Consider the following 49,219-nt stretch of genomic DNA (forward strand, 5'->3'; position numbering starts at 1 on the left):
GGCGATGCGGGCGGTTTCACCGTCGAGCGGGCCGACGCCCCCGCGGATGAAGCCGCCCTGCATGAGGCCGTGGCCCGGGCCTATCGCCGCCCATTCCGGCTGGAACAGGGACCGCCGATCCACGTCGCCCTGTGGCGCCGCGCCGCTGACGACCATGTTCTGCTGATTGCGGTGCATCATATCGCCATCGATGTCTGGTCGTTCGAACGGCTGCTGGAAGAGGTGAAGCAAGCGTATGCGCTGCTGATCCGTGGGGAAACGCCCCCACTTCTGCCGCCGGCGGATACCTATCGCAACTTCGTGCGCCGGCAGCGGGAGATGCTGGCCGGTGCGCGCGGACAAGCACTACGGGACCATTGGCGCGCAACGCTGACCGATGCGCCACCGGCCGACATGCCGCCGCTGGCAAGCCGGACCAGGGGGCAGCCGTCGCTGAACGGCCGTTCGCTGCATTTCACGCTTGATCCCACGGCCGCCGCCGCGCTGGAGCAGATGGGCCAGGAGAATGGCGCCACGCTGAACATGACCCTGCTGGCGGCCTGGTTGCTATTGGTGGGACGGTTGAGCGGCCGCGACGATGTGATCGCCGGCACGCCCGCCCTGGGCCGCAGCGAGCGTGCCTGGGCCGACGCCGTGGGCTTCTTTGTCAATGTGCTGCCGATCCGGGCCAGCCTGGCCGGCGATCCCGTCTGGCCGGACTTCCTGCGGCAGGTGCGCCGGGCCGTGCTGGACGCCATCACCCACCAGGATCTGCCCTTCGCCGAGATCGCAGCGCTGGCGCCGCAGGCCGACCGCGACGGGTTGCATCCGCTGTTCACCACCCTGTTCCACCTGCGCAACCTGGAGGAGATGGGGCCGTTCGCCAACCTGTTCCTGCCGGGCCGGGGCGGACGGGCGCCATTCGGGCCGCTGGAGATCGAGCCTTATTTCCTGGATCAGCAGGAAGGCCAATATCCGCTGACCATGGAATGGTTCAAGGCGGACGGGATGCTGCATGGCGTCCTGAAATATGATGTCGCACGCTATGATGAGGCGGACGCAGCGCAGGTCGCTGACCATTACCGCGCCCTGCTGGCCGGCCTGCTGCGCCAGCCGGCGGCACCGGTCGGTGCCATCAGCATCCTGACCGACGCCGACCGGCAGGCGCTGACGACGTGGCACGACAGCGGCCGGGACCCTGTCGGCGGCCGCATCGACCACCGCTTCGCCGCCCAGGCCCGGCGCACGCCCGAAGCCATCGCCGTGGTGGCGGGGGAACAGTCGGTCAGCTACCGCACACTGGACCGCCGCGCCAATGCGCTGGCCCATGTGCTGGCCGCGCGCGGCATCGGGCCGGGCCGGCTGGTCGGGATATGCATCGAACGGTCGGTGCCGATGATCGTGGCTGTGCTGGCGGTGCTGAAGGCCGGCGGTGCCTATGTGCCCTTATCCACCGACGATCCGGCCGAAAGGCTGGTCAGCATGGTCGGGGAAGCGGGGCCGGCGCTGGTGCTGGTCCAGCCCGATCGGCTGGACCGCTTTGCCGCCTGCGATCCGGACCTCATCCTGGCGGCGGACGACCTGATCGCTGAGCACGACGAGCCGCCCACCGTGACGGTGTCACCGGACGACCTGATCTATGTGCTGTTCACCTCGGGTACCACGGGCACACCCAAGGGGGTGATGGTCGCGCATGACAGTGTGGCCAATTGCCTGGACTGGCTGCAGGACACGGCACCGCTGACCGCGGCCGACGCCGTGCTGTCCAAGACACCGACAAGCTTTGATCCGTCGGTGACGGAGATGTTCTGGCCCCTGACCACCGGCGCCCGGCTGGTGCTGGCCGCCGCCGACGGGCACCGGGACCCGGCTTATCTGGTTGCCCTGATGGCGCGGGAGCGGGTCAGCGTCACCTTCACCGTGCCGTCGCAATGGCAAGCCTATCTGGAGGAACCGGGCCTCAAGGCCTGTAACGCCCTGCGCTGGGTGTTCAGCGGTGGGGAGCGCTTGCCAGCCGACCTGATCCGCCGGTTCCGCCGCGTCCTGCCCGGCACCACGCTGGTCAATGTCTATGGCCCCACAGAGGCGACGGTGTTCGTCTCCACCTGGATCTGCCCCGACGACCCAGCCGATGACGACAGCGTGCGGATCGGCGCCCCCATCGCCAATTGCCGGCTGCATGTGCTGGACGACAAGCTGTCGCCCGTGCCCGTGGGTGTGCCGGGCATGCTGTATCTGTCCGGCCGGTGCCTGGCGCGGGGCTATCTGGCCCGCCCGGACCTGACCGCGCAATCCTTCATCCAAGGCCCCGATGGCGCACCGATGTACCGGACGGGCGACCGCGTGCGTCTGGTCCGGGAAGAGGGTGGCAGTCTGGCGCTGCACTATCTCGGCCGGGCCGACGGGCAGGTCAAGCTGCGCGGCATGCGGTTGGAAACCGGAGAGGTCGAGGTGGCTCTGCTGCGCCATCCGGCCATCGCTCAGGCCCGTGTGCAGACGGTCACCGCCCCGTCGGGGGAGAACGTGCTGGGCGCCTGTCTGGTGCTGGCCACGGGCACCACGCTGGCGGAGGGCGAGGCCGCGTCATTCTTGGAATCCCGCCTGCCCGGCTGGATGGTACCGCGCCTGTGGGTGACGCTGCCGGCCCTGCCGCTGACCGCCCACGATAAGATCGACGGCGCGGCGGTCGAGCGGCACCTGCGCGCCGCCATGGCGCAGCGCACCGCTGGCCCCATGGTGGCGGACAGCTGCCCGACCTCCGACGCTGAACGCATCGTGGCTGGCATCTGGTGCGAATTGCTCAACCTGCCATCGGTGGGGCGCGACGATCATTTCTTCGACATGGGCGGCACGTCGCTTATGCTGGCCCGGTTACGGCTGCGGCTGGAACAGGCAGGATTCGGCCCGGTGGCGATGCTGGACCTGTTCCGCCTGCCGACCGTGGCCCGGCTGGCCGCACATCTGGCCGGCGCCGGAATGTCCGCACCCGTGCCGGTTCCGGTGCCGGCACGGATGGCAGCGGACAAGCATGAAATCGCAGTGATCGGCATGGCCGCCCGTCTGCCCGGTGCCGCCGATATCGATGCCTTCTGGACCAATCTGATCCAGGGCGTGGACAGCATCCGCCATTTCTCGCGTGATGCCCTGCTGGCCGCCGGGGTGTCACCCTCGGTACTGGACGATCCCACCTATGTGCCCGCCAATGGCGTGCTGGACGGGGTGGAGGAATTCGATGCCGGCTTCTTCGGCTATTCCCCGCGCGATGCGGAGACCCTGGACCCCCAGCACAGGCTGTTTCTGGAAACCGTCTGGCACGCGCTGGAACATGGCGGCTATGGCAAGCGCGGGCTGGAAGCGCGGGTCGGCATCTATGCCGGGTCGGAGATCAGCAATTATCTGCTGTTCAACCTGGCCCATCTCGTCGATCCAGCGGAGATGAATGGCGGCTACGCGCTCAGCCTCGCCAATGACAAGGATTTCCTGGCCACCCGCGCCGCCTATGCCCTGGATTTACGCGGGCCGGCCCTGACGGTACAGACTGCCTGCTCCACCTCCCTCAGCGCCGTGGCCATGGCCTGCGACGCGCTGGCGGAGGGGCGTTGTGACATGGCCTTGGCAGGTGGCGTCTCCCTGCAATTGCCGCAGGTCCAGGGATACAAGTACCGCGAAGGCATGGTCGCCTCCCCGGACGGCCGTTGCCGCCCGTTTGCCGCCGACGCCGGTGGTACCGTCAATGGCAATGGCGTCGGCGTGGTGCTGCTGAAGCCACTGGCCCGCGCCCTGGCCGATGGTGACACGGTGCATGCGGTGCTGACAGGCTGGGCGGTCAATAATGACGGCTCGCAAAAGCTGGGCTACACCGCCCCCAACGCCGATGCCCAGGCGCTGGCCTTGGCAGAGGCCTGGGCGCGTGCCGGCATCGCCCCCGCCGATCTGGGCTATGTCGAGGCGCATGGCACCGGCACACCCTTGGGTGACCCGATCGAGGTGGCGGGGCTGACCCAGGCCTGGGGTGACCGGCCGCGCGCGCCTGCCCCCTGCCTGATCGGATCGGTGAAGGGCAATATCGGCCATCTGGGTGCCGCGTCGGGCATTGCCGGGCTGATCAAGACGGTGCTGACGGTGCGGGAGGGAATGATCCCCGCCAGCCTGCATGCCGATACCCCGAACCCTTCCATCCCCTTCGCCACCGCCCCGTTCGCCCTCAATAACGCCTTGCGCGACTGGCCGGCCGGAACGGGACCGCGCCGGGCGGGGGTCAGTTCGTTCGGCATCGGCGGCACCAATGTGCATGTGGTGGTCCAGCAGGCCCCTGCCCGGCCCGACACGGCAGAGCCGACAGGCTGGCAGGTGCTGCCCGTCTCGGCCGGTAGCGCCGCCGGACTGAACAAGGCTTTACGCGACCTGACAGCCACGCTGCAAAGCCCGGCACCGCCGGCCCTGGCCGATATCGCCTTCACCTTGCAGCAGGGCCGCAGCGCCTTTGCGCACCGCGCGGCCGTTCTGGTCCGGACCGTTGGCCAACAGGCGGCATCCGCCTTGGCGCGCGCGCCAGCCAAGCGGGTGGACGGCGCCGCGGAGATCGCCTTCCTGTTCCCCGGCCAGGGTTCCCAGCATCCCGACATGCTGCTGGGCCTGTACCGCGACCGGCCGGATTTCCGCCGGCAGATCGATGACGGCCTGGCACTGCTGGCCGCAACCGACGGCACGCCCGTGCAGACGCTCCGCTCCATGCTGTACCCGGCACCGGGTGGGCGGGATAACGCAGCGGCGGCTTTGGGGCAGACCCGCAACACGCAGCCGTTCCTGTTCATCATCGAACACGCCCTGGCCCGCCTTTGGCAATCCCTGGGGGTGGCACCGCAGGCGATGATGGGGCACAGCGTCGGGGAGTATGTCGCCGCCTGCCTGGCCGGTATCTTCAGCTATGAGGATGGGTTGCGGCTGGTCGCTACGCGCGGCCGGCTGATGCAGTCCCTGCCGCCCGGCGCGATGCTGGCCGTCAACCTGCCCGCCACGGAGGTGGAACCATTTCTGTCGGACAGGATCGACCTTGCCGGCGATAACGGCCCCACGCAATGCGTGCTGTCGGGCGCGATCGACGCCATCGACGCCGTCGCCGCGACATTGGCGGCGCGCAATGTGACGACGCACCGGCTCACCACCTCGCACGCCTTCCATTCGGCGATGATGGACCCGATCCTGGACGAATTCCGCCGGACGGTCGCCGCCGTGCCGCGCCACCCGCCGCGCGTGGCCATGATCTCCTGTCTGACGGGGGATTGGCTGACCGACGCGCAGGCCTGCGATCCCGATTACTGGGTGCGGCAATTGCGTGGCGCGGTCCGCTTCCGCCAGGGGATGGAAACGCTGCTGGCCAGCAAGCACCGTATCCTGCTGGAAGTCGGCCCTGGCCGCGCCCTGGCCGGTCAGGCGCAACGGCTGGCGCAGCGTGGTGGCTTCGACGGTGCGACCATACTGGCGACGGCCCGGCGGGAAACGGAGGCGCGCGAGGACGGGGAATGTCTGGCCGAGGCCGCCGCCGCCCTGTGGACCAGCGGCGTGGACCTGTCCTGGCACGCGCTTGCCACGACGGAGGGGGGCCGGCGGGTGCCGCTGCCGCTCTATCCCTTCGACCGGCAGCGCTACTGGGTGGACCCGCCGGCAGCCGGACGACCGGCCCGGGCGGCCATGCCGGAACGGGCCGAGCCGTCGAACCGGTTCTACATCCCGCGCTGGACGCCGACCGCCCTGCCCGCGGCACCCACCATGGATGGCAACGGGCCGACCCTGATCCTCGCCGATGGCGCCGGGGTGGCGGACAGCTTGGCCGCCCGGCTGCGCGCGGGTGGCGAACGGGTCACCATGGTCAACACCCAGACCGACCTGCCTCACCGCGCGGACGCCTATGCCGACCTGCTGGAACGGGTGCGCGGCCAGGGGCCGTTGCGCCGTATCCTCCATGCCGGCTGCCTGGGTGCCGCACCGGACCGGATCGTTACGCAGGGGCTGGAAAGCCTGCTGTTCCTGGCCCAGGCCCTGGCCCGCCATCAGGAGCCGGTCGACCTGATCCTCATTGCCGATGGCGTGCAGGAGGTGGCGGGCGACGCGCCAGGGCCGGCCCATGCGGCCTTGCTGATCGGCCCCGCCCTGGTCATCCCGCGCGAATGCCCGTGGATCGCCTGCCGGATCATTGATATCGCGCCGGCCGATGGCGACCGGACCGCCGACCGCATCCTGGCCGAAATCCACGATCCGCGTGGCGACCGGCTGGTGGCTTATCGCCGCAACCGCCGCTGGGTGCGGGACTTCCAGCCGCTGACCATCGCAGACCGGGCAACCGGTTCTCTGCTGCGCCGTCGGGGTGTCTATCTGGTGACGGGCGGGCTGGGCGGCATCGGGCTGGAGATTGCCCGGTTCCTGGCGCGCGAATATCAGGCACGGCTGATCCTGTGCGGCCGCACGGCGCTGTCCCCCACCGATCCCAGACACGACATCCTGCGGGAGATCGAGGGTTACGGGGCCAGTGTCACTCTCCGGGCCGCCGATGTTGGCGATGGCGCCGCCATGGCGGCTTTGATCGCCGGCATCCTGGCCGACCATGGCGCCCTGCATGGGGTCATCCATGCCGCCGGCATCGCCGACCATGGCGCGCTGACGGCCAGGAACCCGGCCGGGATGGCGCGGGTGCTGGCACCGAAGCTGGATGGCACCCTGGTGCTGGCCGACGCGGTGGCGGATGTACCGCTGGATTTCCTCGCCCTGTTCTCCTCCAGCAGTGCCGTGCTGGGGGCCGCCGGGTTGATGGATTATGCCGCCGCCAACGCCTTCCTGGATGCGTTCGCCCATCGGCGCAGCGCCGCCGGCCTGCCTACCATCGCCATCGGCTGGGACGCCTGGGCCGATACCGGCCTGTCGCGCGGTGGCCGAGGCACGGTCAGCCGTCGCCAGGCGCTGCAGGCGCTCAGCGTGGAGGAGGGGATCGACGCCTTTGCCCGCATCATGACCCAGCCGGGTCTGCCGCATATCGTGGTCTCGCCCACCGACCTCAACGCCATGTTGGGGGAGATCGCGGCGGCCGCCCGGGAACAGCCGCAGCCGGCCCCGCACAGTTATGAGCGGCCGGAACTGGCCACCTCCTTCATCACGCCGGCCACCCCGGCCCAGCGGCAGGTGGCGGCGCTCTGGCAGGAGATCCTGGGCATCCGCGCCGTGGGCATCCAGGACAATTTCTTCGACCTGGGCGGGGATTCGCTGATCGGCTCCCGGCTGGTCGCCCGGCTGAACCAGACGTTCGGTGTCGCCCTGCCGGCGGTGACCCTGTATGAAGCTCCCACCGTGGCGGCGCTCGCCCTGCTGCTGGACCCGGCAAAAACACCGGTGGTGACGACGGTCGATACCACCGATCGGGGCAAGGACAGCCGCCGCTCGCGGCGGGACAGAAAACGGGACGATTTCCTGCCATGAGCATGACAAGCACCGAGGATGATCTGGACGGCGCCGTTGCCATCATTGGCATGGGGCTGCGTGTACCGGGTGCGAACACGCCCGATGCGTTCTGGCGTAACCTGCGCGATGGCGTCGGCTCCATCAGCCGCTTCACCCCTGATGAATTGCGGGCGGCGGGCGTGCCGGAGGCCGAATTCACCCGGCCCGACTATGTGCCCGCCGGCGGCACCCTGCCCGATATCGACCAGTTCGATGCCGGCTTCTTCGGCTTCACGGCGCGCGAGGCGGAATGCCTGGCGCCGCAGAACCGCCTGCTGTTCGAATGCTGCTGGGAAGCGTTGGAGAATGCCGGCATCGACCCGAAGGGCACGCAAGGCCGCACCGGCCTGTTTTTCGGCCAGAGCACCGACAGCTATTGGCGCAACAATGTCGAACCCAACCTGACCGCCATGGATGTCGGGCTGGATTTTTTCGCCAACCCGGATTTCCTCAGCACGGGCATCGCCTACAAGCTGGACCTGCGCGGGCCGGCCCTCACGGTGCAATCCTTCTGCTCCACCTCGCTGCTGGCGGTCCATCTGGCACGTCAGAGCCTGCTGGAGGGGGAGTGCGATATGGCGCTGGCCGGTGGCGCGTCGGTGCGGGTGCCCCAGACCCAGGGCTACCGCCACATGCCCGACAGCCTCTATTCCGCCGACGGCGTGGTGCGCAGCTTCGATGCCGGGGCCGACGGCACCCTGTTCAGCAACGGTGTGGGGGCCGTGCTGCTGAAACGGCTGGAGGATGCGCTGGAAGATGGCGACCGTATCGACGCGGTGATCCGCGGATCGGCCGCCAATAATGACGGCAGCCGCAAGGCCGGCTACAACGCGCCCAGCGTCGACGGACAGGCCCGCGTGGTGGTGCAGGCACTGCGTGATGCCGGAATATCGGCCGACAGCATCGGCTATGTCGAATGCCACGGCACCGGCACTCTGCTGGGCGATCCGATCGAGATCGCGGCCCTGACCAAGGCCTTTCGCGTCTTCACCGATCGGCGCGGCTATTGCGCCATCGGCTCCGCCAAGCCGAATATCGGCCATGCTGACCGGGCCTCGGGCGTGGTCGGCCTGATCAAGGCCGCTCTCAGCCTGCGCCACCGCATGCTGCCGGGGTTGCTGAACTTCCACGCTCCCAATCCGCGTATCGATTTCGATACCTCCCCCTTCCGTGTCGATGGCCGTACCCGTACCTGGGACGCGGATGGTGGCCCGCGCCGCGCCGGGGTGACGTCGCTGGGCTATGGCGGCACCAATGTCCATCTGGTGCTGGAGGAGGCGCCGGAACCGCCACCGCCGACGGATACGGGCGCCCGGCCCCACGCCATCCTGCTATCGGCCCGCAGCAAGGCTGCCCTGGATGCCATGGCCGACCGGCTGGCCAAGCATCTGGAGACCCATCCAGACCTGCCGCCGGCGGCCATCGCCTATACCTTGCAGGCCGGCCGCCATGGCTTCAATCATCGGCGGCTGGTGGTTGGCAACGATACTGCCACGCTGATACGCGACCTGCGCCGGCCGGCGCCGGAAACAGTCACCACCCTGCGCAACCCGCCGGTGCATTTCATTTTCACCGCCGTCCCCCTGGACCGCGTCGCCGCGCGGGCCGCTTATCGGGCCGAGCCGACCCTGCGCCGGCTGCTGGACGAGGGGCAGCCCGCGCGCTTTGACCGGGCCATTGACGGGTTGTCGGATGCGGCGGCAAAGCAGATGTTCGACCGGGCGCTGGCCCGCACCCTGATCATTTGGGGGATCAAGCCGGCCAGCCTGCGCGGCCGTTTCGATGGCGCCGGGTGGCCGGCTGACATCCCGCTGCTGCCCATCGACACCCCCACCGATCCCGCCGATATCAGGCTGACCATCACCCTGCCGGAGACGGGCGGATTGGCGCAGATGCTGGGGCAATTGTGGCTGGCCGGGGTGGAACCCGACTGGAAGGCGGTGCATGACAACGCGCCGCCGCAGCGTCTGGCCCTGCCCACCTACCCGTTCGAACGGCAGCGCCATTGGCTGGCCGGTGCGCAGGAACAGGGTGCGGCACCGGTTGCGCCGCCCCCTGCCCCCGTTGCGGAGACGCTGCCCGCCTTCCGGGTTCCATCCTGGAAAAGATTGCCGCCACGCATCCAGCCCTCCAGCCCCCCCTGCTGCCGCATCCTGGTGCTGGACCGGGGCGGAATGGGCGAAAGGCTGGCGATGGCGCTAGAGGCCAGTGGCGACACGGTGATCCGCGTCACCCCTGGCACCGCGCCCGCCAACCCGGCGGAACGCCGCTATGTCGTCGATCCCACGCAGCCCGACCAGTTGGACCGCCTGCTGACCCGCTTGCGGATCTGGGAACCAGTCGGCCTGATCCTGTGCGCCGACCCGTCCGGCCCGGACATGGCGGAACAGGCCCTGGCCGGTTTCCTGGACCTGCATCGCTGGATCAAAGCCGTGGAGGCGACCTGGGCCGGCAAGCCGTTTGCCATCCATACCTTGGCCACCGCCCTGTCACAGGTCACCGGCGCCGATCCGGTGCGCCCGGAACTGGCGCCGCTGCCCGCCCTGGCCGCCGTCGCCGCCCAGGAATATCCTGGCATCACCCTGCGCACCATCGATGCCGGGGTCGGCGTCACGGCCGCCACAATCGCAGCGGAGATCCGGTTCGCAGCCCCATCCATGGTCGCGCTGCGCGGCAATCAGCGCTGGGCACCGGGGGCCGAGCCGGTGGAACTGGCGCCCGACACGCTGGCTGGCCTGCTGCGGCCCGGTGGGGTCTATCTGATCACCGGCGGTCTGGGCGGCATCGGCCATACGCTGGCGCAGCATCTGGCCGATGCGTATCAGGCGCGTCTGGTGCTGGTATCGCGCACCGTGCCGGGGCCGCACGATAGGGGCGACAAGGCGAGGCGGCTGGCGGCATTGCGCCAACGGCGTGTCGATGTGCTGGCCCTGGCGGCCGACGCGGCTGACGCGACACAGCTTGCCAGCGTCATCACCCAGGCCCGCGCCCGTTTCGGCCGGATCGACGGCGTGATCCATGCCGCCGGCCTGCCCGGTGCGGTCATGCTGGAAACGCTGACGGCCGAACAGGCCCGGTCGGTGATGGCGCCGAAGGTCGCAGGGGCCTCGGCCCTGATCGACCTGCTGCGTGACGATCCGCCCGATTTCATGCTGTTCTGTTCCTCCCTTGCCGCCGTGGCGCCGACGGTGGGACAGGCGGATTACGCCGCCGCCAATGCCGTGCTGGACGCGCTGGCGCAGCGTCCGGACAACCCGATGCCGGTGCTGTCGGTCAACTGGAACTCCTGGCGCACGCTGGGCATGGCGCAGGATGTGTGGAACCGGGGGGCGGAAACCACCGTGCTGGACCATCCGTTGTTCCAACGCCGCATTCGCATGCCCGACGGCGAAATCCGCTATGAAGGGCGGCTGGAGGGGGAGCGCGACTGGCTGTTGGCCGAACATCGGCTGTTCGGGCGCCCGACCCTGCCCGGAACCGGGCTGGTGGCGATGGCCCTGTCGGCCTTCCTGCATCAGCAGGGCGGGTTCAGCCCCGTGGAACTGCGCGATGTTGCCCTGGTCCGCCCCCTGACAGTGGGCGCGGATGGCGGGGCGCAGATCCGCGTCAGCCTGACACCATCGGCCGGGGGCCACTTCTTCCGGGTGGACAGCCTGGTACCGGACGCCGCGCCGTTGTTGCATGGCCAGGGCCAGTTGCTGCCATTGGCGGCCAATGCCTGTCCGGCCCCGGTGCCAGTGGCGCCAGCGGCGCGATCACACGCCTTGCCCGACCGGGCCCCGCCCGACCTGCATCTGGGCCCGCGCTGGCAATCACTGACGGGATTGAGCAGCGGTGAGGGTCGCAGCGTCGCCGAACTGGCCCTGGCCCCGGATTTCCATGGCGACATGGCGACGTTCGTCCTGCACCCCGCCCTGCTGGACATTGCCACCAGCATCCATGGCCATGGGCAGGCGCCCGGCGAACTGCACCTGCCGGTCGGTTACCGCCGCCTGCGCCTCCACCGCCCCTTGGGGCCGGAATTGGTCAGTGTCGCGCAATCACCGCCCGAGGGCGCGGACGGCACAATGCGCTGGAACATGGTGCTGGCCGACCGTCAGGGGGGCGTGATGGTGGAGATCGAGGGCTATGCCCTGTCATCGCCCTTCGCCATCATGCCCGTCCTGGCCCCTCCCCCTGCCCTGGACGGGCTGCACGGCAACCCGTTCGAGGTGGACAGCATCACGCCGGAGGAAGGCGTGGCCATCTTCCGGCGGCTGCCCATCGGTATCACCCCGCAGGTGATGGTCTCCCGCGCCAGGCGCGACGTTACGGTAACAGAAACCCCGGCGGCACAGGCGGGTGTCGCGCGTGGGGTGGACCAGGATGCCAGCGCGTTCCTGACCAGCCTGTGGCAGCGCATCCTGGGTGGTCCGCCCCCGGCGCCGGACGCCAATTTCTTCGAACAGGGCGGCAATTCCCTGGGCGCCACGCGTATCCTGTCACAGATCCGCGAAAGTTTCGGCGTCACGCTCGATATTCGCAGCTTCTTCGCCACGCCGACCGTGGCGGGACTGGCCCGTCGGATCGAGGATGCCCTTGGCACCCGCACCCGCACCCCGCCGCCCGCAGAAGACGACCGGGAGGAAGGCACCCTGTGAGCGACGGGCTGGACATTCTTCTGCGGCAGTTGGAAAGCCTGGATGTCCGGCTATGGGTGGAGGCCGGGCAGTTGCGTTTCTCCGCCCCCAAGGGGGTGGTGCAGGGTGCCCTGCGCGCGACCATGCTGGAGCGCAAGGCCGATCTGGTGGCGCACCTGCTGGCCGAAAGGGCGGTGCCGGCATCGGCAAACCAGGAGATGCTGTGGTCGCTGGATCGGCTGGAGACCGACTGCCCCACGCTTTATATCGAAGCCCGCGCCGTCCGGTTGCGGGGCGATCTGGCGGTGCCGGCGTTGCAGGCGGCGTTAGACGAGTTGTTCCGCCGGCATGACAGCCTGCGCACCCGGCTGGAGCTACGGGATGGCGTGCTGTGCCAACTGGTGGCCCCCACCCTTTGCGTCCCCATTCCGGTGGAGGATGCGGCCGATCTGGACCCGGCGGCCCTGGAAGCGCGGGTGAACGCCATCGCCTGGGCGCCGTTCGACCTGCAACAAGCCCCTTTGCTGCGCCTGCATCTGCTGCGCACCGGCGTGCGCGACTGGATCCTGATCCTCAGCCAGCATCATGTGATGACCGACCGCTGGTCCATCGGGCTGCTGGTGGGCGAATTGTCCGCTCTTTACACCGCATTCCAGGATGGGCACCCGTCGCCGCTACCGCCGCCCCCGGCGCAATATAGCGACTATGCAAGATGGCAGCGCGACCGGCTGGCGGGGGAGCATGGTGCAACGCTGCTGGATTACTGGCGCCGCACCCTGGCCGATGCGCCGCCGTTGCTGGCCCTGCCTGCCGACCGCCCCTATCCCGCCCGGCAGAGCTATCGCGGCGGCCGCATCACCGTGCCGCTGGCCGCCAGCCTGCGCGAGCGTGTGGAAGGCCTGTGTTTGCAGGAACAGGCCACCCCCTTCATGGTGTTCACCGCCGCCTTCACGGCCTTGCTGCACCGGATCACCGGGCAGGATGCCATCGTCCTGGGCACCCCGATCGCCAACCGCCTGCGTCCGGAACTGGAGGCGGTGCCAGGCTATTTCGTCAATACGCTGGCGCTGCGCACCGATGTCGACGGCACGGCGCCGTTCAGCCGGCTGTTGAGCCTAGTGCGCGATACCGCTCTTTCGGCCTATGAGCATCAGGAACTGCCCTTCAGCCTGCTGGTCAATGCCCTGCCCCCCCACCGCGCCCTGAACCATCCGCCGATCTTCCAGGCGATGATCGTGCTGCAGAACATGGAGATGGCGGCGCTTTCCCTGGGTCGCTTAGCTCTGTCCCCCTATCCGCTGCGCATCGACACCGGCAAATATCCGCTGATGCTGACAATCCTGCCGGATGAGGCGGAAGGCCCGCTGCTGTGCTGGGATTACCAGGACGATGTGTTCGACGCCGCCACCGTAGCCAAGATCGCCGACCGGTTCAGCCTGCTGCTGGCCGATGCGCTGGCCAATCCTGACAAACCGGTCCGTCACCTGGCCCTGCTGACGCCGGCGGATGAGGTGCTGCTGCTGCGCGCGTCGAACCGTGACGGCGTCCGCAACGGCAATGACACCATCGCCAGCCTGTTTGCGCGTCAGGCGGCGGCGACACCTCAGGCCATCGCGATCCGTTTCCAGGACCGGCAGTTGGATTACCGGGCGCTGGATCAATGGTCCGCACGGCTGGCGCGGGCGCTGCGCCGACACGGCATCGGGCCGGGGGACCGGGTGGGTGTGCTGCTCGACCGTTCGCCCGAACTGGTCGTCACCTTGCTGGCGGTAGCGAGGGCGGGGGGCGTCTATGTGCCGCTGGACCGGCAATATCCATCCGCGCGGCTGGCCTGGATGGCGCAGGATGCCGGCATCGGCCTGCTGGTCACCGACAGGGCCGACACAGACTGGACTGACATTCCCCACCTGATGCTGGACGGCCTGTCCGATGGCGATGACGGGGCTCTTCCCGACCCCGGCATCAATGCCGGCAGCCCCGCCTATATCATGTACACGTCCGGTTCCACCGGCCGACCCAAGGGGGTGGTGATCCCGCACCGGGGCGTGGTCCGGCTGGTGCAGGGGGCCGATTACGCAACGCTGAATGCCGCGCAGACCATGCTGATGCTGGCGCCGGTATCGTTCGATGCTTCGACCCTTGAGATTTGGGGCAGCCTGCTGAATGGCGGCACCCTGCTGATCGCGCCACCGCTGGACAATGACCTGCTGGCGCTGGGTCGCATCATCCGCGAAGGCGGGGTCACCATCCTGTGGCTGACCGCCGGCCTGTTCTCCCTGATGGTCGATACGTGCCTGGACGACCTGCGCGGGGTTCGGCAATTGCTGGCCGGCGGTGACGCCCTGTCACACCGTCATGTCGCCCGGGCGCTGGCCAGTCTGCCGGATACCACCCTGATCAATGGCTATGGCCCGACGGAAAACACCACCTTCACCGCTTGCCACACCTTCGCCAAAGGGCCGCCGGGGGCGATACCGGTCGGGCGGGCCATCGCCGGCACCTGTGTCTGGATCATGGATGCGCATGGCAACCCGGTGCCGCCCGGCGTCATCGGGGAGTTGCTGACCGGCGGCGACGGGCTGGCCATCGGCTATCACAACCGCCCCGATCTGACCGCCGAGCGTTTCGTCACACTGGAAATCCGGCTGGGCGGCCGGTCATGGACGGAGCGTCTCTACCGTACCGGCGACCTGGCCCGCTGGATCCCCGATCCAGCCGGTGACGGGCTGGTGGCGGAAATCCTGGGCCGCATGGACCAGCAGGTAAAGATCCGCGGTTTCCGTATCGAGCCGGGGGAGGTGGAGGCAAGGCTGGGCACCCTCCCCTTCATCGCCGATTGCGCGGTCGTGGTCCGCCGGGACGAGGGTGAGGCGCAGTTGGTGGCCTATTACGTGCCCACGGAGGCTGGCATGGCCGGCGATCCGCGCGCAGCCCTGGCCCGCCAATTGCCGGACCATATGGTCCCCGCCCGGTTCGTGGCGCTGGACGCCCTGCCGCTGACCGCCAACGGCAAGACCGACCGCAAGGCCCTGGCATCGGATCGGTACTGCGGTGAAGCCGCCCGGGCCGGAGAGGCACCGGCCGGTCCGACCGAATGCCTGCTGGCAGAGATCTGGGCCGGGGTGCTGGACGGCGGCGGCCCGGTCTACCGCGACGACCATTTCTTCGAACGCGGCGGCAATTCCCTGACCGCGATCCGCATGATCGCCCGTGTCCGCGAGGCGCTGGCCGCCGCCGGCCGCCCGGATGCGTTGCCGGTGCGCACCATCTTCGAGAACCCCCGGCTACAAGACCTGGCCCAAATCATCGACGGCGATGTGGGACGGGTGGAAACAGCCCCCGCCCTGGCGCCGCGTGGTCTGGGCCGCACCAGCCTGCCTTTGTCGCATGCGCAGGAACGGCTATGGGTGCTGGAAAAGCTGCTGCCGATGGGCGGCACCTACAATGTGCCGGGCCAATACCGGCTGCGGGGGCCGCTGGATGTCGCAGCGCTGGAACAGGCCCTGCTGACCATCATTGCCCGCCATGACACGCTGTCGGCGGTCTTCGCCGAACAGGACGGGCGCGGCGTGCATCACATTGCCGCCACCGGTTTCCGGCTGAACCAGCGCGACTGCATCGAAGCCGACCTGCCCCTGCTATTGGCCGAGGGGGCGGAAGCCCCGTTCGACCTGGAACGCGGGCCGCCGATCCGCGCCACCCTGCTGCGCATCGGCCCGCAGGACCATTGTCTGCAGATGGTGATGCATCATCTGGTCTGCGATGGCTGGTCGGTGGCCTTATTCCTGCGCGAACTGGAAACGCTTTATGCCGGCCGTCCGGCACCCGCGCCCCTGCCGGTGCAGTACCAGGATTTCGCCGACTGGCATCGGGAATGGCTGCGCGGTCCCCGGCTGGACCGGCTGCTCTCCTATTGGCGGGGCAAGCTGGAGGGGTTGCCGGACGGGCTGGAACTACCAACCGATTTTCCCCGCCCCCCGGTGCCCGGCAACCGCGGCGCCGTGGCCAGCTTCGATATCGGTATCGATGCGGCGGCGCTGGACCGGTTGTGTCTGGGGCGCGGGGTCAGCCGTTTCATGCTGTTCTACGCTGCCTTCGCCAGCCTGTTGCAGCGGATCACGGGGCAGGCGGATTTCGGGGTGGGCACCCCCATCGCCGGCCGCCATCACCGCAATGTCGAACCGCTGATCGGCTTCTTTGCCGACACGCTGGTGCTGCGCACGCCGGTGGCAGCGGATGAGCCATTCACCGCCCTGCTTGACCGGGCACGTCAAACGGTGCTGGAGGCGTTCGACCATCAGGATCTGCCCTTCACCGCCCTGGTGGAGGCGCTGAAACCCAGCCGCCGCCTGGATATCACCCCTTTGTTCCAGGTGATGTTGGCGGTGGAGGAGGAAGCAGCGTTCGCCATCGACCTGCCGGGCCTGACGGTGACGCCAGTGGCCTGGGCCCCGCCCTTCGCCAAGTACGACCTGACCCTGACGGTTCAACCGGCCGGCACCGGCTTCACCGGCAGCCTTGAATACAACACCGACCTGTTCCAGCCGGACAGGATGGTCCGGCTGGGCCGGCAATTCGCCATCCTGCTGTCGGCGATCCTCACCGATGCGGACCAGCCGGCCGACGCCATCGACCTGCGTGACGCCACGGAACGCGCCGGCCCGCCCGGTCTGGCGGGTGAGATACGTCCCCTCCCCCCTGATGCCGGCCTGCATGAACTGGTGGCCGAACAGGCGCGGCGGACCCCGGATGCCATCGCCCTGACCTATGCCGGCACCAGCCTGACCCATGGCGCGGTGGATGCCGCCGCCAACCGGCTGGCCCATCACCTGATCGCCCACGGCCTGCGGCCCGGTGGGCTGGTCGGCGTCCATCGCCGCCGGTCCCTGGACTTACCGGTGATGCTGCTGGCCATCCTGAAAGCCGGCGGTGCCTATGTGCCGCTCAACCCGGCCCACCCGGACGGGCGCATCGCCGCCATCATCGCCACCGCCCGGCCGGCCATCATCCTGACCGGTCCGGACTTCCCACTGGCCGATATCGCCATTCCCCTGCTGGACCCGGATGCAGAGGCGGAGATCATCGCCACCTGGCCCGATACCCCGCCGGATGTGGCCCCCGCCCCCGCCAGGCCGGCCTATGTGATGTTCACTTCCGGCTCCACCGGCACGCCCAAGGGCGTGGCCGTGCCGCACCGGGCCATCGTCAATCATCAGCTTTGGTTTGGCAGCACCTTTGCACTGTCGGCGGATGACGTGCTGCTGCAGATGACGTCCTTCGATTTCGACGCGTCGGTCATCGAATTCTTCGCGCCGCTGCTGTGCGGCGGCCGTCTGGTCATCGCCCCGCCCGGCAGCGAGAAGGACCCGGCCGCCCTGCGCGACCTGATCCAGGCCGGCGGCATCACCCTGTTCCAGGCCGTGCCGGCCCTGTTGCAGGTGATGGCGGAAGGCCGGCTGCTGGCCGACTGCCCGTCGCTGCGCATCATCCTGTCGGGTGGCGAGGTGCTGGCGACCGACCTGCAGGAAAGGCTGCTGGTCCAGGTGGCGCCGGCCCGCCTGTTCAACCTTTACGGCCCGACCGAGACCTGCATCGACGCCGTGTTTCGCGAATGCCGGCCGGGATGGCGCCAGGCCACGGTGCCTATTGGCCGGCCGGTGAACAATATGCGGGCCTATGTGCTGGACAGTCAGTTGCGGCCCGTCGCGGCGGGGATGCCGGGGGAATTGTTCCTGGCCGGCGCCAATCTCGCCCTCGGCTATCTGGACGCACCGGCCCTGACCGATGCCGCCTTCCTTCCCGATCCGTTCGCGGGCGGGCGGATGTACCGCACCGGCGACCGGGTGCGGCTGGGCCCGGAGGGGTTGGAATTCCTGGGCCGCACCGACCAGCAGGTCAAGGTCCGTGGTTTCCGCATCGAAACAGCGGAGGTGGAGGCGGCGCTGAACGCCATTGCATCAGTGCGCGAAAGTGCGGTGATCGGCATCCGCCGGCCCGGCGATACCGAGCACCGGCTGCTGGCATTCATCGCCGTCGTCACCGGTACGGTGCCGCCCGACGAGGCCGTACTGCGGGCGGTACTGAAACGCACCCTGCCCGATTACATGGTGCCGGCGCATTTCATCACCCTGGATGCGCTACCCCTGGCGTCCAGCGGCAAGGTCGATCGCCGCCGGCTGGAGGTAATGGCGGGGTCTGCCCTGACCAGTGCCCCCGCGCGCACCGACCGTGTCATGCCGCATGGCGAGACCGAAACCCTGCTGGCGTCGATCTGGCAGGAGGTGCTGAAATGCGGCCCCATCGGCATCCATGACGATTTCTTCGCGCTGGGCGGCCATTCCCTGATGGCGGTGCAGGTCGTGGCGCGCATCCGCGGTCGCTGGCCGGTCGACCTGTCGGTGCGCCATGTGTTCGAGGCGCCGACCATCGCCGGCCTGTCCCTGGTTCTGGCGGACCTGCTGGCACGTGATGCCCCGCAAGCTACCCGCCCGCCGCTGGTGGCCGTGCCGCGCCGGATGGAGGCGGATGGCACGGCGCTGATGCCGGTTTCCTACGCTCAGCGCTCCCTCTGGTTCCTGGACCGGCTTGAAGGTGGCGGGCGGGCCTATACGACGGTGGGTGCCTTCGTGCTGACCGGAAGTATCGATAGTGCCGCCCTGTCCGTCGCGTTGGATGCGCTGATGCAACGGCATGAGGCGCTGCGTACCTGCTTCCTGCTGGGTGGGGACGAGCCGCGCCAACGCATCCTGCCGCCCCTGCCCATGCCATTCTCCCGCAAGAGCGCGATTGGAAGCGACGTAGCGCCCGCCGATCTGGCCCTGGCCGAGACGGCACGGCCGATTGACCTGTCGAGCGAGCCGCCGCTGCGCTTCACCCTGATCGAACTGGCACCCGACCGGCATCTGGGCGTGCTGACCTGGCACCATATCGCCACCGATGGCTGGTCGCTGGGCGTATTCGTGCGGGAGGTCGGGGAACTCTACACCGCCGCCATCACCGGGCGGCACGCCATCCTGCCGCCGCTGCCCGTGCAATATGGCGATTACGCCCTCTGGCAGGAACGCTGGCTGGCCAGCCCCGGCTTCGCCGCCCAGCTCGCCTACTGGAAGACCCAGTTGGACGGCGCGCCATCGCATCTCAACCTCTGCACCGACCGGCCACGGCCGCACCGCCAGAGCTTTCGCGGCGCCACGGTACGGTTCCAACTGGATGCGGGTCTGTGCCGCCGCCTGCTGGCCATCACGCAGGATGCCAAAGCCAGCCTGTTCATGATCTTGCTGGCGGGGTTCATGGTGCTGCTGCACCGCCATTCCCGTCAGGATGATATCCTGGTCGGCACTCCCGTCGCCAATCGGCCGGATGCCGCGCTGGAGGGGCTGATCGGCTTCTTCACCAACACTCTGGTGCTGCGCGGCCGCACGGCTGGGAACCCGCGCTTTGCCGATTTCCTGGGCGAGGTGCGGGATACCGCACTGGCGGCCTTCGCCAATCCCGACGTGCCGTTCGAGAAGCTGGTTGACGCCATCGCCCCCCCGCGCAGCCTGTCGCATTCACCGCTGTTCCAGGCGATGTTCAACCTGCAGAACACCCCGGCGGCCCCGGTTATACTGCCGGACCTGACCCTGACGCCGCTGGAGATCGATACCGGCACCGCCAAGTTCGACCTGCTGCTGACCCTGATCGGTAGCGGCGATGGGGATGGGCTGGACGGCCACTGGGAATATAGCACCGACCTGTTCGACCCGCAGACGGCCCGGCGGATGGCCGACCAGTATGTCACGCTGCTGCGGGCCGTGGCCGACGCACCGGAACAGCGCCTGCGTGAACTGGCGCTGTTTGCCGATGCCGACCGCGACCGGCTGTTGGAGACCTGCCGGGGACCGGTGCTGGACGGTGGCGGGGACGGCACCTTGCATGACCTGTTCCGACAGACCACCGCCCGCATACCCGACGGGGTGGCGGTGACGTTTGCCGGCCGCAGCCTGACATATGATGAGCTGGACCGCTGGAGCGACGGGCTGGCCCGGCGTCTGGTGGGCCTGGGCGTCCGGCCCGGCATGCCGGTCGGCATCCGGCTGGACCGGTCGCTGAAGATGGTGGCCGCCCTGCTGGGCATCCTGAAGGCGGGTGGGGCCTATGTACCGCTCGACCCCACCCTGCCGGCAGCCCGGCGGGATTTCATCATCGGCGATGCCGGGCTGGGCTGGGTGATGGGGGATGAACCGGCCGGCGGCCTGCCGCACGGGTGCCAGATCGTGCCCGTCGGTCCGGAAGGTGAAGGCCCGCGGCCGGACGTGGCGCCGTCACCGGAATCCCTCGCCTATGTGCTGTACACGTCCGGATCGACGGGGCGGCCCAAGGGCGTGCTGATGCCGCACCGGGCGCTGGTCAACCTTATCCGCTGGCAGGTGGCCGAACCCTCGTTCCGGCCCGGCCTGCGCACCCTGCAATTCACCACCCTGGGCTTCGACGTCGCCTGTCAGGAGATGTTCGCCACCTGGGCATCGGGCGGTACCCTGGTGCTGATGCCCGACGCGCTGCGCCGCGACGTACCGGCGATGATCGGCAAGGCCGCCGCCTGGGGCATTCAGCGCATCTTCCTGCCCTTCACCGCTCTGCAGCAGATGGCCGAGGCCTGGCCCCTGGCCACCACCCGCCCCCATGACCTGCGCGAACTGATCACCGCCGGGGAACGGCTGAAGGTGACGCCGGCGCTGCGGCGGATGTTCCGTGACTTGCCCAACTGCCGGCTGGTCAACCAGTACGGCCCGACCGAGACCCATGTCGCCACCGCCCTGGTGCTGCCCGACGATCCCGATACCTGGCCGGAACTGCCGCGCATTGGCCGGCCCATCGCCAATACGACCATCCATATCCTGGACGAGGAGGGGCGCCCCCTGCCGCCCGGCGTGCCGGGCCAGCTCTGGATCGCCGGCATGGCGGTCAGCCACGGCTATCTGGGCCGGCCCGACCTGACGGAGGCGGCCTTCCGCCCCGACCCGTTCGGTACGACCATGTATGCGACCGGAGACCTTGCCTGCATCCGCTGGGACGCCGGCCAGGACAGGCCGGAGATCGATTTCCTCGGCCGTATCGACCAGCAGGTGAAGATCCGCGGCTACCGCATCGAGCCGGAGGAGGTGGAGCGCGCCATCATCGCCCAGGCCCGCGCCCGCGACGTGGCCGTAGTCGCCTGGGCCGATGGTGGCGGGGAGAAGAGGCTTGTGGCCTATTACGTCCCCGCCGACGCCCAGGCCGGCGACCCGTGCCTGGTCCGCGACGGGCTGGCCGCCCTGCTACCCGATTACATGATCCCTACCTTGTGGGTGTCGCTACCCGCCCTGCCGCAGACCAGCAGCGGCAAGGTCGACCGCAAGGCGCTGCCCCCACCCGACCGGGCCCTGGCACAGACGGCCCCCGTCCTCGTCACGCCGCACAGCGCCACCGAGCGGGTGGTGGCCGGCATCTGGCAATCGGTGCTGCAGGGGCCGCCGGTCGGGCTGCACGATAATTTCTTCGACCTTGGCGGCTATTCCTTCCTGCTGCTGCGGGTGCTGGGTGAAATCCGGCGGCATTTCCCCGATGCCGGCCATGTCGGCATGGTCAGCCTGTTCGAACATCCCACGGTCCAGTCCCTGGCCCGCCTGATCGACGGTGCCCAGGCCACAGCCGTCCGCCATCGCGGACCGGCGCGTGCCGCCCGCGCCTTGCATCGCAACGATCTGCGCGGCCGCCGCACCGCCCTGCGCCATGGCACGGTGGCTTCCATCGATACCGAAGAGAGCATGACATGAATGCTGGGACGCCGATACCGGGGCCGGAGCCGATGGAAATCGCCATTATCGGCATGGCTTGCCGTTTCCCCGGCGCCCCGACCATCGCCGATTTCTGGCGCGTCCTGCGGGATGGCGTGGAGACGATCACCAGCTTCACCGACGATGAATTGCTGGCGCGCGGCGTGCCGCCGGAACTGGTCGCCAACCCGTCCTACGTGAAACGCGGGCTGGTGCTGGATGGGATCGAGGATTTCGATGCCGCCCTGTTCGGCTATTCGCCGCAGGAAGCCGCATTGCTCGACCCGCAGAACCGGTTGTTCCTGGAATGCGCCTGGGAGGCGCTGGAAGCCGCCGGCCATGGCGGCGAGGCCGGCACCCGCGATATCGGCGTGTTCGCCGGGGCCGGGGTGAACACCTATTTCCTCAACAACCTGGCCGGCAATGCCGACATCCTGGAGAATTTCGGCAGCTTCCAGGTGATGCTGGCCAACGACAAGGACTATCTGGCCACCCTCGCCTCCTACAAGCTGAACCTGACCGGTCCCGGCGTCACGGTGCAGACCGCCTGCTCCACCTCGCTGGTGGCAATCCACATGGCGTGCCAGAGCCTGCTGAACGGGGAGTGCGATCTGGCGCTGGCCGGCGGCGTTGCCGTTTCCACCCCGCAGGATCAGGGCTATCTGCATCAGGAAGGCATGATCCTGTCACCCGACGGCCATTGCCGTCCCTTCGACGCAAAAGCCGCCGGCACGCTGAACGGGGCCGGGGCCGGCGTGGTGTTGTTGCAGCCGCTGGCCGACGCGCTGGCCCAGAAGGCCAATATCCTGGGCATCATCAAGGGCAGTGCCGTCAATAATGACGGTGCGCGCAAGGTCGGTTACACGGCACCCGGGCCGGAGGGACAGGCCCGCGTCATCGCCGAGGCGCTGGATATTGCCGGCATCCATCCCGATCAGGTGGGATTTGTGGAGGCGCACGGCACCGCCACACCGTTGGGCGACCCGGTGGAGGTGGCGGCCCTGACCCGGGCCTTCCGTGCCCGCACCGCCGGTATCGGCACCTGTGCGCTGGGTTCGGTGAAAAGCAACATGGGCCATGCCGGTGCCGCCGCCGGGGTGGCGGGGTTGATCAAGGCCGTGCTGGCGCTGAAGCACCGGCAGATCCCGCCGACGCTGCATTTCCAGACGCCCAACCCCGCACTGGCCCTGGCCGACAGTCCGTTCTTCGTCAATGACCAGTTGCGCGACTGGACCGCGGCGCCGGGCGCCCGCGTGGCTGCGGTCAGTTCATTCGGCATCGGCGGCACCAATGCCCATCTGGTGGTGGCGGAGAACCGCTTCGCCGCCACGGTGACCAGCGATGCCCCTGTCCGGCCCTGTCACTTGTTGCCGCTGTCGGCCCGCACGCCGGAGGCCCTGTCGGCGATGGCGGCACGGCTGGCCACGCATCTGACGGATACCGCCGATGCCGACCCGGCCGACATCGCCCATACGCTGCGCACCGGCCGCAGGACATTCACCCAGCGACTGTTTGTCGTCGGCCATGACCGCAATGATTTGCGCCGCGCGCTGGAAAGCGGTTCGCCGCACACCGCCACGCCGAACCGCAGCGTCGCCTTCCTCTTGACCGGACATGGCGGACAGTCGGTGGGGATGACCCGCCGGCTTTATGCGACAGAGCCCGTCTTCTGCGCCGCACTGGATGAACGGGCGGCGGCCCTGGCCGCCCACACCGGCCTTGACGCACTGGCTGTTCTGCATCCCGCCCCCGGCCGGGAAGCCTGGGCGGAGGCGCAGTTGCAGCGCATGGATGTCAGCCAGCCGCTGATGTTCATCGTACAGATGGCGCTGGCCCGGCTGTGGGACTCCTGGGGGGTGAAGCCGCAATCGGTGATCGGCCATAGCAGCGGCGAATATGCCGCCGCCTGCCTGGCGGGCATCCTGTCGGAAGCGGATGCCCTGGCCCTGGTCGCGGCGCGCGGCCGGTTGATGGACCAGACGGCCCCCGGCGGCATGCTGGCCCTGCGCAACAGCGAAAGCGAGGTTCGCCCGTTCCTGAACGACCGGCTGTCCTTGGCCGTGGTCAATGCCCATGACATGTGCGTGGTGTCAGGCCACGAGGATGCGCTGGTGGCGCTGCAGACGCGGCTGGCCGGGATCGGCGTGGAGTTCCGCCGGCTGCGCGTGTCGCGGGCCGCCCATTCCTGCACGATGGATACAATCCTGGCGGAATTCGCCCAGGCCGCATCCGCCATAAGCTTCCATACGCCGCGCATCCCCTATGTCTCCGGCATGACCGGGCAGAGGGTGGAGGCCGATCTGGTGTCGCGGCCCGATTACTGGGTGCGGCATCTGCGCGAGGCCGTGCGCTTCGCCGACGGCATCGGGCGGATGCTGGCCGACACCGACCTGGCCCTGCTGGAGATCGGGCCCGGTAATGCATTGGGGACCTTCGCCAAGGCCCATCCCGACGCCGATCCGCTCCGGCCGGTCATCTCCTCCCTGCCCCATCCCGAACATGACGCGGAAGCTGAGGATGCCTTCATTACCCGTTCCCTGGGCCGGCTGTGGCAGGCGGGCGTGGCGGTCGACTGGGAGACCTATGGCGCCCAGGCCGGCGGCGGCCGCAAGGTGGCGCTGCCGACATACCCGTTCCAGCGGCGGCGCTGCTGGATCGACCCACCGGACGGATCGGGCACAGCCGCCCCCACCCGCGTCCGGCGCAAAACCGATCCGGCCGACTGGTTCCTGGCGCCGGTCTGGCGCCGCAGCCCGCCTTTGCCGGCCGCCGCCGACGGACCGGATCATGTGCTGCTGTTCACCGGCCCAGATGGCACGGGCGAACGGCTGGCCACCGATCTGGAAACCCGAGGTACCAGCGTCATCCGCGTGTTGCCGGGAGAACGCTACGCCGCGCCCGTGAACGGCCGTGCCAGCCTGTGCCCGGACGCGCCGGAGGATTATCGCCGCCTGCTGGCCGACCTCACCCCCGCACGCCGTGCCATCATCCATGCCTGGTCGCTGATCCAGCCGGCGGACGGGATGATGGACGATGCCGGGACGGCCAGTGAACGGCGGCTGGGTTTCCACAGCCTGTCCCTGCTGGGCCGCGCGCTGGGCGACGGGACGGCACATGACATCACCATCCTGACCGCCGGCCTGCATGATGTGACCGGCGAGGAAGCCCTATGCCCGGACAAAAGCCTGATTGCCGGGCCGGCTATGGTGATCCCGCAGGAATACCCTTCCCTGCGCACCTATCTGATCGATCTGGTGCCACCCGCTGCCGAATGCCAGGCCGAGGCGCGGCTGTTCGCCCAGATCCGCGCCGAACTGGCGGCGGACACGCGGCCGGCGCGGCTGTGCCTGCGCGCTGCCCATCGCTGGCTGCCCAGCTATGAGCCACAGCGGATCGACCGCACGGGCGCACCCCGCCGGGCGATACGGCCCGGCGGGGTGTATCTGATCACCGGCGGGCTGGGGGGATTGGGGCTGGAGATTGCCGGCCATCTGGCCCGCACGGCGCAGGCGCGGCTGGTGCTGGTCGGGCGCTCCACCTGGCCGGCACGGGCGGAGTGGGAGGGCTGGATCGCCAGCCACGGCACCGACGACCAGACCCGGCGCGTGCTGGAACGGCTGCTGGCGTTCGAATCGGCAGGCGCGGAAATCCGTCTGCACACCGCCGATGCCGGCCGGCTGGATGCGATGGCGGCTTTGTTCGACGCGGTGGAGCGGGAATGGGGGCCGATCAATGGCGTCATCCATGCCGCCGGCGCCATTGGCGCCGACACCCACCGGCCGCTGGACGAATATGACGCGGCCCAATGCGCCGCCCAGTTCGCGCCCAAACTGGACGGGGTACGGGTGCTGGACCGGCTGTTGCGCGACCGGGACGTGGATTTCTGCGTGCTGATGTCCTCCATCGCGTCGGTGCTGGGTGGGCTGGGCTTTGCCGCCTATGCTGCCGCCAACGCCGCCTTGGATACAGCCGCCCAGGGGGCCGAGCGGCTGTGGCCCGGCCGCTGGCTGGCCATGAACTGGGATAGCTGGCGGGTGCGCGACGATGATGGTCGTGGCCCCGGCCAGCTTCTGCGCCTGCTGGAAATGTCGGCGGCAGAAGGTTTGGACGCCTTCCTGCGCGTGCTGCATCACGGCACGGCGGCGCAGACCCTGGTGACGCGCGGCGACCTGGGGCCGCGCCTGCTGCAATGGATCGACTTGCCCCGCCGCGCGCAGACCACGCCGCCGGTCCCGGTCCCCGTCGTCGCCATGGGCGATGTACAGGAAGGCATCATCACCATCTGGCGCCGGCTGCTGGGCCATGACCGGATCGGACCGGACGATGATTTCTTCGATCTTGGCGGCCATTCGCTGCTGGCCACCCAGGTGATGGCGCAACTCCGCCACCTGTTCGGCATTGCCCTGCCGATGAGCGCGCTGTTCCGTCACCCCACCGTGCGCGCCCTGGCCGACGCGGTAGAGGCGGCGCGCACAGCCCCCGCCGCCGATGCCGACCCGTCCCTGCCGCCGCCCCGCCCTGCGGGGGAACCGCCGGTGCTGTCCTGGCCACAGCAGCAATTGTGGATCGTCAGCCGGCTGGACCCCAACAACGCCGCCTACAATGTGCCGCTGGCGCTGCGCCTGACCGGCGATCTGAACCGTGATGCGCTGGGCCTGGCACTGAGCGAGATCGTGCGCCGGCATGAGGTGCTGCGCACCTGCTTCATCGGCCGCGACGCCCAACCGCGCCTGCTGGTGCAGCCGCCGGCACCGGTGCCCCTGCCGGTACTGTCGCTGCGTCCCCTGGAAGGCGACACGCTGGCGGTGGCGGAGCGGGAATTGCTGGATGAAGAAGCCTCCCGCCCCTTCGACCTGGAAGCGGGGCCGCCGCTGCGTGCCTGCCTGCTGGACAGCGGTGACCAGCACCATGTGCTGCTGCTGGTGATGCACCATATCGTCACCGACGGCTGGTCGATCACCCTGTTCATGAAGGAACTGGTCGCACTGTACGGCGCCTTTGCGGGCGGCAAGCCATCGCCTCTGGCCGAACCGGCGGCGCAATATGCAGACTTTGCCCATTGGCAGCGCCACAGCCTGGGCGCCGACATGCTGGCCCGGCAATTGGACCATTGGCGCACCTACTTGCGCGACCTGCCGGAACGGCACGGGCTGCTGGGCGATTTCCCCCTGCCCGAGGAACGCCATTTCACCGCCGCCACCGTGACGCTGCCATTGCGTAGCGATCTGGCCCGGCGGGTCCGCGCCTTCGCCCAGGCGGAGGGGGCGACGCCGTTCATGGTCCTGCTGGCGGCGTTTCACGCCTTGCTGTTCCGCTATACCGGCATTGATGATCAGGCCGTCGCCATCTCCGTCGCCAACCGCACCCGGCATTGGCAGGAGGAGATCATTGGCTTCTTTGTGAACATGCTTATCCTGCGCACCCGGCCGGATGCCGACACGCCCTTCCGCGCCCTGGTGGCGGAGGTGCGCGACACCGCGCTGGACGCCTTAGCCAATCAGGATCTGCCGTTTGAAAAGGTGGTGGAGGCGCTGCGGCCGCAACGGCGGCGCAACCAGCACCCGCTGGCCCAGATCGGCTTCGTGCTGCAAAACCTGCCTTATGAAAGCAGTCCGCCGGAAGGGTTGCAGATCGGCTTTGTCGAAGCCAACAAGAATGCCAGCCAGTTTGATCTGGTCTGTTCGGTGACCGAGGTCGGAGATGATCTGGTGCTGAGCCTGGAATATGCCACCGAGCTGTTCCGCCGCGACAGTATCGAACGCATGGCCCTGCATTACCGCACCCTGCTGGACGGCGCGGTTGCCGCCCCCGACACGGTGCTGGCCCGGTTGCCGCTGCTGCAAGCCGATGAACAGGCGGAAATCGTCCAGGGCTGGAACCGCGATCCGGCCCCGGTGCCCGCCGGCATTCTGCCGTCCCCCCCGCCCGATGTCCCCTGCCGCAGCTTTATCGACCTGTTCGACTGCGTCGCGGCTGCCCGGCCTGATGATATCGCCATCCGGTTCGGCACGCGCAGCCTCAGCTATGCCCGGCTGCGGGCCGATGCCGACCGTGTGGCCCGGCATCTGGCCGGATTGCCGGACGCCGCACCGGTCTGCGTGACCTTGCCGCGCGGGCCGGAACTGGTCATTGCCTTCCTGGGTGTCCTGAAGGCCGGCAAGGTCTATGCCCCGCTGGACCCGGCGGCCCCATTGGCACGCCGGCAGGATATCCTGGACGATCTCGGCCATCCGCTGACGCTGGATACCGCACTTCTTGACCGCATCCTGTCCGGCCCGGCGGCCGCTCCGCCGGCATCGGCGCCGGCAGCGGACGCCCTGGCCTATATCATCCACACCTCCGGTTCCACCGGCCGGCCGAAGGGCGCGATGCTGGCCCATGGCGGGCTACTGGCCCTGGCCCTGGAACAGCGCCGGCTGCTGGGGATCGGACCCGGCGACCGCGTGCTGCAGATGGCCAGCAGCGGCTTCGACGCATCGGTCTGGGAATTCGTCATGGCATTGGGATCAGGTGGCGAACTGGTCATGGCCCCGGCCGAGGAATTGCTGCCCGGCCCCGCCTTGGTCGCCCTGCTGCATGACACCGGCATCACCCACCTGACCATCACGCCGTCGGCCCTGGCGGCACTGCCCCGGCGTCCGCTGCCGGCGCTGAAGGTGCTGGTCGCCGCCGGTGCCGCCCTGCCCGCCGATCTGGCGCGGCAATGGGGACGGGATCGCACGCTGATCAATGCCTATGGCCCGACGGAAGCGACGGTCTGCACCACGCTGGCGCCCTATGGCGACAGGGGGGAGAAGCCGCTGATCGGCCGGCCGCTGCAGGGCTGGTCGGTGTTCATCCTGGATGCCGCGGGCAACCCGGTGCCAGCCGGCGTGCCGGGACAGTTGCATATCGGTGGTGTCGGGCTGGCGCGGGGATATTGGCGGCGCCCGGACCTGACCGAACGGCAATTCTCCGATCATGCGGTGGCCGGCGAACGGCTCTACGCCACCGGCGACCGCGTGGTGTTCCGCCGGGGCACCGAAGAAGGCGGTGCGGCAGCGATCGAGTTCCTCGGCCGCATCGACGAACAGATCAAGCTGCGCGGCTTCCGTGTTGAGCCGGGCGAGGTGGAGGCCCATCTGCGCCGGCATCCGGCGGTGGCACAGGCGGCGGTCATCGGTTATCCGCACCGCGATCCCACCGATCTGGCCGCCTATCTGGTGCCGGCGGCCGGCATCGCCGCCGAGGGGCTGGCCGCGCGGTTGCGGGCCGATCTCGCTGCCCTGCTGCCCGATTACATGATACCCGGTTTCTTCGTGGCGATGGATGCCCTGCCCCTGAACAGCAGCGGCAAACTGGATCGTGACCGGCTGCCAGATCCGCGCGCCGCCTTCGCCGAGGATGATTACCGTCCGCCACAGGACGGGGTGGAGGCCAGCCTCTGCGCCTTGTGGCAGGAAGTGTTGGGCATTCCCCGCGTCGGTGTCGGCGCCAGCTTCTTCACGGCCGGCGGCACCTCGCTGCTGGCGGTGGAGATCATGGCCCGGATTGAGCGGCATTTCGATGTGGTCCTGCCAACGGCCGCCCTGTTCCGGTACCCGACCGTGGAGACGCTGGCACGCGCGCTGACGGCACTGATGCGGGACGCGGGGCATGATGCCGGCCTGTGGTTTCCCCTGGTCCGTTTGGCCGGGGACGGACCCGCAATTCCCAGCTTCTGGTTCCCCGGTGCCGGCGGCAGCGTGATGTCGCTGGCGCCACTGGCCCGGCATCTGGGTGGGCAGGCACCGGTCTATGGGCTGCAACCGGCCGGGTTGGATGGCATCACCCCGCCACTGACCGACATGGCGGAGATGGCGGGCCGCGCGGTTGCGGCGATCCGCAGCGTGCAGCCCGCCGGCCCCTATCGGCTGGGTGGCCATTCCTTCGGCGCCAAACTGGCCTTCGCCGTCGCCCAGCATTTGCTGCACGACGGCGAAGCGGTGGAGTTGCTGACCATCATTGACGGCTATGCCCCCGGCCCCACCCTCCTGGCCGCAAACGGGGTGCCCCACGATGGCGAATGGCTGGCGGCACTGGTCGAGGAGTTGGCGGCGGCAGCCGGAAAGCCCTTGCCCATCGGCCAGAACTGTTTCGCCGGGCTGGACGGCGATGCCGCCCTGGAACAGGCGCTGGCCCTGATGCAGGATGGCGGCCTGCCTGCCATCAGCCCCACCCAACTGCGCGGCATGGTCAATGTGATGCGGGCCTGTGGGGCGATGGATTACGCGCCCACCGACGCGCGGCCGGTCCGGCTGCTGCTGCTGCGCGCGGCCGAAACGCTGGACCGGTCCGACCGCCACCTGCTGCCCGCAGCACTGACGGGCGACGATCTGGGATGGCTGCACTATGCCGATGGTCCGCTGGCCGCCTGCACCGTGCCGGGCAACCATTTCTCCATACTGGCCGAGCCATCGGCCCGCAGGCTGGCCGAATGCTGGCAGGAAGTGCTGACCGGGAGGCCGTGCAATGCAGATGGATGACGGTAACCCGCGTCTTCACGAAACCGACACCAACCGCCATCGCGTGAAGGATCTGCGGCAGCCTGGAAGCAGCCTGGAACAGGATACGAAATCGCCGCCTCGCCGTGCATAAAGGCAAGCTGGTTTCCGGACGCCGGGCCTATGGCACGGACACGCACAACCCGTCCAGTTCCAGTGTCAGCCCGATCTGACAGGACAGACGCGAGCCCGGCTCCCGCCCGTCGATGCAATCCAGCATCGCCTCCTCATCCGCGCCGGGTGGTTCCACCCTTGCCAGCCATTCCGGTGAAAGAATGACATGACAGGTGCCACAGGCGGCAGCGCCGCCGCACATGGCCTCCACCTCCTCCACCCCGGCGGTGCGCAGCGCCGTCATCAGGCTGTCACCCGGCGCCACGGAGAGATGCCGGTCGGAAACGGGACTGGTGATGATGATCTTGATCATGGTGTGTCCACGGGGTTGGTCAGGCCACGGGCCAGAACAGCGTCAACTGACGCGGCTGATGGAACTCATATCCCTCGGGCGGGGTTGATGCGTTCCTGTCCACCGACAGGGATGGCAGCATTTCCAACAAACCGGTCAGCGCGATGCGCGCCTCCGCCTGCGCCAGACGGAAGCCCAGGCATAAATGCGGGCCCGTGGCGAAGCCCAGATGCGCCGACAGGTTCGGCCGGTCGATATCGAAACGGGTCGGGTCGGGGAAGACCGACGGATCATGGTTCGCCGCAGCCAGCATGCAATTGACGATGGATCCTTCCGGCAGGGCAATGCCCTTATAGACCGTGTCCGCCACCACATGGCGCGTTGCCGATTGCACCGGCCCCAACCAGCGTATGGTTTCATCCACAACACGGGGGATCAGGCCGGCATTGGCGCGCACACGGTCGAAGATGGCCGGGTGCTGTGACAGGGCCCAGAGGCTGTTCAGGATCAGTGCTTCCACCGTTGAAATGCCGCCGAAGAAGATGATGGACAGATTGCGCCGCATCTCTTCGTCGCTGAGCGCGCGGACGGCATTGCCGGACAGGATGTCGGCCAGAACCGTGGACCCGGTCCCCGCCCGCGCCGCCGCCATTTCCGCCGTCAGGTAATCATGCAATTCGACCACGCTGGCCTGTGCCTGTGCCTCAATGACCGGGTTGCCGGTGAAATTGGCAAGCGCCGCCTCGAAACTGTCATACCAGGCGCGCAGGCGGGGTTCGGCGGCGATGTCGAGACCGAAGCACAGCAGGATGGTCTGGATCGGCAGACGACTGGCAAAGGCGCTGCGCAGTTCCACCCGGCCGGCAGCGGCGAACCCCGCGATCAGCGACCGGGTGGCGTTGCTGATTTCCGCCTCCAGCCGCTGGCGGATGTTGGGCGGCATGAAGATGGGCTGCAGGGCGCGGCGATACCGGCTTTGTTCGGCGCCTTCGGATGTCAGCATATGCGTGCCGAAGGTACGCTGGATCACCGAATGATCGGATACGGTGGTGAAACGCGCCGTATCCATGATGATGGCACGCACATCCTCATATCGGGTGGCCATCCACATACCCAATTCCGGCACGCGGACCAACGGCGCCTGTTCCCGCCACGCGGCATAAAAGGCGTATGGATCGCGCGACAAATCATCCAGTTCCATCACGGCCTTCCCGAAAATCCCGACTGATCGACAGGCCTGAAGGATAGTGCCATTCCGCCGACGGAAGGCGCCCAGTTACAGACATGCAAACGTGATCTGTGACATAATCCGTCCCATATCGAACGAATGGTGATGGAGTCCGCCAGTGATCGATCCGGAAGGCCGCAAGATCCTTCAAGAATTGCTGAAGGATGGACGCTTATCGAATGTCGACCTGTCGAAACGGGTCGCCATGTCCGAATCCTCCTGCCTGCGCCGCACCCGCGCGCTGGAGGAGGACGGGGTGATCGCCGGATACCGCGCCGTGGTGCAACCGGAAAAGCTGGGCTATGCCGTGTCGGCCTTCATCCTGGTCAATCTGGACCAGCGGGTGGAGACCCAGACCCTGGCCTTTCAAAATCTGGTCGCCCGTGATCCGCGCATTGCCGGGGGGGCCGCCATCACCGGTGTCCATGATGTCATTTTGCATGTGCATGTGCGCGACATGGATGATCTCAGCCACCTGACCATGGATACGATCCTGCAACTGCCCAGTGTGCGGGATGTTTCCACATGCATCGTGATGCGGGAGTTCAAAGAGGATCGGGGGCCGCGCCTGTAGGGTCCCCTACCCCGCCGCTTTGGCTCCGGCAGGGCGCAGGTTGCGCATTGCGGCTTCGATCCATTCCGCGATCAGATCGGGATAGTCGGTGCTGGCCCGATGGTCCCCGGCCCGGCCGAACAGGCGCGGCAGGGCGCCGTTGATGGCGTCGATCATCAGCCAGGACAGGACATTGGCACCGACAGCGGTCGACACCAGCCCGCGCCTTTGCCAGTCCTGGCAGGATTCCAGGGCAAAGCTGTTCAGCGGTTCATAGACGGCTGCCCATTGCGTCTGGTCCACACCCGACACGGTGGGTGAGTCGAGCCGTTCCAGCACGGACCGGTGATGCAGACACACGGCATAATAGTTGCGGACAATGGCCCGGATGGCATCGGCCAGGGAAAGATCGGCCTGCGGGATGGCGCGCAGGGCCACGGCCGTTTCCTGCACCACCTCCCGCATGATCTCCACCACCACCTCCTCCTTCGACTTGAAGTGAAGGTAGAAAGCGCCTTGGCTGAGCCCGGCCAGTGCCACGACGTCCGACACGCGCATGGCCGCGAAGCCCTTGTCCACGATCACCTGCCGTGCCGCAGCCAGCAATTCCGCCCGCCGGACCTCCGGCGGGGAGGTACGGGGCCGCTTCGGGGCGACGGATTGCGGCGGGGCAACGGACATCACGGGCCTCTGACGCTGACGGAAACAGGGTGGCGGAAGCGGCACATGCCAATCTTCGTGAATGTCCCTCTTGACAGCGCATCGAGGATGAGTCAACCCTGGCCTCGTTAATGACTGACAGTCAGTCGATATGAGGATTGATCGGTATGCGTGTCTTTGCCGGGGCCATTTCCGCGGAAACCAATGTGTTCTCCCCGATCGTGACCGATCTGGAGAGCTTCCGCACTCAGCTTTACATCCCGGCCGGTGGCCTGCTGGACAATGTTGCGGTCTGGCCGGCGCCAATGCAGGGGTTCCGGGAGGTTTGCGCCGAACAGGGCTGGACGTTGGCAGCGGGCCTGTGCGCATCGGCCCCGCCCGGCGGGCTGGTGCCGGCGGACACGTTCCGGAGCCTGCTGGATACGCTGCTGGCCGATCTGGCCGCCGCCATGCCAGTGGATATGGTGGCGTTGAGCCTGCATGGCGCGATGAGTGCGGCCGGTTGCGATGACTGCGACGGGGAGATCCTGGCATCCGTGCGGGAACTGGTCGGTCCGGACGTGCCCGTGGGCGCCGTGCTGGACCCGCACGCGCATCTGACCGACCGCATGGTGGCGATGGCCGACCTGCTGGTCTTCTTCAAGGAATATCCCCACACGGACGTGATCCCGTCGGCGCGGGAGATGCTAAACCTGCTGGGCAGGCGGACCGCCGGCACGATCAGGCCCGTCGCGTCGGTGTTCGACTGCCGGATGCTGACCTTCTTCTTCACCGACCGGGAGCCGATGAAGGGTTTCGTGCAACGGATGCGGGCGCTGGAGGGACGCGACGGCATCCTGTCCATCTCTCTGGTCCATGGCTTTCCCTGGGGCGACAATGCCGATATCGGGGCCAAGATGCTGGTCTATGCCGACGGCGATGCGGGCGCCGCCGCCTGTGTGGCGGCGGACCTGGGCCGGGCCCTGTTCGACCTGCGCGGCGACACGATGCCGGAAACGGCGGGTCTGGACGATATCGCGGCCCGGATACGTGATGTGCGGGACCGTCCCGTGGTACTGGCCGATGTGTCCGACAATCCCGGCGGCGGGGCCCCAGGGGACGCGACCTTCCTGTTACAGGCGTTGCTGGAGGCCGGACTGGACGATCTGGTCATCGGTCCGGTCTGGGACCCCTATGTCGTAGCGCAGGCCTTCGGGCTGGGTGAAGGCGCGCAAAGCCGTATCCGCATCGGCGGCAAGGTGTCCCCCTTCTCCGGCCCGCCCCTGGACCTGGATGTCCGGGTGGAAAGGCTGCGGCGCGGGGCGGTGCAGGAGGTCGACGGCTGGCCCTGGCCATTGGGCGATATGGCCCTGCTGTCGGCGGGGCGGACGCGCATCGTGGTCGCCTCCCTTCGCACCCAATGCATCAACACGGACGTCTTCACCCAGGTTGGCGTCGATCCCGCCGTCTGTCCCATCGTGGTGGTGAAGTCGGCCCAGCATTTCCTGGCGGCCTTCGCGCCCTTTGCGGCGGCCGTCCTTTATGTCCGGACGCCGGCGGCCCTGTCGCTGGACGGCGATCCCGGCCGTTACCGGCATCTGCGGCGCCCCTTATGGCCGTTCGTTGCCGATCCTTTTCAATAACCGTCCTTGGCCCAAGCCGCAGGACAGATAATCATCGGAACATGGAGGCGAAACATGCGAGTGAGGGAGCCTGGTCACATTTGGCCGCGCGGCGACCGGTTTAAAAGGTCGCTGCTTCTGTCAGTTTTTGCCATCACGCTGGTCCCCGGCGTGCAGGCACAGAGCACTGATAAGGACGGCCGGGAATATCTGCAGGAAATCATCGTCACCGCCCGCAAGCGGGCCGAACGCGCCATTGAGGTGCCGATCTCCATGAGCGTGATCGGCGGCGCCGAACTGGTGGCGCGTGGCGTCAACAATACCCGCGACCTGGAATTCGCGGTGCCTAATCTGGCCGTCACCGGGGTCGATACCTCGATGAATCCCAGCTTCTCCCTGCGCGGCATTTCCAGCGATGCGCGCAATGTCGGCTTTGAAAGCGGCCTGTCGCTCTATGTCGACGGGGTGTACACTGGGAGGCCCAGTTCCTTCAACCAGGACATGCTGGATGTGGAACGGATCGAGGTGTTGCGCGGTCCACAAGGTACCCTGTTCGGCAAGAACACGACCGCCGGTGCGATTAATATCATCACGGCCAAACCGACCGACACGCCGACCGGCAATGCCGAGCTTCAGATCGGCAATTACGACATGGTCCGCGCGCGCGCATCGGTCAGCGGCCCGCTGGTGGAAGGCAAGGTGCAGGCCCGGATCGGCGTCTTCCACCGCGAACGCGACGGCTACCAGACCAACCTCTACGATGACAGCGACATTTTCACCGAGGATGCGACGGGTGGGCAGGCCAAGCTGGCCTTCCAGCCGAACGAAAGGCTGTCGCTGACCCTGGCCGCCGACCTGCTGAGCGAGAAATACCGGCCCAATGTCAATGAGATGACGCCCGGCAGCTTCGGTGCCACGGGGGTGCCGCGCCAGGTGGATATCGATGCCGACGTGTTCCAGAAGCGGGAAATCCGCGCCGGCAGCCTGAATGCGGAATATGACCTGGGGGCGGCGACGCTGACCTCCATCAGCGCCTACCGTACCACCGACACTTCCTTCCTGTCCGACGATGACGGTTCGCGCCAGCCCTACCTGACCTCCGCCTTCGCCGATGATCAGAGCCAGTTCTCCCAGGAACTGCGCGTCGGCGGCACGACGGGCGCGCTGACCTATGTGATCGGCGCCTATTATCTGGATCAGTCGGCCAGCAGCGGCCGTAATTCCACCATTCCGCCCGGCACCCTTCTGGGCCCCATCGGGGTGACGGTGGCGCTGGATGCCAATGTCGATACCGAAAGCTACGCCGGGTTCGGGCAGGCGGATTATGCCCTGACCGACAAGGTGAAGCTGACGGCCGGCCTTCGTTACACGCATGAGAAAAAGGATGTCGACATGGACCTGATCGGGTCCCCCCTGTTCGGCATCACCACACTGAAGACCCGGCAAAGCCGCAGCGACGAAAGCCTGTCGCCATCCGCCGCCCTGTCCTATCAGCCCACACCGGACGTGAACCTCTATGCCAAGGTGACACACGGGTTCAAGGCGGGCGGGTTCAATGCCGATTATGTGGCCAACAACCAGATCGGCTTCGCACCGGAAAAGGTGTTGGCCTATGAGGCGGGGTTGAAGATGGTGTCGCGGCCGGCGGGCGTGCGGCTGGACCTGGCCGCCTTCCGCATGAATTATGACGACCTGCAGGTCATGCGGTTCCAGACCTTCGGCGGCTTTACCATCTCCAACGCCGCGTCGGCGACCATCCAGGGTGTGGAAGCCGATCTCAGCTATTCCCCCATCGCGCCGCTGACCCTGACGGCCAGCGCCGGTTACCTGGATGCGACCTTCGACGCCTTTCCCAATGGTGGGGGCGCCGGGGTCGATTACGACGGCAACCACCTGCCCAGCGCGCCCAAATGGACCACCAGTCTGGCCGGCGAATACCGGGTTCCCGTGGCCGACCGCACGGACCTGAGCTTGCGCGTGGAATATACCTACCGGGCGGCGCTGTTTGTGGATGCCGACAATGCGGCGGCATCCCGCCTACCCGGCTTCGGCCTGTTCAATGCCAGGCTGCGGATGGATTTCGATGATGGCCGCTGGGCGGCGGAGATCTGGGGCAAGAACCTGGGGGACAAGCTTTATGTCAATGACACAGGCGGCACGCCGCTTTCCGGGCTTCTGGGCCAGCAGACCATCTCCTATGGTACGCCCCGCACCTATGGCTTGCGCCTTGCGGCCCGGTTCTAGGGCCATGGGGCGGGGGAGGCCCCTGCGACTGCTGGCGGGTGCCCTGGTGGGTGCCCTGGTGGGTGCCCTGCTGGCAACCGGCACGGCCAGGGCGGATGACGCCCTGCCCGGCTGGCTGGACCGGACCGCCGGCCACATCATCGAACAGGGGCAGGCGTCGGGCATGGCCATCGTGCTGCTGGAAGGCGGGCAGCCGGTGATGAGCCGGGGGTACGGCTTTGCCGATGCCGCCGGCACGGTGCCCGTCGATCCGGCGACCACCCCCTTCTCCATCGGGTCGATCACCAAATCCTTCACGGCGACAGCCCTGGTGCGGGCCCAGGCGGCGGGGACCATCGCGTCGCTGGATGATCCGGCAGACCGCTACCTGAAGCGGCTGAAACTGGGCACCGCATCGCAGCGCGGGCCGACGGTGGGGGAATTGCTGTCCCATCGCGGCGGCCGGGACGAAAGCATCTACAAGCTGGCGACCCTGGCCCCCGTCGCCCTACCCCTTCCCCCGGCGGAGATCACCCGACGCGTGCCGCCGGCCGTGCGGCCACCCGGAGAGATGGCGGTCTATTCCAATGCCGGCTTCGGCCTGCTGGGCATCGTACTGGAAGATGCGGGGGCCGGGCTTTACGGCGACATCATCCGGCGGGACGTTTTCGCACCGCTGGGCATGGACCGCAGTTTCGTCCGCTACGACCCCGCCGCCCCCATCGCCGAGCCGGCAATGCTGGGCGGCGGGCAACGTGAGGCGGTGCCGCAGAACTGGGCCTATCACCCGTTCATCCTGCCATCGGCCGGCATCGTTTCCACGGCTGACGACATGGCGCGCTTCGCCGCCGCCCATCTGTCGGCCGATCGGGGAACGGACAATGTCCTGCTGTCCGCAGCCGATGCCAGACGCATGCATGGCAATTATTTCCGCAACGCACCCGGCGTGTCGGCCATGGGTCTGGCCTTTATGGTCCAGGACTGGAACGGCGTGCGCGTTGCGGAGAATGCCGGGTCGGGGCCGGGCTTCCAGGCGCTGCTGATCCTGTTGCCCGATCGGGATATCGCCCTGGTGGCGCTGATCATGGGCGGATCGACGGAAGCCGGCCGGTCGTTGAACATGTTCGACCTGCGTCATGATTTCCTGACCCAGGCGCTGGGACCCTTTCGTCCTGCAACGCGATCACCATCGGGACGGCCGCTGTCTCTTTATGCCGGCCTCTACCGTGCCGAACGGCGACCCCACACATCGGTGGAAACGCTGCTCAACCCTGGGGCAGAGATCAGGGTGGAGGCGGCGGGCGACAACCTGATCATCAATGGCGTGACGGGATTCCGTGAGGTGGATGACGGCATCTTCTGGCGGGAGGGGCCGAAGCCCTTCGTCCCCTCTCCCGGCGATGCTGACCTTTACGCCTTCAAGCGGGGGCCGGACGGGGCCATCGCCTATGTCACGCCGCACCTGTCGGTCGATATCTTCCGGCCCGTAGCCGTGTCCCGCGGCACCTGGGCCATCCTGGCCCTGGTGGGCATCGCGATGACGGCCAGCGGTCTGGCCCTGCTGATCCCCGCCTATGGAAGCAGCCTCGGCACGGATGCACGGGCAGGTCTGGCGGGGCTGGCCCTGTCTTCCCTCTGTCTGCCGCTGATCGCCTGGCAGGGCTTCTTCACCAATCCGAACCTGATGATGCAATGGGCGACCGGGGATGTGACACCGTTTGCCGTGCTGGCGGCGACGGCGAATGTCACGCTGCTGCTGACCCTGGCCGCCCTGCTGCTGCTGGTCCGGCGGCTGGCGGGAACCGGGCGGGTGGTGTGGCCGGCACTGGTGCATGCGCTGCTGGCCGTGGCCGGCGGGGCCATGCTGTCGGCCTCGCTGGCGGCCCATAACCTGATCGGGTGGAACATCCCATGGTAGCCGAACCTTCCACAGGCCGGGCGGCGGCATGGCAGCATCTGGCCTATGCCCTGCCGGCGCTGCCGCTGACCATGATGTTGCTGCCGGTCGGGTCGATCATCCCCGGCTATTACGCGAAGTACACGGCCACGACCATGGCCGCCATCGGCTTCGTCTTCCTGGTGACGCGTATCTTCGACGCCGTGATCGACCCCGCCATCGGCTATTGGAGCGACCGGACGCGGCATCTGCGGGGTGGGCGCAAGGGCTGGATCGGGGCCGGGACGATTGTCTGCCTGTTCGCCACATGGTGGCTGATGACACCGCCGCCGGATGCGGGCATGCCCTATCTGCTGGCATCGACCATCGCGCTGTTCGCGGGCTGGTCGCTGATCGAAATCCCCTACCGGGCCTGGAGTGCGGAACTGTCCCGTGATGAACGCGTTCGGTCGCGCCTGTCGGCGCTGGTTGGTGGGCTGGGGTCGGCCGGCACCTTCATCTTCATGGCCATCCCGTTGCTGCCCGTCTTCGACAGCAGCGCCATCGGCCCGCAGACGCTGGGCGCCATGGCCTGGGCCATCATCATCCCGCTGCCCTTGCTGGTGGCACTGGCCTTTGTGCTGGTCCCGTCCGGCCATGTCGTGGCGGCTGGCCGCACCTCCATCGCCGATGTGGTGAAGGCATTGGGCCGGAACCGCCCGCTGCGCCTGTTCGGGCTGTCCATGATCCTGGGCGGCATGGGCACGGGCGTGTTCACGGCGCTGTTCTTCCTGTTCGTGGATGGCTATCTGGGCCTGGGGGAAAGCTTCGCCCTGCTGTTCGTGGGCAGTGCGGCGGCCAATATCCTGGCCATGCCGGTCTGGCACGCGCTGGCTGTGCGCTGGGGCAAGCACCGGGCGCTGGCCGCGTCCTGGATCGCCGTGGCGCTGGTCCAGGTGGGGATCGGGCTGGTCGGGCGGGGCGATCATGCCTTTGCCGCCATGCTGGCCCTGTCCGTCGCCTATGGCATGGCGGAAGCCGCGACCAAGATGACGCCCTATGCCCTGCTGGGCGACATCGTCGATTACGAGACGCTGCGCAGCGGCGTAAACCGGGGCGGCAGCTTCTTTGCCGCCATGGCCTTTCTGTCGAAGCTGAACTTCGCCGTGGGTGGCGGCTGCGCCTTCCTGCTGCTGGACCTGCTGGGCCAGGACGTGAAGACCATCGCGGGCGGCCAGGCCACCGGTTTTCTGGCCGTCTTCATTCTGCTGCCCGTCCTTTTGTGGTTGCTGGCCGGACTGTGTCTGGCCCGGTTCCCGCTGGACCGGCGCCGGCAGGACATCGTGCGCCGCGCCATCGACCGGGCCATGGCCCGCCGGGCCTGAGCCTTTCCATTTCCATCCTGCCAAGGGGTTCACGATGCAGACCCGTGACCTGCCGATCATCCATCTGTCCGGTTCGCCGCGACAGCGGGGCCGGGTGCATGGCGAAAGCCTGCGCCCGCAGATCCACGAACATGTGCGGCGGCATTACGACTATGTCGCCGATTATTTCGGACAGAAGCCGGACGATTACCTGAACCGTTTCGCGGCCTGGTCCCGCCACGCGGACTATCTGGCGCTCCATGCCCCTGACTTGCTGGAGGAGGTGGAGGGCCTGGCCGAAGGGGCCGGCCTCTCCCGTCGCCAGGCGTTGCTGATGCAGCTGGTGGACGAGGAATGGGCCTTCGGCTTCTACACGATGCGCCCGGCCCGGCCGCGCCAGAAATGCACGGCCTTTGGCGTGACGGGCGCCAACGGCACCCATGCCGGCCAGAACATGGACGTCCCGCCCTTCCTGGATGGGCTGCAGGCATTGCTGCATATCCGGGACGAGGAAACGGGCGTGACGTCCCTGGTCTTCACGGTGGCGGGGCTGATCGGGCTATGCGGTGTGAACAGCGCCCCGCTGGGCCTGTGCTGCAACGCCCTGAACCAGTTGACGCCGGGACCAACTGGCATGCCGGTTTCCTTCCTGGTCCGCCACCTGCTGGCGCAGGGAAGCTTCGCCGATGCCGTCCGCTGCCTGATGAACAGCCGGCACGCGACGGGACAGAATTACGTGCTGGCCGGGCCGGGTCAGGTGCGGTCCTTCGAATGTTCGGCGGGCCGCGTCGTCGAGCATGTCGATCCGGAAGCTGTTCATTTCACCTGTCATACCAACCATGTCCTGGCCAGTGGTGATCTGGACCGGTACGAGGCGCTGATGCGGGAGATCCCGGCGGATGAACGCCCCACCTACCGCAATTCCGGGCAGCGCTTTGCGTCCATGCGCAACCGGCTGCTGGCGGCTGGCACGGATATCACGCTGGACGACCTGAAGGCCGCGCTGTCGGCCCATGACGACCCCCTGAACCCCGTGTCGCGAACAGAGCGTGACGTGAAGGGCAGCGCCATCGGCTTCACTGCCGGATCGGTGATCTATGCGCTGGACCAGGGCCCCACCCTGCATGTCGCCTCCGGTCCTCCCTGCCAGACACCTTATGAAGCCGTGGATGTGCATACCGGTCGCCGTCTCGCCAGATGATTCAACAGGAAACATCCCAATGAAACGCTTCACCCTTTCCCTGGCGGCGCTGCTGCTGACCGCCGCGACGGGCGCGGCGGCGGGCCGCGACTGCCATATCCTGCTGACCAACGATGATGGCGTGGCCGGTCCCGGCCTTGCCGCCATGGCAAGCGGCCTGGACGGGCTTTGCACGCTGCTGGTCGTGGCGCCGGACCGGGACCGGTCGGGTGCCGGCCATTCGCTGGATGCCGCGCGCGACGGGCTGCTGGTCAGCCCGGTGGCCCTGGCCGACGGACGCCCCGCCTTCGCCGTGTCCGGCACCCCGGCGGAGGCCGTGGCGCTGGGCCTCCTGGCGCTGAACCAGGGGCAGAAGATCGACCTTGTCGTGTCGGGCATCAATCCCGGCGAGAATACCGGCAATGCCGTTTATTATTCCGGCACGGTGAATGCGGGCATGGAGGCGCTGCTGCGCGGCACGCCGGCCATCGCCGTGTCGCAGGACCGCGCCCATGGCAAGGATTTCACACAGGCCGCCGCCCTGGCCCGGAAGCTGGTGGAACGCGCGCTGGACCGTCCCTTGCCGCCGGGCACCATGCTGAATGTGAACCTGCCGGCCGCGCCACGGGGCGCCCCGGTCCTGAGCGCCGCCGGTGGCAGCACGGTGGCCATCCAGCGCCTGGACCGCGAGGATCTGGGCGACGGCAAGGCCCGGTACCGCGTGGTACTGGGGGAAGCGCCGCCCTGCACCGACGGGGATGCCTGCGCCTATCGCGCCGGGCGGACCACGGTCAGCCCGCTGACACTGGACCGCACGGCCAGGGACAGCATGACGGATATCGGCCGCTGGCTGGAGGATGTGCGATGAACCGCCCGCCCAATCACGCCCTGCTGGGCCTGCCCGGCGGTCGCCAGCAGATGGCCACGCCGGCCCTGCTGCTGGACCTGGATGCGTTCGAGGCCAATCTGGCCCGCATGGCCGCGCATTGCCGGCGCCATGGCATCGCCGTGCGGCCACACGCCAAGACGCACAAGTCGCTGACCATCGCCCGGCGGCAGATGGCGGCGGGCGCTGTCGGCCTGTCCTGCGCCACGCTGGGGGAGACGGAGATGCTGGCCCACGGCGGCATCCCGTCAATCCTGATCACCTCGCCCGTCGTTACCGCTGCCAACCTGCGCCGCCTGGGGATGCTGACGGCCGGGGACAGGGAGGTGATGGTGGTCGTGGACCATCCCGACAATATACAGGCCCTGTCCGGCCTGGCGGCCGGGCTGTCCCGGAAACTGCGCGTGCTGATTGACCTGGATGTCGGCATGGGACGCACGGGCGTGGTGCCGGGGCCCGCGGCGCTGGTGTTGGCCGATCTGGTCGCGGCGGCGCCGGGGCTGGCCTTTGCCGGGATACAGGCCTATGCCGGCCATCTGATGCATGTGCCCGGCACCGCGGCGCGGGAACAGGCCTGCATTGATGCCATGGCGCCGGTGGCCGAATTGCGCCGGCACTGGGCACAGCAAGGTCGGACGGACCTGATCTTCAGCGGCGGCGGCACCGGCAGCTTCGATATCGACCCCGGCATCGGCGTGCTGACGGAGCTGCAGGCCGGGTCCTATCTGTTCATGGAACGGATGTATGAAGGGGTGTGGAGCGGCAGCGACGAAGCGGTTCCGTTCCAGACGGCGCTATGGGTGCAGGCCAGCGTGGTCAGCACCAGCCGGCCCGGTCACGCCACCCTGGATGCCGGGTTCAAGGCCGTGTCGCCGGAGGCGGGGCCGCCCCCGGTGGCATCGGGTCTGCCGCCGGGCAGCGTCACCACCTATCTGGGTGACGAACATCTGGGTGTGACGTTGCCGCCGGGCGCTGCCGTGCCGGCCCTGGGCACGCCGGTGACACTGGCCATTCCCCATTGCGACCCGACGGTCAACCTGCACCGGCATTATCATGTCGTGCAGGGCGACCGTCTGATCGATCTCTGGCCCATCGAGGCGGCGGGAAGCCTGCCCTGACGGAACGGTCCCGGGTATCAGCTCGATTGATACCCGAAGACCGATTTCATCTCCGTATAGTCCAGGATGCCGTGCAGGCCCCATTCCCGGCCATTGCCCGACTGCTTGTATCCACCGAAGGGGGCGGCAATGTCAGGCCATGCGCCGTTGATATGGACATTGCCCGTGCGCAGCCGGCCGGCAACCGCCCGCGCCCGGTCGATGGAAACGGAGTGAACATGCGCCGACAACCCATAGATCGTGTCGTTGGCGATGCGGATCGCGTCCTCCTCGTCACCATAGGGGATGATGGAGAGGACGGGGCCGAATATCTCCTCCCGCGCGATGGTCATGTCGGGGCGCACGTCGGCGAAAATCGTTGGCCTTGCATAGCAGCCGCGGTCCAGCCCCGCCGGACGGCCGGGTCCCCCGGCCATCAGCCGTGCCCCCTCCGCCACACCCTGTCGGATCAGGGCCTGCACGCGGTTGAATTGCCGTTCGTTGGCGAGGGGACCCAGGCTGGTACCGTCGGACAGCGGGTCGCCGACGATGATCGCCTCCGCCGTTGCCGCCGCCAGCGCGGCCGCACGGTCATGCCAGACAGCGGGCACCAGCAGACGGGTCGGCGCGTTGCAGGACTGCCCGCTATTGAGGAAACAGGCCTGCACGGCACCTGGGATCACGGCGTCCAGGTCGGCATCGTCCAGCACGATATTGGCCGACTTGCCGCCCAGTTCCTGGGTCACGCGCTTGACCGTAGGCGCGGCGGCGATGGCGGCCGCCACGCCGCCGCGCTGTGATCCGGTGAAGGACACCATATCGACCAGCGGATGGGCGCACAGGGCCGCCCCAGCCTCTTCCCCGCTGCCATGAATCAGGTTGAACACGCCGGCCGGCACGCCAGCCTCTTCCATGATCCGGGCGAACAGGGTGGCGCTGAGCGGCGCCAGTTCGGAGGGCTTCAGCACCATGGTGCAGCCCGCGGCCAGTGCCGCCGCCACCTTGGCGCAGATCTGGTTCATGGGCCAGTTCCAGGGCGTGATCAGGGCGCACACGCCCACCGGTTCGCGCACGATGGCCGTCGTTCCCTGTATCATCAAGGGCTGCCAGGTCTTCAGTTCCGCCACCGCCTGGGCCAGATGGCCAAGACCGACCGCCGCCTGCAAGGACAAGGCGAAACCGTGCGGCGCGCCCATTTCCGTGGTCATGGCGGCGGCCAGTTCGGGCATCCGCGTCTGATAGACGGCGACGATCCGTTCCAGAAGGGCCCGCCTTTCCGCCACGCTAGTGCGGGCGAAGGCGGGAAAGGCACTGGCGGCTTTCGTCACGGCGCGGTCCACGTCCGACGCATCGGCCAAAGCCACCTGCCCGACCACCGTATCGGTGGCCGGATTGACGATGGGCAGGCGCCCCGTGCCCGACGGGTCGACCCAACGCCCGCCCATGAAGAATGACATGCAGTCCGACATCTGATCCTCCCCTTGTTCGTTCAAGCCACCTGCGGCGCGGTCCGGCCGACCAGGCGCGCATAAAGATCGGGGTCGGTCGCCCCTTCGGTATTGATCACCAGAACCCGCGAGGCGGCGTTCAGGCCCAGTTGCTCGCGCCAGGATGCCCACGCCAGGACAGTCATCAGCCCCGCCAGGCTGGCGGCCCCGGACTCCCCCGCCACGATGCCGGGATCGTCTCCCTGCGGCCAGGCGAGCGCCCGCATGGCGGCGGGGGCCGCGTCATCATCGACGGACAGGAAAAAATCCGCCGCCCCGCGCAGCACCTCCCAGGCCAGCGGCGATGGCCGGCGGCATTCCAGCATGGCGTAGATGGTGGTTACGTCGCCCCCCACCTCCGCGATCCGGCCCTGGACAGCGCTTTGCAGCAGGCAGTCCGCCGCCACCGGCTCCACCACCGTGATGATGGGACCGGCCCCCGGCAGGCGCGCGCGCAGATGCCCGGTCATGGCGGCCGCCAGCCCGCCCACGCCCGCCTGCACGAACAGATGGCTTGGCGGGCCGCCCAGTGCTTTCATGCCGGCCAGAACCTCGTCGGCAATGGTGGTATAGCCGCGCATGATCAGGCCGGGGATGGGATCTTCGGTGTCGGCCGCCGTGTCGGCGACCAGGGTCCAGCCATTGATTTCCGCCTGCCGCACCGCTTCGTCGACGCTGTCATCATATGTGCCGGGGACGCGGATGATTTCCGCCCCCAGGGCCGCGATTTTGCCGGCCCGCGCCGCGCTGACACCTTCATGCAGGAAGACGATGCTGCGGGCGCCGAACAGGCGGGCGCCAGCCGCAACGGAGCGGCCATGATTGCCATCGCTGGCACAGACAAAGGTGCGGGTCGCTGCCAGGGCGCGGACCCGGTCGCACATGATGGCATCGGGTCCGACCCCTGCCGCCTGCATCAGGATCTCGGCGATGGCATAGATGCCACCCAGCGACTTGAAGCTCTCCAGCCCCAGCCTTTGCGCCTCATCCTTCACCATCAGCGCACCGATACCCAGTTGGCGGGCCAGGGACGGCAGCGGCAGCAGCGGCGTCGGGCGATAGCGCGGACAGGCGTGCAGCAGGGCCAGCACCCGCTCCGCGGCCGCGGCGCCAACATAGTCTGCCACCAGCCGCGACAGCGGCTCGCCGGGCCGGCGGCCCGGATTGGCAATCAGTTCAGCCATTTCAGCACATCCCGGCACGACGAAGACCATGGGGCGGAAGGCGACCCGCCCAGGGGAAGGCGCGCTCCAGTTGGGCCGACAGGGCCAGCAGCCCCGCCTCCTCGCCGAAACGCGCGACGATCTGGGTGCCGATGGGCAAGCCGCCGGCCGACAGGTGCAGTGGAAGCGACGCCGCCGGCTGTCCCGTCACATTGAACTGCATGGTAAAGGGCGCAAAGGCCAGCAGCCGGGCCAGATAAGCCTTTACCTCCATCCCCGGCGCATCCCCGGCGAACAGGCCCAGCGGCGGCGCGGTCACGGACAGGGTGGGACAGATCAGCATGTCGTAGCGGTCGAAGAAGGCAGCCACCAACCGGCTGAACCGGTTCATCATGTCCAGCCCCCACAGCAGGGTATCGGCCGACTGCCAGGCGCCATCTTCCACAATGGCCAGGGTGGCGGGCTCCAGCGTCGTGGCATCGACCGGCCGGGTCAGCGCGATCGACAAGGCGCGCGCCGCGTGATGCAGGTTGGCGGACCAGATGACGCGGATCATGTCGATGAACATCTCCGCGTCGAAATCCAGCGCCGCCTCCTCGACATGGTGGCCAAGGGCCGCGCAGCGGGCGGCGGTGTCGCGGGCCGCGGCCATGATCTCCGGCGCCACCTGCCCGGCCAGCGGGCTTTCCGTCACTAGCGCCAGGCGCAGCGGGGCCGGATCGCCGGCGATGGCCTGGGCAAACGGCATGGATGGCGGGGGGCAGCCATAGCGGGCCCCCGCATCCATGCCCGCGGTCGCGTCCAGGACCAGGGCGCTGTCACGCACCGTGCGGGTGATCACATGCGCCGCCGTCAGGCCGCTATTCACCTCACCTGCCGCCGGGCCGACCGGGTTGCGGCCCCGCGTCGGCTTCAGTCCGAACACGCCGCAGCAATGGGCCGGGATGCGGATCGATCCGCCGCTGTCGCCGGCATGGGCGATGGGTACTGCCCCCGCCGCCACCGCCGCCGCCGCCCCGCCGGACGAACCGCCGGTGGAGCGGGACAGGTCCCAGGGATTGAGCGTGCGGCCCGTGGTCACCGGTTCCGTGGTGAAGGCACTGCCGAATTCCGGGGTGGTCGTGCGCCCCAGGGCAACAAGGCCGGCCCGGCGGTAGCGAAGCACAAGGGTGCTGTCGGCGGACGGGATCATCCCCGCCGCCAGCCGCGACCCCAGTTCCTGCGGCACCCCGGCCATGGCGGCACCGATATCCTTGATCAGGATCGGCACACCCGACAAGGGCCCCGGCTCCGGCGGCCTGGGCGGTAGCGGCGGACCGACGCGGAAGTTCAGAACATCATTCGACGCCTTCACGGCGGAGGCTGCGATGGCCGCCACCTCTGCAGCCGACACCTCACCCTGCGCGATCAGGCCCGCCAGCCCGACGGCATCCAGGCCGGCATACTCCCCAACATCCATCTCACCTTCTCCGGGCCATGCTCTGGTAACGACCAAACCATGGCACCTCAATTGACTGATTGTCAATCAGTCAATTGAGGTGCCATGGTCACCGGCAGTGATATGAGCCGCCGTTCCGCTCATACTGTCCCGTCGATCGGAACCGCTCCCGGGCCTCAGGCGACGGCACCAACGTCCGTCGGCGCGGAGTTCCCGTGCCGCAAGGATGAAGGGCCGTAAGGGCGGCCGATTGCTTCCGACACCCTGGATAGTGAACCACATGTGATCACGAGCCGCTTTGGCCGGCTACCATGGGCAAGCCCGGAAGGATTGAAATAGTGACCGTAGCGGCAATACGTATGCCGTCAGACCGGCGCTTCGCGTCGTGATGCGTTGGCGACCCTGAAAAGTTGGATGCCGCCGGCCAGAGTCGCCAGCGGCACAAGACCCAGGGCCCATCGCAACCCCTCACCATCGGTAAAGGGTGACAGCAGATCGCTGCCATAGCCGACGATCATGGGGGCGGGCACGCTGGCGCCAAGCGCGATCAGCAACAGCATCACCGCCGTCGCCATGGCCCGCATGTTGGGGGGGCTCTTCAATTGCAGGATCGTCAGGATCAGGGGGGAGTTGGTGATCAGCAGGGCATAGCCCAGGACCAGGAATATGATGAATCCGCTGAAGCTGCCGGCCAGCAGGCTTGCCGTGAAGCACAACGCCGACAGCAGCAGCAGCACCGCAATCACGCGCAACGGCACCCAAAGTCCGCGGCGACCGAAATGGTCGGTGGCCATGCCGGCCAGGATCATGCTAGCCCCGCCAAGCCCGGCGATGCCGAACCCCATGGCATTGCCCACCTCCGCGCTGCCCACCCCGAAGCTGCGCACCGCATAAGAAGGGGCCCAGGCCAGCACGGCGAAGACGCCGATATTACTGAAGACGGCGGCAATCACCGCTTGCCTGAACAACGATATCCGCCAGAGATGGGCCATGGTGCGGAACAGGGACAGCGACAGGACCGGTGCCCCCGGCCCTGTATCCTGACGCCCGCGCACGGGTTCCCGCACCGTCAGCATCAGGATGATGGCCAGCACCACACCCGGTATGCCCGCCGCCAGGAAGGTATGGCGCCAGCCCAGCCATTCATTCAGCAGGCCACCCAGCGCAAAACTGACCAGGATGCCCAGCGTCGATCCCGAACTGAGGATGGCCATGGCGGTGGCCCGGCGGGCGGGGGGAAAATAATCGCTGATCAGGGAGATCGAGGTGGGTGTCGATCCGGCCTCCGCCACCGAGACACCGACCCTTGTCAGGGCCAGTTCGACCAGATTGGCGGCCCGCCCGCCCAGTGCCGTCATCAGGCTCCAGATGGTCAGGCAGACCGTCAGGAAGCGCACCCGGTTCACCCGGTCAGCGACATAGGCCATGGGGATGCCCAGGATCGCATAGAAGAAGGCGATGGCGGGGCCTGCCAGCAGGCCCAACTGCCCGTCGGTCAGATCCAGATCCCGCTTCACATCCTGCGCCAGGATGCCCAGAATCTGCCGGTCCGCCATGTTCATCACATAAACGGCATAGAGCATTCCCAGCACATACCAGGAATAGCGGGGAACCGGTGCCGGCGTCGGCGGACCGTCGGGCTGCATGGCATATCC

At 68.1% G+C, this 49,219-nt stretch carries 19 protein-coding genes; 12 read left to right on the top strand and 7 right to left on the bottom strand.

The genetic code is table 11. The features are described 5' to 3' along the window. The first annotated feature begins 69 nt into the window (after nucleotides 1-69). From KBA48_RS15060 to KBA48_RS15075, 4 genes are read left to right on the top strand one after another with little or no spacing between them, the layout of a single operon-like run. Nucleotides 70-7,446 carry a hybrid non-ribosomal peptide synthetase/type I polyketide synthase gene (locus tag KBA48_RS15060; RefSeq protein ID WP_292907751.1) on the top strand — a complete coding sequence of 2,459 codons (7,377 nt, stop codon included), beginning with the start codon at nucleotides 70-72 and terminating at the stop codon, nucleotides 7,444-7,446. Continuing rightward, a complete protein-coding gene (locus KBA48_RS15065) occupies nucleotides 7,443-12,107 on the top strand; it encodes an SDR family NAD(P)-dependent oxidoreductase (RefSeq protein WP_292907753.1) in 4,665 nt (1,554 codons plus the stop codon). The genes KBA48_RS15060 and KBA48_RS15065 overlap by 4 nt, the downstream gene beginning before the upstream one ends. Next, a complete protein-coding gene (locus KBA48_RS15070) occupies nucleotides 12,104-21,880 on the top strand; it encodes a non-ribosomal peptide synthetase (RefSeq protein ID WP_292907755.1) in 9,777 nt (3,258 codons plus the stop codon). The genes KBA48_RS15065 and KBA48_RS15070 overlap by 4 nt, the downstream gene beginning before the upstream one ends. Further along, nucleotides 21,877-30,384, top strand: a complete 8,508-nt coding sequence (locus KBA48_RS15075) for a non-ribosomal peptide synthetase/type I polyketide synthase (RefSeq protein WP_292907757.1) — start codon at nucleotides 21,877-21,879, stop codon at nucleotides 30,382-30,384. Before KBA48_RS15070 ends, KBA48_RS15075 begins: the two co-directional genes overlap by 4 nt. A 139-nt stretch (nucleotides 30,385-30,523) precedes the next feature. On the opposite strand, the gene KBA48_RS15080 is transcribed toward KBA48_RS15075, so the two are convergent. Further along, complete coding sequence (locus KBA48_RS15080) at nucleotides 30,524-30,829, bottom strand: 2Fe-2S iron-sulfur cluster-binding protein (RefSeq protein WP_292907759.1); 306 nt, start codon at nucleotides 30,827-30,829, stop codon at nucleotides 30,524-30,526. 19 nt (nucleotides 30,830-30,848) lie between these two features. Continuing rightward, nucleotides 30,849-32,009 (bottom strand): cytochrome P450, encoded by a 1,161-nt coding sequence (locus KBA48_RS15085; protein ID WP_292907761.1) that lies wholly within the window; start codon nucleotides 32,007-32,009, stop codon nucleotides 30,849-30,851. A 145-nt stretch (nucleotides 32,010-32,154) separates the two neighbouring features. Here KBA48_RS15085 and KBA48_RS15090 point away from each other — a divergent pair, with 145 nt between their 5' ends. Then, nucleotides 32,155-32,610: an Lrp/AsnC family transcriptional regulator gene (locus KBA48_RS15090; protein ID WP_292907763.1), complete on the top strand. Its 456-nt coding sequence runs from the start codon at nucleotides 32,155-32,157 to the stop codon at nucleotides 32,608-32,610. A 6-nt stretch (nucleotides 32,611-32,616) separates the two neighbouring features. Here KBA48_RS15090 and KBA48_RS15095 read toward each other — a convergent pair whose 3' ends face one another. Next, the gene (locus KBA48_RS15095; protein ID WP_292907765.1) at nucleotides 32,617-33,270 is read right to left on the bottom strand and encodes a TetR/AcrR family transcriptional regulator; all 654 of its coding nucleotides are present in this window, start codon (nucleotides 33,268-33,270) and stop codon (nucleotides 32,617-32,619) included. Between the two features lie 146 nt (nucleotides 33,271-33,416). On the opposite strand from KBA48_RS15095, the gene KBA48_RS15100 reads away from it, so the two are divergent. The 7 genes from KBA48_RS15100 to KBA48_RS15130 all read left to right on the top strand — a co-directional run bounded on the left by KBA48_RS15100 (nucleotide 33,417) and on the right by KBA48_RS15130 (nucleotide 43,497). Then, nucleotides 33,417-34,871, top strand: coding sequence for a M81 family metallopeptidase (locus tag KBA48_RS15100; RefSeq protein WP_292907767.1), 1,455 nt, complete (start codon nucleotides 33,417-33,419; stop codon nucleotides 34,869-34,871). 150 nt (nucleotides 34,872-35,021) lie between these two features. Beyond that, a complete protein-coding gene (locus KBA48_RS15105; protein ID WP_292907769.1) occupies nucleotides 35,022-37,094 on the top strand; it encodes a TonB-dependent receptor in 2,073 nt (690 codons plus the stop codon). A 4-nt stretch (nucleotides 37,095-37,098) separates the two neighbouring features. Next, nucleotides 37,099-38,991 (top strand): serine hydrolase, encoded by a 1,893-nt coding sequence (locus tag KBA48_RS15110; RefSeq protein WP_292907771.1) that lies wholly within the window; start codon nucleotides 37,099-37,101, stop codon nucleotides 38,989-38,991. Then, entirely contained in the window at nucleotides 38,985-40,334 is a 1,350-nt protein-coding gene (locus KBA48_RS15115) for an MFS transporter (RefSeq protein ID WP_292907773.1), read from the top strand. Before KBA48_RS15110 ends, KBA48_RS15115 begins: the two co-directional genes overlap by 7 nt. Before the next feature lie 34 nt (nucleotides 40,335-40,368). After that, nucleotides 40,369-41,514: a C45 family peptidase gene (locus tag KBA48_RS15120; protein WP_292907775.1), complete on the top strand. Its 1,146-nt coding sequence runs from the start codon at nucleotides 40,369-40,371 to the stop codon at nucleotides 41,512-41,514. Nucleotides 41,515-41,533: 19 nt separating this feature from the next. Then, entirely contained in the window at nucleotides 41,534-42,361 is an 828-nt protein-coding gene (surE, locus tag KBA48_RS15125) for a 5'/3'-nucleotidase SurE (RefSeq protein WP_292907777.1), read from the top strand. Then, a complete protein-coding gene (locus KBA48_RS15130) occupies nucleotides 42,358-43,497 on the top strand; it encodes a DSD1 family PLP-dependent enzyme (protein WP_292907779.1) in 1,140 nt (379 codons plus the stop codon). The genes surE and KBA48_RS15130 overlap by 4 nt, the downstream gene beginning before the upstream one ends. Before the next feature lie 17 nt (nucleotides 43,498-43,514). On the opposite strand, the gene KBA48_RS15135 is transcribed toward KBA48_RS15130, so the two are convergent. The 4 genes from KBA48_RS15135 to KBA48_RS15150 form a co-directional block, all read right to left on the bottom strand. After that, nucleotides 43,515-44,945 carry an aldehyde dehydrogenase family protein gene (locus KBA48_RS15135; RefSeq protein ID WP_292907781.1) on the bottom strand — a complete coding sequence of 477 codons (1,431 nt, stop codon included), beginning with the start codon at nucleotides 44,943-44,945 and terminating at the stop codon, nucleotides 43,515-43,517. A gap of 20 nt (nucleotides 44,946-44,965) precedes the next feature. After that, a complete protein-coding gene (locus KBA48_RS15140; protein ID WP_292907783.1) occupies nucleotides 44,966-46,147 on the bottom strand; it encodes a diaminopropionate ammonia-lyase in 1,182 nt (393 codons plus the stop codon). A gap of 1 nt (nucleotide 46,148) precedes the next feature. Beyond that, nucleotides 46,149-47,585: an amidase gene (locus KBA48_RS15145; RefSeq protein ID WP_292907785.1), complete on the bottom strand. Its 1,437-nt coding sequence runs from the start codon at nucleotides 47,583-47,585 to the stop codon at nucleotides 46,149-46,151. A 344-nt stretch (nucleotides 47,586-47,929) separates the two neighbouring features. After that, nucleotides 47,930-49,219, bottom strand: a 1,290-nt coding sequence (locus KBA48_RS15150) for an MFS transporter (protein ID WP_292907787.1), incomplete at its 5' end; no start/stop codon positions are given.

This window comes from Niveispirillum sp., from assembly GCF_017996735.1.
Taxonomy (GTDB): domain Bacteria; phylum Pseudomonadota; class Alphaproteobacteria; order Azospirillales; family Azospirillaceae; genus Niveispirillum.

Coding starts and splice junctions, on each gene's coding strand:
- KBA48_RS15065 (WP_292907753.1), top strand. CDS start 7,443: ATGAGCATGACAAGCACCGAGGATGATCTGGACGGCGCCGTTGCCATC.
- KBA48_RS15075 (WP_292907757.1), top strand. CDS start 21,877: ATGAATGCTGGGACGCCGATACCGGGGCCGGAGCCGATGGAAATCGCC.
- KBA48_RS15080 (WP_292907759.1), bottom strand. CDS start 30,829: ATGATCAAGATCATCATCACCAGTCCCGTTTCCGACCGGCATCTCTCC.
- KBA48_RS15085 (WP_292907761.1), bottom strand. CDS start 32,009: ATGGAACTGGATGATTTGTCGCGCGATCCATACGCCTTTTATGCCGCG.
- KBA48_RS15095 (WP_292907765.1), bottom strand. CDS start 33,270: ATGTCCGTTGCCCCGCCGCAATCCGTCGCCCCGAAGCGGCCCCGTACC.
- KBA48_RS15100 (WP_292907767.1), top strand. CDS start 33,417: ATGCGTGTCTTTGCCGGGGCCATTTCCGCGGAAACCAATGTGTTCTCC.
- KBA48_RS15110 (WP_292907771.1), top strand. CDS start 37,099: ATGGGGCGGGGGAGGCCCCTGCGACTGCTGGCGGGTGCCCTGGTGGGT.
- KBA48_RS15115 (WP_292907773.1), top strand. CDS start 38,985: ATGGTAGCCGAACCTTCCACAGGCCGGGCGGCGGCATGGCAGCATCTG.
- KBA48_RS15120 (WP_292907775.1), top strand. CDS start 40,369: ATGCAGACCCGTGACCTGCCGATCATCCATCTGTCCGGTTCGCCGCGA.
- surE (WP_292907777.1), top strand. CDS start 41,534: ATGAAACGCTTCACCCTTTCCCTGGCGGCGCTGCTGCTGACCGCCGCG.
- KBA48_RS15130 (WP_292907779.1), top strand. CDS start 42,358: ATGAACCGCCCGCCCAATCACGCCCTGCTGGGCCTGCCCGGCGGTCGC.
- KBA48_RS15135 (WP_292907781.1), bottom strand. CDS start 44,945: ATGTCGGACTGCATGTCATTCTTCATGGGCGGGCGTTGGGTCGACCCG.
- KBA48_RS15140 (WP_292907783.1), bottom strand. CDS start 46,147: ATGGCTGAACTGATTGCCAATCCGGGCCGCCGGCCCGGCGAGCCGCTG.
- KBA48_RS15145 (WP_292907785.1), bottom strand. CDS start 47,585: ATGGATGTTGGGGAGTATGCCGGCCTGGATGCCGTCGGGCTGGCGGGC.